The organism is Saprospiraceae bacterium (genome assembly GCA_016713025.1).
In the GTDB taxonomy this organism is placed as follows: Bacteria; Bacteroidota; Bacteroidia; order Chitinophagales; family Saprospiraceae; genus OLB9.
Genome location: JADJPZ010000004.1, coordinates 1,384,115 through 1,441,785 on the forward strand (window position 1 = coordinate 1,384,115; position 57,671 = coordinate 1,441,785).

40 protein-coding genes and 3 pseudogenes (2 of these 43 running past the window's edge) are annotated in these 57,671 nt (G+C 36.7%); 24 read left to right on the forward strand and 19 right to left on the reverse strand.

Translation table 11 applies throughout. From position 1 onward, the window contains the following. The 14 genes and pseudogenes from IPK35_12290 to IPK35_12355 form a co-directional block, all read left to right on the forward strand. Positions 1 to 30, forward strand: the end of a protein-coding gene (locus tag IPK35_12290; protein MBK8054017.1) for a DDE-type integrase/transposase/recombinase. It extends 606 nt beyond the left edge of the window; only the last 30 of its 636 coding nucleotides appear in the window; its start codon lies beyond the left edge, outside the window; its stop codon occupies positions 28 to 30. Then, on the forward strand, positions 18 to 287 hold the full coding sequence (locus IPK35_12295) for a transposase (protein MBK8054018.1): 270 nt from the start codon (positions 18 to 20) through the stop codon (positions 285 to 287). Before IPK35_12290 ends, IPK35_12295 begins: the two co-directional genes overlap by 13 nt. Before the next feature lie 167 nt (positions 288 to 454). Further along, the gene (locus IPK35_12300) at positions 455 to 814 is read left to right on the forward strand and encodes a hypothetical protein (GenBank protein ID MBK8054019.1); all 360 of its coding nucleotides are present in this window, start codon (positions 455 to 457) and stop codon (positions 812 to 814) included. A gap of 4 nt (positions 815 to 818) precedes the next feature. Beyond that, positions 819 to 1,139 carry a hypothetical protein gene (locus IPK35_12305; protein MBK8054020.1) on the forward strand — a complete coding sequence of 107 codons (321 nt, stop codon included), beginning with the start codon at positions 819 to 821 and terminating at the stop codon, positions 1,137 to 1,139. Positions 1,140 to 2,029: 890 nt separating this feature from the next. Next, a complete protein-coding gene (locus IPK35_12310) occupies positions 2,030 to 2,863 on the forward strand; it encodes a universal stress protein (protein MBK8054021.1) in 834 nt (277 codons plus the stop codon). Beyond that, entirely contained in the window at positions 2,864 to 3,868 is a 1,005-nt protein-coding gene (locus tag IPK35_12315; GenBank protein ID MBK8054022.1) for a sodium:calcium antiporter, read from the forward strand. It begins immediately after the preceding gene. Positions 3,869 to 4,068: 200 nt separating this feature from the next. Next, positions 4,069 to 6,633, forward strand: a complete 2,565-nt coding sequence (locus tag IPK35_12320; protein ID MBK8054023.1) for a cation-translocating P-type ATPase — start codon at positions 4,069 to 4,071, stop codon at positions 6,631 to 6,633. A 203-nt stretch (positions 6,634 to 6,836) separates the two neighbouring features. Next, positions 6,837 to 7,469: a nicotinamide mononucleotide transporter gene (locus tag IPK35_12325; GenBank protein ID MBK8054024.1), complete on the forward strand. Its 633-nt coding sequence runs from the start codon at positions 6,837 to 6,839 to the stop codon at positions 7,467 to 7,469. A gap of 87 nt (positions 7,470 to 7,556) precedes the next feature. Continuing rightward, positions 7,557 to 9,176 carry a signal peptidase I gene (gene lepB, locus IPK35_12330; protein MBK8054025.1) on the forward strand — a complete coding sequence of 540 codons (1,620 nt, stop codon included), beginning with the start codon at positions 7,557 to 7,559 and terminating at the stop codon, positions 9,174 to 9,176. Positions 9,177 to 9,182: 6 nt separating this feature from the next. After that, the gene (locus tag IPK35_12335) at positions 9,183 to 10,067 is read left to right on the forward strand and encodes a hypothetical protein (GenBank protein ID MBK8054026.1); all 885 of its coding nucleotides are present in this window, start codon (positions 9,183 to 9,185) and stop codon (positions 10,065 to 10,067) included. Between the two features lie 4 nt (positions 10,068 to 10,071). Beyond that, positions 10,072 to 10,692 carry a DUF1684 domain-containing protein gene (locus IPK35_12340; protein MBK8054027.1) on the forward strand — a complete coding sequence of 207 codons (621 nt, stop codon included), beginning with the start codon at positions 10,072 to 10,074 and terminating at the stop codon, positions 10,690 to 10,692. Between the two features lie 322 nt (positions 10,693 to 11,014). Further along, entirely contained in the window at positions 11,015 to 12,799 is a 1,785-nt protein-coding gene (locus IPK35_12345) for an FAD-dependent oxidoreductase (protein MBK8054028.1), read from the forward strand. Further along, a pseudogene (locus IPK35_12350) lies at positions 12,796 to 14,602 on the forward strand (2-oxoacid:acceptor oxidoreductase subunit alpha). Before IPK35_12345 ends, IPK35_12350 begins: the two are co-directional and overlap by 4 nt. 9 nt (positions 14,603 to 14,611) lie before the next feature. Further along, complete coding sequence (locus tag IPK35_12355; protein ID MBK8054029.1) at positions 14,612 to 15,664, forward strand: 2-oxoacid:ferredoxin oxidoreductase subunit beta; 1,053 nt, start codon at positions 14,612 to 14,614, stop codon at positions 15,662 to 15,664. Positions 15,665 to 15,794: 130 nt separating this feature from the next. On the opposite strand, the gene IPK35_12360 is transcribed toward IPK35_12355, so the two are convergent. The 3 genes from IPK35_12360 to IPK35_12370 are packed head-to-tail and all read right to left on the reverse strand — an operon-like array spanning position 15,795 to position 17,927. Further along, positions 15,795 to 16,778 (reverse strand): GTP-binding protein, encoded by a 984-nt coding sequence (locus tag IPK35_12360; protein MBK8054030.1) that lies wholly within the window; start codon positions 16,776 to 16,778, stop codon positions 15,795 to 15,797. A 15-nt stretch (positions 16,779 to 16,793) separates the two neighbouring features. Beyond that, positions 16,794 to 17,489, reverse strand: coding sequence for an NAD-dependent deacylase (locus IPK35_12365; protein ID MBK8054031.1), 696 nt, complete (start codon positions 17,487 to 17,489; stop codon positions 16,794 to 16,796). 21 nt (positions 17,490 to 17,510) lie between these two features. Continuing rightward, positions 17,511 to 17,927 carry a hypothetical protein gene (locus IPK35_12370; GenBank protein ID MBK8054032.1) on the reverse strand — a complete coding sequence of 139 codons (417 nt, stop codon included), beginning with the start codon at positions 17,925 to 17,927 and terminating at the stop codon, positions 17,511 to 17,513. A gap of 336 nt (positions 17,928 to 18,263) precedes the next feature. On the opposite strand from IPK35_12370, the pseudogene IPK35_12375 reads away from it, so the two are divergent. Continuing rightward, positions 18,264 to 20,671: pseudogene (locus IPK35_12375) on the forward strand (TonB-dependent receptor). Between the two features lie 378 nt (positions 20,672 to 21,049). Beyond that, positions 21,050 to 23,179 (forward strand): elongation factor G, encoded by a 2,130-nt coding sequence (locus tag IPK35_12380; protein MBK8054033.1) that lies wholly within the window; start codon positions 21,050 to 21,052, stop codon positions 23,177 to 23,179. Between the two features lie 277 nt (positions 23,180 to 23,456). Here IPK35_12380 and IPK35_12385 read toward each other — a convergent pair whose 3' ends face one another. The 5 genes from IPK35_12385 to IPK35_12405 all read right to left on the reverse strand — a co-directional run bounded on the left by IPK35_12385 (position 23,457) and on the right by IPK35_12405 (position 33,954). Next, positions 23,457 to 25,853: a choice-of-anchor B family protein gene (locus IPK35_12385; protein ID MBK8054034.1), complete on the reverse strand. Its 2,397-nt coding sequence runs from the start codon at positions 25,851 to 25,853 to the stop codon at positions 23,457 to 23,459. A gap of 513 nt (positions 25,854 to 26,366) precedes the next feature. Further along, the gene (locus IPK35_12390; GenBank protein ID MBK8054035.1) at positions 26,367 to 29,075 is read right to left on the reverse strand and encodes a phosphoenolpyruvate carboxylase; all 2,709 of its coding nucleotides are present in this window, start codon (positions 29,073 to 29,075) and stop codon (positions 26,367 to 26,369) included. Between the two features lie 288 nt (positions 29,076 to 29,363). After that, a complete protein-coding gene (locus IPK35_12395; protein ID MBK8054036.1) occupies positions 29,364 to 30,080 on the reverse strand; it encodes a hypothetical protein in 717 nt (238 codons plus the stop codon). Between the two features lie 18 nt (positions 30,081 to 30,098). Continuing rightward, on the reverse strand, positions 30,099 to 31,652 hold the full coding sequence (gene dnaB, locus IPK35_12400; protein ID MBK8054037.1) for a replicative DNA helicase: 1,554 nt from the start codon (positions 31,650 to 31,652) through the stop codon (positions 30,099 to 30,101). A 610-nt stretch (positions 31,653 to 32,262) separates the two neighbouring features. Continuing rightward, complete coding sequence (locus tag IPK35_12405) at positions 32,263 to 33,954, reverse strand: sulfatase-like hydrolase/transferase (protein ID MBK8054038.1); 1,692 nt, start codon at positions 33,952 to 33,954, stop codon at positions 32,263 to 32,265. 470 nt (positions 33,955 to 34,424) lie between these two features. Here IPK35_12405 and IPK35_12410 point away from each other — a divergent pair, with 470 nt between their 5' ends. Then, positions 34,425 to 35,771 (forward strand): dihydroorotase, encoded by a 1,347-nt coding sequence (locus tag IPK35_12410; GenBank protein ID MBK8054039.1) that lies wholly within the window; start codon positions 34,425 to 34,427, stop codon positions 35,769 to 35,771. A 236-nt stretch (positions 35,772 to 36,007) separates the two neighbouring features. Here IPK35_12410 and feoB read toward each other — a convergent pair whose 3' ends face one another. The 3 genes from feoB to IPK35_12425 form a co-directional block, all read right to left on the reverse strand. Then, positions 36,008 to 38,131: a ferrous iron transport protein B gene (gene feoB, locus IPK35_12415; GenBank protein MBK8054040.1), complete on the reverse strand. Its 2,124-nt coding sequence runs from the start codon at positions 38,129 to 38,131 to the stop codon at positions 36,008 to 36,010. After that, the gene (locus tag IPK35_12420) at positions 38,128 to 38,355 is read right to left on the reverse strand and encodes a ferrous iron transport protein A (protein ID MBK8054041.1); all 228 of its coding nucleotides are present in this window, start codon (positions 38,353 to 38,355) and stop codon (positions 38,128 to 38,130) included. Before IPK35_12420 ends, feoB begins: the two co-directional genes overlap by 4 nt. 127 nt (positions 38,356 to 38,482) lie before the next feature. Then, a complete protein-coding gene (locus IPK35_12425) occupies positions 38,483 to 40,765 on the reverse strand; it encodes a gliding motility-associated C-terminal domain-containing protein (protein ID MBK8054042.1) in 2,283 nt (760 codons plus the stop codon). Positions 40,766 to 41,103: 338 nt separating this feature from the next. On the opposite strand from IPK35_12425, the gene IPK35_12430 reads away from it, so the two are divergent. The 3 genes from IPK35_12430 (at position 41,104) to IPK35_12440 (ending at position 44,654) form a co-directional block, all read left to right on the forward strand. Continuing rightward, the gene (locus IPK35_12430) at positions 41,104 to 42,162 is read left to right on the forward strand and encodes a flippase-like domain-containing protein (GenBank protein ID MBK8054043.1); all 1,059 of its coding nucleotides are present in this window, start codon (positions 41,104 to 41,106) and stop codon (positions 42,160 to 42,162) included. A gap of 573 nt (positions 42,163 to 42,735) precedes the next feature. Further along, the gene (locus tag IPK35_12435) at positions 42,736 to 43,383 is read left to right on the forward strand and encodes a DUF47 family protein (GenBank protein ID MBK8054044.1); all 648 of its coding nucleotides are present in this window, start codon (positions 42,736 to 42,738) and stop codon (positions 43,381 to 43,383) included. A 47-nt stretch (positions 43,384 to 43,430) separates the two neighbouring features. Next, positions 43,431 to 44,654 carry an inorganic phosphate transporter gene (locus IPK35_12440; protein MBK8054045.1) on the forward strand — a complete coding sequence of 408 codons (1,224 nt, stop codon included), beginning with the start codon at positions 43,431 to 43,433 and terminating at the stop codon, positions 44,652 to 44,654. Between the two features lie 33 nt (positions 44,655 to 44,687). Here IPK35_12440 and IPK35_12445 read toward each other — a convergent pair whose 3' ends face one another. Next, complete coding sequence (locus tag IPK35_12445; GenBank protein ID MBK8054046.1) at positions 44,688 to 44,960, reverse strand: hypothetical protein; 273 nt, start codon at positions 44,958 to 44,960, stop codon at positions 44,688 to 44,690. Between the two features lie 101 nt (positions 44,961 to 45,061). Beyond that, entirely contained in the window at positions 45,062 to 45,349 is a 288-nt protein-coding gene (locus tag IPK35_12450) for a hypothetical protein (protein ID MBK8054047.1), read from the reverse strand. 283 nt (positions 45,350 to 45,632) lie between these two features. Here IPK35_12450 and IPK35_12455 point away from each other — a divergent pair, with 283 nt between their 5' ends. After that, complete coding sequence (locus tag IPK35_12455; GenBank protein MBK8054048.1) at positions 45,633 to 46,220, forward strand: zeta toxin family protein; 588 nt, start codon at positions 45,633 to 45,635, stop codon at positions 46,218 to 46,220. Continuing rightward, the gene (locus IPK35_12460) at positions 46,207 to 46,383 is read left to right on the forward strand and encodes a hypothetical protein (protein MBK8054049.1); all 177 of its coding nucleotides are present in this window, start codon (positions 46,207 to 46,209) and stop codon (positions 46,381 to 46,383) included. The genes IPK35_12455 and IPK35_12460 overlap by 14 nt, the downstream gene beginning before the upstream one ends. Positions 46,384 to 46,707: 324 nt before the next feature. Here IPK35_12460 and IPK35_12465 read toward each other — a convergent pair whose 3' ends face one another. Both IPK35_12465 and IPK35_12470 read right to left on the reverse strand, forming a co-directional pair. Continuing rightward, complete coding sequence (locus tag IPK35_12465) at positions 46,708 to 47,577, reverse strand: hypothetical protein (protein ID MBK8054050.1); 870 nt, start codon at positions 47,575 to 47,577, stop codon at positions 46,708 to 46,710. 209 nt (positions 47,578 to 47,786) lie between these two features. Further along, positions 47,787 to 49,067: an asparagine synthetase B gene (locus IPK35_12470; GenBank protein ID MBK8054051.1), complete on the reverse strand. Its 1,281-nt coding sequence runs from the start codon at positions 49,065 to 49,067 to the stop codon at positions 47,787 to 47,789. A gap of 225 nt (positions 49,068 to 49,292) precedes the next feature. On the opposite strand from IPK35_12470, the gene IPK35_12475 reads away from it, so the two are divergent. Further along, positions 49,293 to 51,395: a hypothetical protein gene (locus IPK35_12475; protein ID MBK8054052.1), complete on the forward strand. Its 2,103-nt coding sequence runs from the start codon at positions 49,293 to 49,295 to the stop codon at positions 51,393 to 51,395. Between the two features lie 263 nt (positions 51,396 to 51,658). Beyond that, complete coding sequence (locus IPK35_12480; GenBank protein ID MBK8054053.1) at positions 51,659 to 53,596, forward strand: M1 family metallopeptidase; 1,938 nt, start codon at positions 51,659 to 51,661, stop codon at positions 53,594 to 53,596. Between the two features lie 124 nt (positions 53,597 to 53,720). On the opposite strand, the gene IPK35_12485 is transcribed toward IPK35_12480, so the two are convergent. From IPK35_12485 to IPK35_12500, 4 genes and pseudogenes are all read right to left on the reverse strand, one after another. Further along, positions 53,721 to 55,214 (reverse strand): T9SS type A sorting domain-containing protein, encoded by a 1,494-nt coding sequence (locus tag IPK35_12485; protein ID MBK8054054.1) that lies wholly within the window; start codon positions 55,212 to 55,214, stop codon positions 53,721 to 53,723. Positions 55,215 to 55,249: 35 nt separating this feature from the next. Continuing rightward, positions 55,250 to 56,281, reverse strand: coding sequence for a hypothetical protein (locus IPK35_12490; GenBank protein MBK8054055.1), 1,032 nt, complete (start codon positions 56,279 to 56,281; stop codon positions 55,250 to 55,252). A 175-nt stretch (positions 56,282 to 56,456) separates the two neighbouring features. Continuing rightward, the gene (locus tag IPK35_12495) at positions 56,457 to 57,302 is read right to left on the reverse strand and encodes an arsenite methyltransferase (GenBank protein ID MBK8054056.1); all 846 of its coding nucleotides are present in this window, start codon (positions 57,300 to 57,302) and stop codon (positions 56,457 to 56,459) included. A gap of 145 nt (positions 57,303 to 57,447) precedes the next feature. Further along, positions 57,448 to 57,671, reverse strand: a pseudogene (locus IPK35_12500) (M1 family metallopeptidase); it runs 1,644 nt beyond the window's last position.

Sequence of the window (57,671 nt, forward strand, 5' to 3'; positions counted from 1 at the left end):
AAAGCTTTTGAAGATGAATTGAATTTTTAAGCATTTTAAAAAGTTCTGCCTTTGTAAGAAGCCCACAAAGCAACGGGGTTATTGAAAGATTCCACAGAACGCTCAAAGAACAATTAACCTTAATCAATACATTTAAAAATATAGACGAAATACATCAAAATATTCATACATTTGTTGCCAAATATAACCAGAAGTGGCTATTGCATAGATTGAAACTTCAATCTCCACTGAAATATAAAGAGGGGAATCCATCGGGTAATACTGAACCAGAGGGAGTCCGTCATTGAGTCGCGGACTCAAAAAAAGATAGTCAGGCCTGAGCTATCTACCTTCGGTACAAAACGTCACCGTCGGTCGTCCGTCATCACAAAGGTATGTAGTCTTTTTTGAATTACAAAACCTTGTTCTGTTAGTAGGCCTTAATGAGTGTTCAGTTAATTAGGGGCAAAACAGGTTGAATAACAATAATTTGTTTCCACAACTTGGTCTAAGCTATGCAAAGGAAAACAACAAATGGAGCTATGCCTTTTATCCGACACTTTATTATGGAATAGCAGATGAACAATTCGGTACTTCATTAAATTCAATCATAGAATATTCATCGCCAATTAATCAAAATTGGGATATTTTCGGATTGGCAATATTAGACTTAGGGTATGGCTTTGGAGAGAGCGTAGAAAGTCAGCAATATGTCAATATTGGCTTCCAACATAAAAAGAAATTTGTTTTTGGTGTCAATGTTGATTTTGAGCAAGAGGATGACTTCAGCAGTAATGAAATAGGTTATGGTATATTCATCGGCGTTAATTTTTAAAAAAATGGAAGATAAAATTCAAGCCTTCAGACAACCATTAGTAACTGCTACAGGGATTATTCTGGGTTTTATACTCAACTTTGCTTCAGCATTTGTAAAAACCGAAAGTGGATTGAGTGAAATACTGGCCTATATTATTGGGATTTGTATTTTGATAGGTGTTATTTGTTTAATATTTGTGTTGAGCAGAGTATTGCAAATGAAATACCCAAAGGAAAACGCAGAAGCTTATTATCAAAAAACACTGAACTACTTTCTATTTGGAGTCAGTATTGCGTTTGTAGGAGTTTTGATAGATATGTTTGCAAACTTTATGTCGGAATAAGAAAAATACTATTTAATAAAGCATAGTTGCCTATGCTGGCGCATAACCATACCTGCAAAATCCAAGTGGTACAACTGCGCCTATGACGTCTTTACAGTGTAAAAAAAAGTCGAGACCGACAAGCCAAAATCAAAAGTGTCCAACATGTTGAACTGGGAATAATATATTATTCCCAACTGTTTGACTTTTCATGTTTTGGGTGCATTTCATTTTTTCGCCCTTTGCTCGATTTCTTTTCAAGTTTCGTTTGTTCGTCGTAGCTTCCAGCTACGATGCCATATAGACAGGCATCTTGCCTGAATCGCGAAATAATAAAATGATGATTTTTAATGTGAAGCGAAAAAATGAAATACACCCCATGTTTAAGTTTAAGCGAGGAGTTTAATTTTTTGTCTTGTTTAAAGTATTTATAGGTTAAGGTTGGTATAGGTAAGTGCATTCAGCTTCATGTAGCATTTCGAAGACGGTGTCAAGCTATGTTTGATCTTCGCTTCATTTCGAGTGGAGTGAAAAGGAGTGAAGCCGAAAGGTTATTTCTGAAGTATCTAAGAAAGAAGATATTTTTTTACTATGTGTAAATTGCATCCTGTTGATATTACCAAATATAATACCACCAGGATGACAAATATCATATCGACCGATGACCTTTGTTCAACAATTCATCTCAAAAATTAAATAATTTGCAACTATAAATTTAAATTTGGTGGAACCTTAAAACGAAAAATAACATATTTAGCTAAACTCCGAAAATAGCGGATTGATGTCTTTCATCCTTTGAAATGAAAACAGTGTAAATTTATTTTTTATGTAATAATGATCGATCTTAGTGCTAAATCAACACCAAATTTGGATCAGAATGTACTCAGCATTTTTTTACTAAATATAATAAAATGAACAAACTACTTGTAACAACTGACTTATCCGCAAACTCAAAAGGGGCGATCCATTTTGCTTTACAGCTGGCATCACAGACTGGGGCAACATTAATTTTTTATAATGTGATAGAAATCACGAGTCCCACCATGTGGAATCAGGTAAAGTGGGCTGAATATTGTCAAACTGAAGTTGAACGCAATCAAAATTTATTGAGCAAATTCACTCGAAATATACTTAAAAATAAAAATATTATCCCACCTGTTTATGAGTGTATTTGTGAAGTAGAAACCGATGTTGAACAACAAATAATTCGTTTTGCCCATAAAGTAAAAGCTGATTTTATTTGTATGAGTGCGCGTGGTGGTGGTAAAATAGAAAAACTTTTTGGCACCAGAGTCTCAAAGATGATAGCAGAGTCACCTGTACCTCTATTTGTAATTCCAAAAATTTACAGAACTAAACCAATTGTGAACATTTTGTATGCATCTGATTATGATAATCTGGATTCGGAATTAAACATAGTTCAGGAGCTAAATTTAAATTTACAGGCAAAAATAGAAGTTTTACACTTTGATGATTTGTATTATGATCCTATTAAAAGGGGTAAACTAAAAAAAATAGCAGCCCAATTTCAATCTGATAAACTGATATTCCATTTTAAACAACTGGACTTTGAATATTTGTTTGCTCCGTCACTGCATTCATACATTGAAAAAAACAAACCGTCTGTAATGGTGCTTTTCACTAAGCAAAATCGAAATTGGTTTGATCGTTTGTTTATGCCAAGTAAAACCGTCTCCCTTTCTTACAATGCAAAAACGCCAATGTTGGTGTTAAGAAAAAAATAAATGCTAAATATATATTTATCCGTTACTGGTTTTATAGTATGTACTGTAGCAATTATATACAGCGGTACTAAGCTGGCAAGGTATGGCGAGTCTATAGCTGAACTAACCGGATGGGGTAAAGTTTGGGTTGGTTTAATTCTAATAGCATCTGTTACAACATTGCCTGAATTATTGACAGGTATAAGTTCTGTAGTAATTATAGGAGAACCCGATTTAGCGGCTAGTGCTGTATTTGGAAGTTGTATATTTAATTTGTTAATCCTCTCATTTGTTGACACAAGAATTAAAAAACCTCTAACCTCGTTGATAAAACCAAGCCACTTATTTGCCGGACTAGGGAGTATTGTTCTTTTAACAATCAGCGGGCTTTCTATTTTAATAAGCGATATAACTCCTACCATATTATGGATAAGTCCCTTTACAGTATTGATAATCATCATATATCTTTTTGTAGTGTATGGGATATACCTGAATGAACAAACGACCCTCGGTCCACCTGTATCCATGAACAGTAATAAAACAGAAAACAGAAAAGCACTACAATCAGTTTTAAAAAAATACATCCTAAACGCTGTTTTTGTAATCATTGCCGCTGCTTTTCTGCCCTATTTCGGTGAAAATATTGCATCACAAACCGGGCTTGGAAATACATTTTTCGGTACTCTTTTTTTAGCAGCTTCTACATCGTTGCCTGAAATGGTTGTTTCTTTTGCAGCCTTAAGAATGGCTTCTTATGATTTACTGGTTGGAAATTTGCTGGGCAGTAATATTTTCAATATGTTCATACTAGCATTAGATGATATCTTTTACACTGAAGGCTCTTTGTTTTCTTATATTAATAAAGCTCATCTCGAAACAGTCATTGTTGCCATAATCATGACCGCTGTGATAGGTCTCGGAATTTTATCAAAGCCAACCAAAAAAATTTGGAAATTGAGTTTTGATACTTTTATTATTCTGCTCCTTTATTTTGGTTTAATGACCGTATTGTACATAAGAAGATAATTTAAATATAATTTTGATGAAAGTAAATTTAATTGCAAAATCAAGAAATTTAATTGACACAACCTGTGCAGCTTAGCTGTATTTTCAATGAATTACACTTAATATTTTTTGTATTTTAATTTCCTTTTACTATAAAAATCGTAGTTCAATATAGCCTTAAACAATACAATAATTAGCCTGAACCTTCAACTTTGGAAATTATGAACCACCATTTATTACCTATTTCGGAAATCCAGCAACTTTTCAGCACAAAACCTGATGGCTTAAGTCTTTCAAATGCTGAAGAACGTCTGAGAGAACACGGTAAAAACGAACTTGCCGAAAAAAAGAAAAAATCAGCGTGGAGACTTTTTCTGAATCAGTTTAAAGATGTGATGATTCTGATATTGCTGATCGCGGCGGTGATTTCTATTGCTATAGGTGATATTAAAGATGCTGTAGTCATATTAATTATAGTGTTGCTCAATGCAATTATTGGTTTCATACAAGAATACAGGGCTGAAAAGGCCATGGCTGCGTTAAAAAAAATGTCGGCTTCCAATGCTACTGTGCGCAGAAGCGGCAATGTCATGCAGATAGCGGCATCAGAGATTGTTCCCGGCGATATTATTCTGCTGGAAGCGGGTAATTTGGTTCCGGCAGATATCCGGCTTACGGAGACTCATTCATTAAAAATTGAGGAAGCATCACTGACAGGTGAATCGCATGCTGTAGAAAAATGCTCATATGAACTCACCGAAGAGAATTTGCCCATTGGTGACCGAATCAACATGGCGTTCAAAAGCACAATTGCTACTTATGGGAGGGGAGAAGGCATCGTGATTGCCACCGGGATGAAAACCGAAATAGGACGTATTGCCCAATTGTTGCAGGAAGATGAAAGCCATACTCCTCTCCAAAAACGACTTGCCGATTTTGGTAAAAAATTATCACTGGGTGTAATTGCTATTTGTATGGTGTTGTACGGTGTAGGTTTGTTGCGTGGCGAAGACCCTATACATATGCTTCTCACGGCTATTTCGGTAGCGGTGGCTGCCATTCCGGAAGCATTGCCGGCAGTAATAACTATTGCCCTGGCCTTGGGTGCAAATCGTATGGTTCGTAAAAATGCCCTTATCAGAAAACTGCCGGCTGTAGAAACTTTAGGATCAGTCACCTTTATTTGCTCTGATAAAACAGGCACGATTACTCAAAACAAAATGACGGTAACAGATGTATGGCAATCTGCATCAACAACTGCCATTAAAGGTCTTCAAGCGGAAGAATTACTGCTTCTGGCTATGGAACTCAATCACGATGTCGCAATCAATGATACTAATGTATTAACAGGTGACCCGACAGAAATTGCTTTGGTAGAGTACGTTCGCAACCATAAACATTACAATAAGTCTTTATTCCAGAAGTTTAAACGAGCACATGAGTTGCCATTTGATTCGGAAAGAAAACGTATGACTACCATTTTTCCCCATGACGGGAAATGGATTGCCATCACCAAAGGGGCGGTGGAATCCTTGCTGGAATGTTGCTCCGAACAAAACGAAAAAGAGATTAACAAAACTGTGGAAGAATTTGCGCAGCAAGGAAAGCGGGTTTTGGCTTATGGCTTTCGGGAACTTAACGAATTGCCGCAAAACATTTGTATTGAATCTATCGAAACACGTCTCACTTTTTTAGGCTTGGCTGCAATGATAGACCCACCGCGTGAAGAAGCCAGGCAAGCTATTGCCGATTGTCACACTGCTGGTATTACACCCGTGATGATCACAGGGGATCATCCGATCACTGCAAAAGCTATCGCACTTCAGACAGGCATTATCCATAAGCAAACTGACAGGACCGTAACAGGTGCTGAGCTATCTGCGCTATCAGATGAGGAATTTGAAAAAGAAGTGGAATATATCAAAGTGTATGCCCGTGTCTCTCCGGAACAAAAACTCCAAATCGTAAAAACGCTGCAAAAGAAAAATCATTTCGTAGCTATGACCGGCGATGGGGTAAATGATGCTCCTGCATTGAAAAGGGCCAATATAGGCATAGCTATGGGAATCACCGGAACAGATGTGAGTAAAGAAGCAGCGCACATGATATTGCTTGATGACAATTTTGCGACCATCATAAAAGCTGTAAGGGAAGGACGTAGGATCTATGACAATATTCGTAAGTTTATAAAATACACACTAACCAGCAACGGTGGCGAAATCTGGACAATCTTTTTAGCACCACTGGCTGGATTGCCCATACCTTTGATACCCATCCATATATTGTGGATAAATTTGGTGACAGACGGATTGCCTGGTCTGGCTTTTGCATCCGAACCTGCAGAAGACGACATTTTGAAGAGGCCCCCGCGTGCCACAAATGAAAGTATTTTTGCAAAGGGAATTGGTATTCATATATTGTGGGTCGGTCTCCTGATGGGTGCCGTTTGCCTTGGTTTACAGGCATACGAAACACATTTAGGCAATGGCAAATGGCAAACTATGGTTTTTACCGTCCTTTGTTTGAGCCAAATGGGACACGCGATGGCTATCCGCAGCGATTGGAAATCACTGTTTCAGCAAGGGGTATTTAGTAATAAACAGTTGGTTGGAGCTGTTTTGCTCACTCTTGGATTACAATTGGCTGTAATTTATGTACCATATTTGCAGGACATCTTTCGGACTCAATCCCTGTCCATCACTGAACTAGCTATTTGTTTTAGGCTTTCAAGCATTGTTTTTTGGGCAGTAGAATTAGAAAAACTGATAAAAAGAATAAATAGATAAGGTCTTACCGAAAAGTAGCTTATTTAATGCAAAAGCTTAGATATGGATGATATATGGTGTTGATGTGTTACCTTTGTTATCGAAGATGGTTCATGATGAAATGATCAAATGGCTTTTAATTTTGAAGCTAAAGAGTAGATATAGTTACTCAGAGTGTGTTTCTATTCTTATTGTCCGAGCCATATTCTCTAAAATATATGATAATGCAACCTGACCAGATATGGCATCAATTTTTCAATGACATTCAACATACCAGATGGCAAGAGTGGATCAGTACACTGACCCAGGTAGCCAGCGTGTGGTATGCCAGAAAAAATAATATACTGGTGTATCCTACAGGCATCATTGGTGTGTTGCTTGCAGCATGGGTGTACTTTTTTATAGCTACACCACCCTTGTTTGCCGATGGGATGCTCAATATTTACTACTTTGCCATGAGTGTGTATGGCTGGTATAATTGGACCAGAAAGGATCAGTTTCATCATGATGTCTTTGCCATATCCTGGTGCACCAAAAATGAGCTTCGGATAGGAATAGCAGGATGCATCATAGGGTGGTCCATACTGTATGTGATATTAAGCACATTTACCAATTCTGATACGCCAATCCTGGATTCTTTAGTGTCAGCTTCAGCATTGACTGCAATGTGGTGGATGGCGAGCAGAAAAATCGAAAACTGGCTCGCTTGGATTTTTAGTAATATTGTAGCCATTCCACTCAATTTTTATAAGGGATTTATGCTCTTCACACTCATGTACATATTATTTCTCGGTATGGCTCTTGCAGGTCTTATGGAGTGGAGAAGGATTTATTGGTCTGCTAAAAATAAAAGTTGATGTCACAACTTACTGCAACTGTCTATTAAATAAATATGATTTTAGATTAAATGATTATCTTTGCAGCCAACTAAATTTTAATGTAAAGTGAGTGTTTTGATTTTCCTGATTATTTCTTATGTTTTATTGAGTATAAGTCTTTATCTCTTGTTTCCTAAAGCCGGTGTGGATTCAATCAAAGGTTTGATTCCGGGAGTCAATTTTATAGAATGGTGCAAAATAATCGGCCACAAACCTGGCTATGCTCTATGGCTATTATTTCCTATAGTCAATATTTTCATCTTTGCCGGTATGGCAGTGGATCTGGTACGGTCGTTTGGAAAACTGGATTTCAAAGATTCAGCATTGGCAGTTATTTATGCTCCATTGGCGTTTTTTAATATAGCAAGAAATCAAGATGATAAATATATTGGAAAAACACTCGAGCTGGAGGCTGAATATGCAAAAAACATATTGGATGCAAAAGCGCAGGGTGACGAATATAAATTGAAACACCTCGTTGAAAAAAACCCATATAAAAAATCAGGATTAAGGGAATGGACAGAATCCATCGTTTTTGCAGTATTTGCTGCTGCTTTTATAAGAATGTTCCTCATCGAGGCCTATGTGATTCCAACCCCATCTATGGAAGGATCGCTCAATGTTGGTGACTTTCTATTTGTTTCCAAAGCTCATTATGGTATCAGACCACCTATGACAGTGGCTATGATTCCACTTCTGCACAATCAGATTCCGATTATCAATACTGAATCTTATCTAAAAAAACCGAGCCTTCCTTACAGAAGACTTCCGGCTTTTGAAAAAATTGAGGCTGGGAAACACATTGTTTTTAACTGGCCAGTCGGTGATAGCGTCTATATCACGAGGCAGAGATCTTATTTTGTAAGCCAGATAAAAAGGCAACCCGAATATACCATGAGTGATCCGGAACTACAAAATAAAGTCAACAACAATGATTTTAAAGTGAGGCCAATAGACAAAAAAGACCACTATATCAAAAGGTGTGTGGCTGGCCCCGGAGACAGTCTCCGTATCATAGACAGACAGATTTATCTCAATGGTAAACCTGCCAACAACCCTAAACATCTTCAGTTCCTGTATGAAATAAAAATGCCTCCAAATGTTAGCATCAATACTAAAAAACTGGATCAGTGGGGTATTGATTTTGGTGATAATGCTATGGGTGGAAGGGATTTGTTTACCATGGGCTATGGTGTTTTATTTTTGGACAGCGACCAAGTGGCTAAAATCAAATCGATGGATCCCGGAGTACAGATCACACCTATCCCTCAGAGATCAGAACCGGAAAAACTATTTCCATTTGATACCATCATAGGCAAAAACTGGTCTGTCGACAATTATGGCCCGATCTGGATACCAAAAGCAGGAGCAACCACCCAATTGACTGTTTCTAATTTGCCATTTTACAGCCGAATCATAGAAGTATATGAAAATAATAAACTGGAAGTAAAAGGCAGTGATATCTACATCAATGGTCAGAAAGCAAGTTCATACACTTTTAAACAGGATTATTACTGGGCTATGGGTGACAACAGGCACAACTCCGAAGATTCACGAGCCTGGGGATATGTGCCTCATGATCACATTGTAGGCAAACCTCTTTTTATTTGGTTTTCGACCAAAGAAGGAAATATACGCAATGGTATCAACTGGGATAGAATATTCAGATCAGCCAGCAAAGAGTAAGGAGTGATGAAACACTTTCAATTAGTTCTTTTTTGGTCGCTGACCTTGCTATCTACTTCTGTAGCGCAATTGCCAAAAACGGACATATATCTTGCGGTTTTTTCAGATATGAGTAGCCAACCTCAGCTTATGAGTGTCACTTTTTTAAATGATTTTAACAAAAACGGCTACAACAACCAACCCAATTTTGTGTCCAAAGATGAGCTCTTTGTCACTGTGGGTAAAGACACAAACAAATACACTGACCTTTATCGGGTAAATATAAATTCGAAAGAATTTTTTAAGTTTTCAGATACAGATGGTATAAGTGAGTTTTCTGCAAATCAAACACCCCAAAAAGGTCGTGTTACATGTGTGAGGATAGAACCTGATGGCAAAGATCAGCGTTTATGGAGCTATCCTGAGGATAGAAGTGGTCCCGGTTTCAGAATCTTACCTTCACTTAAAAATATAGGCTATTATAGCTGGTTAAGTAAAAATGAAGTAGCCCTTTTTCTTGTGGGCAGCCCCCACAAATTGGTGATAGCTGACATTGCCACAGGAAAAAACACATTGGTTAGCGAAAACATTGGCAGGTGCCTTAAATATGACGGCAAGAGTCAACTGTTTTTTGTACATAAGATCACCCCCGATACCTGGCAACTGAAGTCCTATCATGCTCCATCCAAAAAAATCGCTACTATCTGTCAGATGCCAGCCGGACGTGAAGATTTCGAATTGTTGCCCAACGGTAATATTTTGACATCAGATGGTTCAAAAATTAAAATGTTACAACCAGGATTAAGCGACATGTGGAGAGAAATTGCAGATATGGCAGACCGCGGTATCCATCATATCAACAGAATCACAGCATCAGGCGATAAAGTCGTTTTTGTTAACAACAAACAATAAAACGATGAGAAGTTTTTTTTTACTCCTCGTTTGGATTTTTCTGATACGATGTACAGGTACAAAACAAATGGTATCTTATGAACATGAATTTTCAGAATACATCAAACAGTATAAAAATGGTTTTCTGGACAATCCACGTTCACCATTAGGAAAAGATGATCTGAAATATCTGGAGTTTTTCTCGGCAAACCATAACTGGAAACTGCAATGTACCTGCGAAACAGCAAAAAATCCAACACCTTTCGAAATGCCTACATACAGCGGTGTGACAAGAACGTATATACTCCATTCCATAGCAAGATGTCTTTTGAATGATAAAATTATGGTACTACATTTATACAAAAATATACACCAACCCATCAATCCACTGTATAAAAACAATCTGTTTTTACCATTTAAAGATCATACCAACGGAGAAGAAACATATGGTGGAGGCAGATACATCAATCTGTTGGCAACGGATATTCATGAAGGAAAGATCATGATTGATTTCAACAAAGCTTACAATCCGTGGTGTGCATATAGCGACGGATTCAATTGTCCTATTCCACCCAAAGAAAACCATATAGATTTGCCTGTGACGGCCGGAGAAAAGAACTTCAAAGGACAATATAAAAAAAGTTGATGATAAATCTATGTGGATTAAGTGAAATGGTATAATGCTTAAAAATATATTTTTGTTTGGTGCAAAATGTTATAATAGTAAAGTCGAACATCTTGGTATAAAATTTTAATTTTTAAATGCATATATCTTTAAAACAAAATTTCATTCTGTTATAAAGAAGTATAAATACTTAGTTGATAAAAATCATATAAATTGAGTATGGTATAAATATTTTTAAAGCATATATTTGCTGCATATTTAATCTAAAAGTTTTAAATAAATACTTCATGAAATCAAATGACCTGTTTTTACTTCATTTGAAAAGGAATGCGAAAAAGTAATTATGAAACCCACCAACACCCATGACCAGGAATACTTTCATAAAGTTGTCGACTGTCAGTATGCTTGTCCGGCACATACCCCAGTTCCAGAATATATACGATTAATAGCTGCCGGAAAATATACCGAAGCCTATATGGTAAATTGGGAATCGAATGTTTTCCCTGGCGTACTTGGAAGGACATGTGACCGGCCTTGTGAACCTGCTTGCAGAAGAGGTCGTGTAGAAGCAGAACCGGTAGCTATTTGCAGGCTCAAAAGAGTGGCAGCTGACTTTAAAGATGATATCACGCATCTGCTTCCTGATATTCCTACAATTAAAAACGGCAAAAAGATAGCATTGTTAGGTGGCGGACCTGCTTCTCTGTCAGTTGCAAGAGATTTGGCACCTTTAGGATATGAGATAGATCTTTATGATGATCAGAAAAAAGGTGGCGGCATGATGCGCAGTCAGATACCGGCATTCAGATTGCCCGAAGAAGTGCTTGATCAGGAGGTCAATTACATACTGGATATGGGTATTTCTACTCACTTCAATCAGTATGTCACGAGTTTAAAAGATATTATCAACAAAGGATACGATGCCATTTTTGTAGGCACAGGTGCTCCAAAAGGCAAAGACCTCATAGTACCCGGACGGGAAGAAGGAAAGGCAAATATACATATAGGCATTGAATGGCTGGCAAGTGTTGCATTTGAACACACCAGCAAAATAGGAAAAAATGTCATCGTTCTTGGAGGAGGAAATACCGCTATGGACTGCTGCAGAACGTCGCGAAGACTTGGTGGAGAAGAAGTCAAAGTAATTGTAAGAAGCCCTTTTGGTGAGATGAAAGCATCGCCATGGGAAAAAGAAGATGCTATGCATGAAGATATTCCCATTCTCGATAACCATGTACCTAAAGAATTTGTGGTCGAAAATGGAAGACTCAAAGGCATGACTTTTGAAAAAGTATATGCGCACTGGGATAATGGGAAAAGGTCACTTATTCCTACCGGAGAACCCGATGTCTTCTTTCAGGCAGATGATGTAATCATTGCTATCGGGCAGGAAAATCGCTTTGAATGGATTGAAAGAGACCTGGGTATTGAATTTGACAAATGGGATATGCCGGTTTTAGATGAGAATACATTTGCATCAACAAGACCCGGAGTATTTTTTGGCGGTGATGCAGCTTTAGGGCCTAAAAATGTAATCACTGCGGTAGCACAAGGCCATCAGGCAGCCATTTCGATAGATCTCTACTGTAATGGTCAAGATATTAAAGACAGACCGGCACCTGATGTCAAACTGTTTAGTACCAAAATGGGTATTCATGAATGGAGTTATGATAACGATGTTACCCCAGATTTGAGATATATAGTCCCACAGGCAGATAAAAGGGAGACGCTAAGAGACCGCAAAAAAGAAGTCGAGCTTGGTTTTGACCTTAAAACTGCCTTCCAGGAAGCTCAAAGATGTCTCAATTGTGATGTTCAAACAGTTTTTACGGAAAGTAAATGTATCGAATGTGATGCTTGTATGGATATTTGTCCGACAAGTTGTATCAATTTTACAACTAATGAAGATGACGAAGAGATACTTCGTATGAAGTTGTTGGTACCTGCCATAAATAAGACTCAGGATATAATGGTTTCTGATATATTGAAGACCGGCAGAGTCATGGTAAAAGACGAAGATATGTGTTTACACTGCGGTTTGTGTGCTGAAAGATGCCCTACCGCAGCCTGGGATATGAAACAATTTTTATATAATACTGCCAAGGCAGGTCATTTTTGTTATGCATGAGTAGAATTAATGATTTTGTAGTCAGATTTGCCAATGTTAATGGTACCGGATCAGCAAGTGCCAACTTTTTTATTCGCCAAGTCCATATTCAGAATGGGCATACCTGTATCCGCAAAAAATATATTTCCTTCCAATATCCAGGGACTGCCGACGTGGTATGAGGTCCGTGTCACTGAAAAAGGGTACCTAGGCAGAAAGGAAGGAATAGATCTTATGGTGAGTGTAAATCCCCAAAGTTTTAAGCGTGACATAGGTAGCGTAAAACAAGGAGGTTACTTTCTTTATGATTCAACCAGAAAACTTCATGATGAATTCATAAGGGAAGACATTCATTATATTGGTGTGCCTTTAATGGAACTTTGCAATAATGAGTTTTCCGACCCGAGACAAAAACAGTTATTTAAAAATATAGTATACGTTGGAGCCTTAGCAAAACTACTGGATATCGATATTAAAGAGATTGAATCGTTGTTTGGTGACCAATTCAAAGGTAAGGAAAAACTGATAGCTCCCAATATGCAGGCACTTAACCTGGGCATCAAATATATAGAAGAAAATTTCAAATATCCTCTGGATTTCCGTGTGGAACGTAGAGACCTGGTGGGTGATGCCATCATGATAGATGGAAACTCTGCAGCCGGACTTGGTGCTGTATATGGAGGAGCATCAGTGGTATCCTGGTATCCTATTACTCCATCCACATCATTAGTAAGTTCATTTGAGTCATATGCCAAAAAGCTAAGAATAGATTCTGTAACCGGAAAAAACAATTTTTCGATAGTTCAGGCTGAAGATGAACTCAGTGCTATCGGTATGGCCATCGGTGCCAACTGGAATGGGGCAAGGGCGTTTACTGCAACAAGCGGCCCGGGATTGTCTCTGATGTCGGAGTTTTTAGGACTCGCTTATTATTCAGAAATTCCGGTAGTATTAGTCGATGTACAAAGAGCTGGACCTTCAACAGGTATGCCCACACGTACACAGCAATCTGATTTTATCTCAGCTGCTTATGCTTCACATGGAGATACAAAACATGTATTATTGATACCATCAACGCCAACAGAATGTTTTGAAATGATGGCTGACGCTTTTGATTATGCAGAGCAATTGCAGACTCCTGTGATCATGATGACAGACCTTGATCTCGGAATGAATGATCATATGACCGCACCATTCAAGTGGGATGATAACAGAAAATATAATCGGGGCAAGGTACTCAATGCAGATGATCTCGACAGTTTGCAGGATTGGGGTAGATACAAAGATGTGGATGGAGACGGAATACCATACCGAACACTTCCCGCAACCCACCCTACCAAAGGATCTTATTTTACAAGAGGTAGTTCACATGACGAAAAAGCAGCCTATTCTGAAGACTCTCCGACATATGTGCGTATCATGGATAGATTGGTTAGAAAAATGGAAACTGCAAAATCTATCATTCCAAAACCACAGTTCTATCAGCAAAAACAGCAATCGGACTTTGGAGTTATCTTCTTTGGAACGAGTACACATGCTGCATTGGAAGCTCTGGATATACTCAAGGACCATGGAGTGGTATTGGATGCTATGCGTCTTAAGAGTTTTCCATTTCAACAGGAAGTAGCGGACTTTATCGAAAATCATGAAAAAGTCTTTGTCATAGAGCAAAATCGGGATGCTCAGATGAGAGCTCTTCTAATCAATGAGCTTGAGATCAATCCGAAAAAGCTTCAAAAAATCCTGAATTATGATGGAACACCCATCACCGCAGATTTGATTATGCAACATATTAATGCTGCTGTTTTTCAACCATCAAATTAATATCATTCTATGACTTATATAAAACCTAAATTTGCGCACCCACGATTGGTCAAAAATCCTTTGGGGTACACAAAAAAAGATTATGAAGGATCATTATCCACATTATGTGCAGGGTGTGGACATGACTCAATAAGTGCATCTATCGTAGACGCTTGCTTTGAGCTTAATATAGAACCCCATAAAGTGGCCAAGATGTCAGGAATTGGTTGTTCTTCCAAAACGCCGGCATATTTCCTCAGCAACTCCCATGGATTTAATTCTGTTCATGGCAGGATGCCTTCTGTGACTACCGGCGCTAATCTCGCCAACCGATCTATGGTGTATCTGGGTGTCTCCGGAGATGGAGACTCTGCATCTATTGGAATGGGGCAATTTGTACATGTTGTCAGACGCAATCTCAATATGACATACATTGTGATGAACAATGGTTGTTATGGATTGACCAAAGGCCAGGATTCAGCAACTGCAGATTATGGATCGATATCAAAGACCGGCCAAATGAATACATTTGAAGGTATCGATCTATGTGCTATGGCTATTGAGTTGGGAGCTACTTTTGTGGCACAAAGTTTCAGTGGAGACAAAACCCAGCTTACCCCGCTGATAAAGGCTGCTCTGGCACATTCAGGATTTTCGTTTATCAATGTGATTTCTCCATGTGTGACTTTCAATAATAATCAGGGATCGACTAAATCTTATGATTTTGTCAGGGAGCACAATGAAGCACTTTCAACACTTGATTTTGTACCTGTAAAGGAAGAAATAACCACTACGTACGACCATACAAAAGTAAAAATGGTTGAAATGCATGATGGTTCTATGATCAGATTGCACAAGATATCACCCGAATGGGATCCTGAAGACAAACTATCCATCATCACAGCTTTACATAAAGCAAGAACCAAACAAGAGATTTTGACAGGATTGCTTTATGTGGATAATAAGAGTGTAGAACTAAATGATTTATTGAATACAACAAATACGCCACTCAACCAGCTTATTGAGAAAGATTTAAATCCGGGAAGTGAAAACCTGGAAAAAATATGTGCCAGTCACAGGTAACTTAGAGCACGTTTCATCCAAATGTAATTAACCGAATCTGTACAGTTTGTTATACACACTGTCACAACTGTTGGGTTAACCCAATAGTTTCCAATAAATCGTAAAGTTCGTATAATTTGACAAAGCAGAATTAGATAGTTTGTATCGCAGGTTTCAAAAGACACTGCTTAAACATCCTTTCAATACTTTCTTTGGCTACGTCATTGCCAATGAACACTATTTTACTTTCTCTGGTTTCATTCTCACCCCACTCTGATCCCTCTTCAACTCTAAAGCTTTGATATACTGATTGAATCAAAATCCTGTTTTCCATATCAGGTATATCAACAAATCCCTTAATTCTGTATATCTGACTTTTATTCACCTGGATCAGTAACATCAAGGTGTGTCTCAACCTGTTAAAATCAAATGGCTGATCATATGTCAGAGTAAAAGTATTGATTCCCTTGTGTTTATGTGTGTATTGTTTATGCAGAACTTGAATTTTGTTTTGAATTGCTATTTTACTATTTGCCGAATATTGCAAAATTGTATCACTTGGAAACCTGCCAAATTCTCCATGATAAGTGATCACTCCAGGATTGATATCATTGATCAAAGATGTCAATGAAGAAAGTTCTTCCACATCAACAGTATCCGTCTTGTTTAGAAGGACTATATCCGAAAAAGCAATTTGTCTTCTGGCTTCTTCAGTGATTTCAATACTGGTAAGCATATTTTGAGCGTCGGCAAGACAAATGGTGGACATCACAGTGAAGTTTCTCTCCATAAAACCATCAATCCAGAAAGTCTCCACCACTCCAGCCGGGTCTGCTATACCTGTAGTCTCTATCACCAGAATATCAAATTCAGCTTTTCTCTCCACGAGACCACTTAGAACATTGTAGAGTTTTTCATTTAGATTGCAGCATAGGCATCCTGCAGTCAACTCTATGACATCATCTACTGAATCAATGATCATGGCACCGTCAATATTGACCTTGCCGATTTCATTTTCTATGACTACTACCCTTTTATCTGAAACATTTTTGATCAGGTTGTTTAGAAAAGTAGTTTTTCCTGAGCCCAAAAACCCAGTAATAATGTATACAGGTATCTTATTTTGTATTTCCATCAGTTAAAATCCATTTTACTCTTTACTTAAAAGTTCATTCACCACCGAAGGTACCCCAATACTTCCTGGTTCTTTTATAATCTGCAATCCCGGCAATCTGCTCAATTCATAAGAAATATGTGGTTTTGGGTCGATGTAATAAATCTCACTGCCACGTGGGGCATAAGAAATCAGGCTTGCTGCAGGATAAACTTGCATGGAAGTGCCAATGATTATGAAGATATCTCCGTTCTCACATTCCTCTATGGCTGACTCAAGCATAGGCACCATTTCTCCAAACCAAACAATATGTGGCCGGAGTTGATAACCTTTTTCGCACAAATCTCCGATATGCAGATCGTCAGACCATTCATAGACCAGAGATGGAACTCCTATGCTCCTGACTTTATTCAATTCGCCATGTAGATGAATGATCCTCCTACTCCCTGCACGCTCATGCAAATTGTCTACATTTTGGGTGATAACTACGACGTCATACTTATCTTCGAGTTCTACCAAGGCTTTATGGCCTGCATTTGGCATCACATCTTTGAGTTGTTTGCGTCTTTGATTATAAAAATCAAGTACCAAAGCCATATCTCTATCCCAACCTTCAGGGGATGCTACTGACATCACATCATGACCTTCCCAAAGACCATCTGCATCCCTAAAGGTTTTTATGCCGCTTTCAGCACTGATGCCAGCTCCGGTAAGTACGACAATTTTTTTCATCATATTAAGTATTAAAATATATTAAACTGAATATTTCCACCCCGATAGTTTAGCACCTACAAATGTCATCAGGACGTACATCAGAATGTCAGCAATTTTAAACCACAGCGGATGAGGTATCGCCATCAGATTTAAGACACCGGCAATAATCCAGGCAATAGCTACAATCCATAATAATGGACGATGATGTGTGGCAGAAAATTTAGCCACTATAAATCCTGATACTAAAGGTCCGAAAGCATGACTAATCAACGCTAAAAACCAATGTCCGGTTGTCAATTTGTGGGCATTGGCAACAAAGGATTCCATATTACTAACATCCATACCTTCAGGTGGTGGCAATATTACATTGGAAATTTGATGGCCGACCATCATTGCTATCATTCCGGCCGCTATAGCCAGAATTACGACAAGGATATTTTTAAATATTGGGCTCACTAAATAATACTTTTGTTAGTGCAAACTTACAAAAAGTTTCTGAAAATGGGAAATTTTGATTCCTGAATGAATTTGTTTTCCCCCTAAATTTTTACCAAACAGAAAATTGATTTTGAAAAATTACAATCATAAATACATAGTTTACAACACATTTTGATTTATATTCTTCGCAGAATATTTTCTGTTCAATATAATTACCATAATCTCTTGATTTACACCTAAGAAAAATTTTAAAAATACTCTTAAAATTCATGATTTGGGTGAAAATTTTAAACTGATATGTGAACCTTTTTGAAATTTCATTGTACTTAGGCAAAGTTTTTTAAAAAGAAATTTATGTTGAATAGAAGAATAATATCAGCTTTGATCTTGTTTTTTACGCTTGGAGCTTCTGCCCAAAATGGGATTATCAAGGGTACTGTAAAAGATAAACTTACCAATGAGCCCGTTATTGGCGCCAACATTTTAATCGTTGGAACTTCATCCGGTACTGCTACCGATATTGATGGAAATTTTGAATTGAAGGAGCTCAAACCTGGAATGTATGGTTTAGAAGTGAGTTATATCGGGTATGAAGATATAAAAGCTCTTGAAATTGAGGTTCAAGGCATCAGACCGACCATCTTAAATTTTGAACTTACTGAAAGTTCCAAACAATTGGATGAAGTTGTTGTCAAGGCAAGCGCTTTTAATAAAACTGCTGAAAGTCCGGTATCCTTAAGGACCATAGGAGTGTCAGAAATCAAAAGAAACCCAGGCGGAAACCGAGACATTTCCAGGGTAATTCAGTCTCTGCCCGGAGTCACTTCAACAGCATCTTTCAGAAATGATCTCATAATCAGAGGTGGTGCTCCTAATGAAAATCGTTTTTTTATTGATGATGTGGAAGTACCTGTCATTAATCATTTTGCTACACAAGGTTCTTCTGGTGGTCCTGCGGGTATCATCAATGTTGATTTTGTCCGGGAGGTGGATTTTTTTAGTGGAGCTTTTCCTGTCAATAGAGGAAATACGATGAGTTCTGTATTCAATTTTAAATATAAAGACGGTAGGGATGACCGACTCGGGTTTACCGCTACCGCAGGTGCTACAGATATTGGAGTCACATTAGATGGTCCGGTTGGGGATAAAAGTACGTTTTTAGTTTCTGCCAGAAGGTCATATCTTCAGTTTTTGTTTAAAGCCATTGGATTACCTTTTTGCCTACATACACAGACTTTAATGCTAAATACAAATACAAAATTGACAATAAAAATGAAATCACTTTTATAGGATTAGGGGCAGTTGATGATTTTGTACTTAATAGAGATGCTGATGATACTGAAGCCAAGCAATTTATTTTGGACCGTCTCCCGGTAAATACACAATGGAACTACACCAATGGATTAGTCTATAAAAGATATAGCGATAAAGGATTTACAACATTTGTTTTGAGTAGAAATATGTTGAATAATGAAGCGGTAAAATATCTGAACAATGATGAATCTACGAGCGCCAACCTGACCCTCAATTATTTATCTCAGGAGATCGAAAACAAAATGAGAATCGAAACAACCCAGAAAGCAGGCAATTGGGATTATATGCTTGGAGTAAGTTATGAATGGGTAAAATACAACAATAAGACATTCAATAGGATATTTACAAATGCAGGTCCTGCAGAAATTGATTATACAAGTGATATAAACATGCATAAATATGGTTTTTTTGGTAACTTAAATCGTAAATTGTTGAATGACAAATTAACATTATCTGTAGGTTTCAGAGTAGATGGTAATTCATATTCACAAGATATGAATAACCCTTTGGAGCAGTTTTCGCCAAGAGCATCGTTATCATATAAAATTTCTGACAGACTATCTTACAATTTCAATGCAGGTCGCTATTTTCAACTACCCCCGTACACTGTCCTTGGGTATCGAGAAAACGAAACTCTTGTCAATAAGAACAATAATATAACATATATATCTGCCAATCATTTAGTTTCGGGATTCGAATTTAATTTTTCTTCTACCGGAAGAGTCACCATAGAAGGATACTATAAACAGTACCAAAACTATCCCTTTTTGCTAAGAGAACAAATATCTTTGGCAAATCTGGGTGGAGATTTTGGTGTACTGGGTAATGAACCTGTTACACCTGACTCAAAAGGCAGGACTTATGGCCTTGAAGTGTTATTGCAACAAAGACTCTACAAAGGATTTTACGGCATTCTGGCTTATACCTTTGGAAAATCTGAATTTACCAATGTAAGCGAAAACTATGCGCCAAGTTCCTGGGACAGCAGACACATCATAAACCTGACAGCAGGCAAAAGATTTAAGAAAAACTGGGAAACCGGAATCCGCTACAGGTTTCAATCAGGACTACCTAATACCCCATTTGCTTTCAATTCAAATTTGGTACTCAATTGGAACCGCAATTTTTCAGGAATTCCTGATTACAGCAGAATCAATACATTAAGAAATACAGCATCTTCAGGCTTGGATATACGTATTGACAAAAAATGGTTTTTTAAAAAATGGGAGCTAAATCTATTTTTGGATATTCAAAATGTAACTGCTAGTGCAGTCGGTCGAGATGTACTTGTCTTAGATCGACCACTTGATGAAGATCTAAAACCTATTGGCGGTCCAGTAATTGTAAATCCAGCTGCACCATTGGAGCAACAAAGGTATAAGCTAAAGACCATATATGATGCTACAGGCACTGTATTGCCAACATTAGGTATAATCATTAGTTTATAAGATATGACTTAATATATTCTCCTTTCAACTCTCAATTCAATTCATACAAATTAATTGGTTGCCGGACAATTCATCATAATTTAGTATGTGATGATTTATATCATCGTGAAATATGACATAAAGAATCAAAACATCATGTTTGGCTTTATACTTTCACACTCAATTTTAAAGGGTTAAAATTTTATCAATTATTCTTACCAGTTAAAAAGTGAACAATCCTAAGAGCACTTGCTTTTTAAATATTGTTCATATTTTAATGTATGGTTTTAAATATAGTTTGTTTTAAATTATTTAGAATAATATTTTGACAAGAATATATAAGTATGTACCTTTTAGCCTGATTTATGTAGAATTTTTATAACATAAAATATTAATTAAATGAGTGTAGATACAAAAAATATCCGGAATGTCGTCCTGCTGGGCCATTCCGGATGCGGGAAAACCACCCTGACAGAAGCCATGCTTTTTGAGTCAGGAGCCATTAGTCGTATGGGTAATATATCAGGAGGAAATACCATGTCTGATTATACACCTATAGAGCAGGAAAGAGGAAACTCATTGTTTTCATCCTTGATGCATGTGAAATGGAGAGATTGTAAAATCAATATATTAGACACACCAGGTTTTGACGATTTTATTGGCGAAGTGGTATGTTCTATGAAGGTAGCAGATACAGCTTTGATGCTTTTAAATTCTGCACACGGTGTGGAAGTTGGCACTGAAATTCTCTGGGATTATGTCAATGATTTCAAAACGCCAACCATTTTTGTCATCACGCAAGTAGATCATGACAAGTCTGACTTTGAAACCACTCTGGAACAAGCTAAAGAACGATTTGGACCTAAAGTCATGCCTGTTCAATACCCGCTAAACCAAGGGTCAGGCTTTAATACCATCATAGATACAGTAAGAATGGTCATGTATGTATTTGGCCCTAATGGTGGTAAACCAGAAAAAAAACCTATTCCGGAAAGTGAAATGGCCAAGGCTATGGAAATGCATAATGCTTTGGTTGAAGCAGCTGCAGAAAACGATGAAGGCCTCATGGAAAAGTTTTTTGAACAAGGAACTCTTTCAGAAGAAGAAATGACCAAAGGACTTAGAATCGCTTTAGCACACCAACAGATTTTCCCTGTATTCTGTTGTTCTGCACTACAGGATAAAGGAAGCGGCAGAATCATGGGTTTCATCAATGATGTAGCTCCATCACCTGCTGATGTTCCGCCTTATCTTTTGGCTGATGGCAAAACTGCAAAATATGATTCTAAAGCTCCGTCATCAATATTCATTTACAAAACTATCTCAGAACCACAGGTGGGTTTGGTGAGTTATTTTAAAGTTTATGGAGGTACTGTGAGATCCGGTGATGAATTGATCAACATGAAAAACGCAACTCATGAAAGAATCAGTCAGGTATATGAGTCTGAGGGCAAAGTCAGAAATACCATTGATTATTTGCAGGCAGGTGATATTGGTGTTACCTTAAAACTTAAAAATTCCCATACCAATAATACCTTAAATGCAAAAGGATTGAACGTTTCAATTGATCCTATTCATTTTCCCGAGCCACGTATCAGGACAGCAGTTGTTCCTCCTTCAAAATCTGATATGGAAAAACTTATAAAAGCACTCCACCAGATTGAAGAAGAAGATCCAACACTTGTAGTTGAACAATCTGCCACCTTAAAACAAACCATCATACATGGGCAAGGTCAATTGCATCTGGATATCATCAGATACCGGATAGAGAAGAATTTTGGTGTGCATATGGATTTTGACAGACCAAAAATCCCTTATCGGGAGACCATCACCAAGAGTGCCAATGAAGTCTACCGGCATAAAAAGCAAAGTGGTGGTGCAGGGCAATTTGGAGAGGTACATATGCGTATAGAACCATACTATGAAGGCATGCCCAATCCTGATGGACTAAGTGTAAGACATACAGAAATTGAAGAACTTGATTGGGGCGGCAAACTGGCTTTCTACTGGTGTGTGGTAGGTGGAACTATAGACTCCAAATACTCCAGTGCCATCAAAAAAGGCATCATGCAGAAAATGGTGGAAGGACCATTGACAGGTTCCAACTGCCAGGATATCCGGGTATGTATATTTGACGGCAAAATGCATCCAGTTGACTCCAATGATATGGCTTTTATGCTCGCTTCAATAGGAGCATTCAGAGCAGCCTTCAAAAACGCTGGTCCACAAATCCTTGAGCCAATCGAAGATGTAAGTATCACTTGCTCTGATGTAGCAATGGGAGATATCATGGGTGACCTACAGGGCAGAAGGTCGATCATCATGGGTATGGACTCTGATGGTCATTACCAGAAAATCAATGCCAGAGTTCCTCTCGCAGAAATGTATCAGTATTCATCTACATTGAGATCATTATCTCAAGGCAAAGCCAAGTTTTCCAGAAAATTTGCAGACTATGTACCTGTACCACCTGACATCCAGCAAAAACTCATAGCTGAACATAAGGAAGAAGAAGAAGATAATCATTGATATTTCAATAGTTCTTTGATTTCAAAACAAAAAAAAACGCTGTACTTCATTGATTTACGGCGTTTTTTTTTTAAATACAAAATATTCACTTTATTGAAATATATTTAACTTCAATGTCGTTTAGATAAGGAATTTTTCTTAGTTTTTACCCTATCTAAATCTTTCACTTAAAAGAGAAAGACTTCATAAAGAGGTCTTAACTAAACGACAATGAATTTCAATTTGTAATAAGTATACATTAGCTACCGCAAATGGTCTCATCAGATCATTTCAACATCTATTGGCGAATTATTTTTAAAGTTTTGTGATTTTCTGCTTTCAAATAAAATACTCCCGGTTGCCAGTCAACGGTATGCACCAAAGTTTCCTCATCCTTTAATACGCCAGACAAAATCATCCTACCTAAAACATCAAAGATTGCAAATGGAGCCTGAAGCGAAGGAGATGATTTTTTTATAGTAAAAACATCTTGAGTCGGGTTGGGGCTTACACTCAATTGCGCCGTCAGAAGTTCAGGTGTACTTACAGAAGAAGTGGCTAATTCCGAAATGAAAAATTGATCAAATCCTACCTCTACTATGTGTCCATTGACACCGCTCTGATCTGAAGCTATGATCTTCAGTTGCATATTTGATGTTGGTTGGATTAATTTTTTAATATCCACATTTCTCACTTTTTTCCAGCCTAATGTTGGCTTAAATATTTTTTCAACCAGCGCTTCAGTCAGCCCATTTGATATCTTAATGATCAAAGTGTCATCGGGAGAAATAGTCCCGTTTCCAGCGTAAAACCAGACATCAAAGTTAAGGGTCGGTTGTTTGTAAGAAGTCAGATCAAAATTGGGTGAACGTAACTCCGTAGATCCATTGTCTACATCATTGCAATTGGCCCCTGGTATCCCGTTTCCGGTCACCCAAGCTATATTGCCCTGGTCATCACTATCCTGGTTAGGGTTGGCCCAGAAACCGTCTCCGGACAATGTTCCTCTCGGCACAGTCCTTACCCAGCCGCCTTGAACTCCAGCTGAATTTACAACAGTCCATCCAAGATTTGTTTGAAAATTGTCTTCAAATCCAGCTTCAGTTAGTTGGTTGAATGATGTAGCAGTATTATTTGATATATTTACTTGTGGCAAAAAAATATTCTTCAAACCCCATTTTGTAATATAAAAGTCATACACACCTGACGAAACGGTTGCTTTAAAATCCTGAGTGCTATTAGTCTGAATCAAAGTGCTTGTTGGGTCGCCTTCAAAAAGTACATTTGAAGAAAGATTCGCTCCTTGATTATCTTTTATATTGATTGTCAAAGTAATAGGCAATTTTTTTTCAAGGACAACATTCAGTATTGTTACTTCACCGTTTTTTAATTCCGCAGTGGTTTCTTTCACTAAATATTCCGGGTGGGAGATTTTTATTTTAAAATTCCCATTCAGAACTTGTCCGGTTTTAAACTCACCGGAAGGACCGGAAAGTTTTTTATTGGCTTGATTTGAAACTATCTGAACGACAGCATTACTAATCCCAAGACCATTGACATCAGTTATTTTGCCTTCAAGATAACATGCTCTTTGGTATTTTACTTTAACTATAAACAATCCATTGTTGATATCGCTTCCATAGATGATATCTGAATCTGTAAAAGGAAACGCACCCCAACAACCAAAAAAGTTATTATGGCATACACCCTGATCTTCCCATGTATCATAATAGGCTACTTCTACCAGATTGTCAGGACGGTGTGCATCTACGATTCGCAGGCCATCAGTATACCAACTTGTGATGAGGTAACCTTTGTGGTAATGTGTATTATGCGGGATTACTCCGTCATTTTCACGTTCTACAGGTCTGAATTTGTCCAGAAGTCTGATACCATTTAAGTCAGAAATATCATAAGCATCTACATAACCTCCTTGTTTTTCATCTGTAGTAAATACGTATCGGCCATTGTCTGATGGCCAGGCATTGTGTGTAAACGTTCTTGATGTAGCCTGATTGGCAAGTAAAACTGGTTTGGATTTGTCTTTTACATCATATATACTCAACTTGCCTATATTAATTTCTGACGAAAATAAAGTATCGCCTCTGGTAAATGCATCGTGTGAATATTGAAGATCTGCCGCGCCTGAGTATACAGGATTTTTAGGATTTGCTTTCAAATCAAAGATCAACACTCCCCTTTTACTTATATTACATCCTGCCAGATACATAAATCCATTTTCATCTATGTACAAATTATGACATCGCAGCAATTCTTTGTTCAAATCAGTGCCTACTGATAGCAGTGGTTTGAAGTGAGTGTGAGAAATATTTTCAGGAGCGTGCGTCATATCTATGATGACAACACCACCAGTACCTTCGTCTGCTGTCACATAAAGATGATTATTGAACGATTTAATGTCTCGCCAGATGGAAGCATCTCCGGGTGCCTCATATCTGAGTTTTGGCTTTTTGGGGTCTTCAAGTGAAAATACACTCACCTTTGTTCTATTGCCAATGACAGCATAATTTATTCCGTTTTTTTTCATACCCCATATATCTGAACTGTTCTCACCAAATGGGACATTTGCTAACAATTCAGTATTAAAAGCCGGTTGATGCAATATATTCTGAGCCTGATGAGCGGAATGTACCAGAAACAATATCAATCCGAATGTTAATTTAATCCAATTCATACAGAGTTTTTAAGGTTAAAAAAATGATTGCATGCGTTTGGGTGGGTTATTCTTAAAATTCATTGAAAGTGCCGCAAAAGTTGTGCAAGTTGTCACAATCCCAATGCAAAGTTATGGTATTTTATTGGTATTCCCCAAAGGGAATAGTTACATATGACATTTTTTATTTGGATGATGTCTTAAAACACATTATTAGGTTATCGGAAGACAAAATAATTAATAGTCATAGTTGGAGAGAAATAAATTGGTTATATTAAACAGAAAATTGAATGCTAAAATTTATGATCATAATTATTTATTTAAATTACAATACATTATGATTTAAATTTTTTGCAGAATATTTTATGTTCACTATAATTAGTGTCACAACTTTTGGGTTAACCCAACAGTTTCCAATCAATTAGAAAGTCCGTGTAATTTGACAAAGTTGTAGTATACACTCAAATACATATTTCTTTAACGATAATTATCGTTTGATTATCAAGTATTTATAAAAATACAGCCCAATTTTTTTTATCCAGTATTTTTCAAGCCACTTGAAATAGAGTTTATTAAAGCCAATAGTCTGCCTAAGGTTTTTTCGGAATCTAAAGAATTTTGATCTTTTATGATTCTCCATTCCTTAAGATATTTGATATGAAGTTGGTGTAAGATTTTTAATTTCTGATCACGCCATTTGAGATTATCGTATTGGCCTTCTCGTCTGTTTTGAGCCGAATCATCAAATAATTCTTCAATTAATGTCATACCATTATTGTAATCAGAAAGGATTATTTTCATAAACATATCCCTTTGCTCTTTATTACTTTCCAATTCTGCATACAAATTCATCATTTCCAAATTGGAAAGGATAAGGTTGGTTTCTGTCTGAATCATCAGAAATCTGAAAAAAGGCCAGTCATGGATGGCTTGTTTCAAAGCAATGAACTCGTTTGGTTTTTCCTGTTTCAACTTTTTAAGGGCTTCGCCTAATCCAAACCAACCGGTGATAGTAAGCCTCGATAGATTCCAGCTGAATACCCAGGGAATTGCCCTTAAATCATTTAAAGATCTTTTTCCGGTTCTTCTTGCAGGCCTTGAACCTATTTTACTTCTTTCCAATACATCTATACAGGTCACATTGCTGTAAAAATGGATAAACTCCGGAATCTCTATCAAACTTCTGTAATGTTCAAATGACTTTTCGGCCAGAAATCCCATAGTTTCATTTGGGAAATGACTCTTAACTGCTCCTATTTTATTGAACATAGTCTGACGGGCTACTCCGGATGCTATTGTGTTCAAATTGTATGTTGCTGTAAGAGGATTTCCAAATTGTTGTGCCACAGTTTCACCCTGAACAGTGATTTTTATATGACTGTTCAAAGTATTTACTGGCATACTTTCCAAAAAACGGTGATATTTTCCACCACCTCTGCTGATCGTACCGCCTGTACCATGAAAAAAGAAAACATCAGTTTTATGTTTTCTACCGATTTCAGAAAGCATAATCTCCGCCGTATGCAGATTCCATTTGCTGGCTATGGTTCCGCCATCTTTATTGCTGTCACTATATCCCAACATCACTTCCTGTCTGTGTGACAATCTTTTTGCTCTTTGAATCGTAATGGAATGACTCAGAAATTGATCTAAAATGTCAGGTCCGCTTTGCAAATCGTGAATAGTTTCCAACAATGGTACTACTTTGATATCTGTATTGAGGAGTTGAGTCTCTTTCATGTAAAGGTAAACAACGAGAAGGTCACTGAGATTTCTTGTCATACTTACTATAAAAGACCCTATACCATCGGACCCATACTGATTGATATGATGCCTGACAACTCTATAACAATCCAAGACATTGTCAGCTTCATCTCCATATGTTATGGTTATATCAGTAATAAATTCATTATTGGCCAAGGTGGTGTTCAAAAATTGCAGACGCTTATCTTCATTCCAATTTTCAAAGTCGTAGTCAGCATATCCGTTGGTTTTCAGGATCTGCGAGATGGCTTTGTCATGAAAACTACTATTTTGTCTCATATCCAATTTTGCTAAATGAAATCCGAAACACTTCACCGTTCTCTCTACCGGAAAAAGTAAATCCTGAGCTATTCCACTTAAACCATGCTCAATGAGTATATATCTCAGGAATTTAAGGTCCTCCTGCAAGGCATAACTTGACTTATAGCGTGTATTTGAATCAGTAACATTTTCGGATATAGTATTCTCCAATTTTGCTGCCAATAAGCCCACGTATTGTCTCCAGGGCTCATAGAGATTCCTTTTCAAGACTTTTGCTCCCATTTCTCCTAAAACAGAAACATGATTTGTGATTGCTTCCTGTAATGCTAATGGCACAGGATTACTTATGCCCGAAATAGTTAGTTTTGCTGCAAGGTTGATTAATTTCTGATGAATGATTTTTAATGCCTCCTGACGATGCAAGATAAGCGTTTCCTGTGTGATAGCAGGAGTGACAAAAGGATGACCGTCACGGTCGCCTCCTACCCAACTGCCAAAATGAATGTTAGGAAAAAAATCAGGATTACTAACTTTTAATGTATTAAATCCTATTCCTTTCCATGAACTCTTTAACTGTATGTCACTTTTCTCAACAACAGATGGAAAAACTTTACTCAGATAATGCAGGATATTTGTTCTTTCATCGGTAATATTGGGTTTCTCAAGATGAATTTCACCTGTTCTCCACCACCTCTCTATTAAGGAAATTATTTTTTCAGTATTGGCCATTTGTTCCATCTTGCTGAGTGAAGTATTTTCTCTTTGCACCAGCAACAGATACAAATCTCTGTGAATTTCTATGACTGTCACTCTTTTTGATTCGGTAGGATGCGCTGTTAGTACCGGCATGATGTCGACTGATGATATGGTTTGAATCATTTCGTCTTCAGCTATACCAAGGTCTTTCCAAATTTGAAAGGTTTCTGCCCATGAACCCCTAATGGAAGAAATGTCTTTTTCATTTTCCATTTTCCTTCTGTACTGAGTTGCTGCATTCTCTTCAACCATTGTCATCAATTGAAAATATATACTCAATGACTGAATGATTTTTTCACTTGTTAAGGTTGAACTTTCCAAATCCAATAAAAACTCGGCATCATTTTCTATCAATTGCAGCACTTCATATTCGTTGATTCGTTTTAACATCTCTTGATAACAGTGTAAAATAAATTTCCTGTCATCTGTAATTTTTTTAAAAGAATTATTTTTGTTTTCCATATCACTTGTCTATATTGTCTATATTACATAATTCGGTTTATTAATGCATTAATGATCAGATTGTCATAGGATTTCCCTATCTCAACCGTTTACCAACTTGTATAATCATTAGTGTTTTTTTATTCTTAAAATTTCTATCATTTTTCCATCCTTTTATGCCTTTGCAAAACGATCAAATCAAGAACTTTTGCAAAATTACACCCTAGATGTATATTAGTGAAACATTCCCTTCAAATTTAATAACTTTCCAATAATTGGACTATTGACATCAGCGACATGAACTATTGCTCAAAAGTATTTTAAAAATATAATTTCTTTTTCTGTCAATATCCTTGACCATCCGCGTTTTAGATCTTTTTTAGTCATCCCTTTTATGAAAGTCCTGTCACACTTGACTATATTAAGTGCCTTTTCGGAAAAAAATGCTCTCAAACGCTCTTCGCTTCCACCTGACATTTTTACTCCAAGAATATTCTTTTCCATGTCAGGGATATGTGATAAACCTTTGATAAAATATGCCTTTTCCTGATCAATGGTCAATACCCGGGTGATTTCTTCACTATCTACAGGTGCTGTAGTATGTATTTCAAAAACGGAATCGTATTTTATATCATAGGACGCACATTTTCTGATCAGATCTTCATCATCGGTTAGAATTGTCAAGCCAGAAGCCTCAGCTGATATCGGAAATAGCTGTTTTAAAGATGCAGTAGTTTTGTTTTTTATCAAGCTACTTATTGTAACTCTTTGAGTTTCACCAAGGATTTCTCCTACATTTTTTGGTTTATTTAGGAGCAGATAAGTATAATGTTTCTTTGGAGTGATGAGTTTACCTTGATACGATATGACATCATTATTTTTTACTTCATAAAATGGCTCATAACAAATTGATTCATTGACAGTTACGAGTCCTTTTTTAATAATTCCTACAGCTTCCTTCCTGGTACAAATACCGGATGAAGCGATATACTTATTCAGCCTTATTATTTCTGCCTTTTGTTCCACTATATCAAAGGAATTCTATCAAAATGGAATATCGAGTTCTTCATTTCCACTTCCCGCAGGAGGGACACCTTCACTTTCCATATTCATTTTGGAAGGTCTGGTGATGATGCCTCCACTGCCAAATGGATTTACATTAAAGACGTCATTCAGATCATTTGAAAATCCTGCTGATCCCGGGTCTTCAAATTTCACAAAGTGAGGCACGAATCTCAAATTTACAGTTCCCAATCCACCATTTCGATGTTTTGCGATAATGATTTCTGAAAGATCGGATGGTGTATCAAGGTCACCTTCACCTACGCCATAGTATCCTGGTCTATAGATAAATGATACAATATCAGCGTCTTGTTCTATTGCACCTGACTCTCTAAGGTCGGAAAGCTGAGGTCTCTTCTCTCCACCTCTGCTTTCTACAGCTCTTGATAACTGTGAAAGTGCAATTACAGGCACATGCAATTCTTTAGCAAGACCTTTTAAGGCTCTGGATATAGATGAAATCTCCTGTTCTCGGTTGCCGCGCTTATCATTTGGAGCGCCTGCCATCAATTGAAGGTAGTCAATCACTATCATGCTGATGTCATGATTCTGCTTCAACCTTCGGCATTTGGCCCGTAATTCAAAAATATTAAGACCAGGAGTATCGTCAATAAAAATTGGTAATGTGGAAAGTTTATCTACAGCAGCATGAAGTTTTCGCCACTCATATTCTTCCAGTTGCCCGTTTCGCAATTTTGAAGAATTGATTTCCGCTTCCATAGATATGAGACGCTGCACCAATTGTACATTGGCCATTTCAAGAGAGAAAAAAGCAACCCCTTTTCCTGACTCAGCAGCATTTTTTGTTAATGATAGTGTAAATGCCGTTTTACCCATACCAGGTCGGGCAGCCATAATGATAAGGTCAGATGACTGCCATCCATTGGTCATTTTATCAAGTTCGAGAAATCCGGTTGTAACACCCGTTGTTTCAGATCCTTTTTGACTTACTGCCTCTATTTCTTTTTGAGCTTTCAGTGCCAGGGTAGCCAGAGACTCGTATCCGGTATTGAGGTTCTGATCTGTAATTTCATATAGGCCTCTTTCGGCTTCATCGAGCAATTCCAGTACATCCTTTGTATCTTCAAAAGAGTCATGAATCACCTGAGTACTAACCCTTATGAGCTCACGCTGTATAAATTTCTGGGCAATAATCCTGGCATGAAATTCGATATTGGCTGCAGAACCTACCTTATTAGTAAGTTCCATCAGGTAGTTGATGCCGCCTACGGTGTCCAACTGACCGGATTGTTTTAGCGCTTCATGCACTGTTAATAAGTCAATAGGCTGAGACTTACCAAATAAATCTGACATTACACCAAAAATCAATTGATTTTTGTCAAGGTAGAAGCTTTCTTTACGCAGTATCTCAATGATAGACGGAAAACCATCTTTGTCTATCATGATCGCGCCCAGAACCGCCTCTTCCAAGGGAATAGCCTGTGGCTGGACTCTCCCGTATATCAATTCCGAGTCGGATTTTGATGGAGTAAGCCTGCCTGATATTGCCTTGAGCGTATTCTGAAATTCTGCCATTATGCCTTAAAATCGTATGATAAATATTTGTAATGACAAAGGTAATATAACTTTCAAATATAAGAATTATGCAATTTGTTAACAATGTGGAAAAAATGTGTATTACTGTGCATTAATGTGGATAACTAATAATTGAGAATTTTATGAATAGTCTGAAATTCATGCTGTTTTAGATCATTATCTCAAAAATGGCCGTCTTCCTGATATGGCTCTTTTTTATAATACATTGAAATAAGCTATAATTCAGAAACTAATCTCTTAATATTAGTAAAATATATAATATATAAGAAAAATAAGTCAATTTTAATAAAATTTATTTTTAAAAGCATTTTGAATTTCAACATCAAAAAATTCGGGTTTATTTTGTGGATATTTCTTTTATATTTAATTATTTGTAATATGATGGATTTGGATTTCTGATTTTATTTATGTAAACAACACTCATGGTAGTATTATTTTTTATTCAATTTAAAATATCCTCACTTTCACTCAAATTTAAAAAATTAAAACATCTTCTATTTTGGCAGAGTATTAAACCATTTTTTTATCATATCAGTAAATAAGGTTGCTCTGCTATTTTTTTGATTTGCACCCGATATTTCATTAGAATTCATGGAAAAGTACGCAGCCGAATTATCAGTGTTCCAATAGGCAAATCGATTTTCATCAATACAAAACAAATTTCGGCCAAAAATGTACTTTTCAGTATTAAACCCAATGTTTTTTGCCATAGTATATGGAATGTCATAATGATTGCAGGGGATGCAATGGAGTCTGGCAGTGTTTTCAGATTTTGTCCCGGATCATAAATGATGAGTGGTATTCTAAACCTTTTATGGTCATCCATGCCTGCATACCCGGAATGAGTACTTCCATGATCGGAAGTAAGGATAAAAACAGTATTGGCAAACCAAGGTTGGCTTTTTATGGCATTAAAGTACAGGCCCAAGGCATGATCACTGTATCTGACTGAAGCCTTATACTTCCCGGGAATATCTGATCTTACAGAAAATTCGTTTGGGATAGGGATATCAAACGGAGCATGAGAACTCATCATTAAAATGGTGGAAAAAAATGGTTGAGGTTCAACATTGGACAAATCTATCGCTTTTTGAATCATGATATGGTCAGGAACTCCCCAGTCTGTGATATCAAATAAACTATCAAAAGACCGATCTCTGATGATGGTGTCAAATCCTGATAAAGTCAGATAATTGTACAAATTTGAAAAGTTTAAGTCACCTCCATATACAAAAGATGTTTTATAGCCTGCCTTTTTAAAATCTTTTACTATGCTCGGGTATCTGATCACTTTATCAAGATGATTTGGCATATTCAGACCCGCTATAGAAGGAATTCCTGATAATATACTCATCAAACCCTGATCTGTCCTGAAGCCGCTGCTAAATGCATTATAATACCTGATACTATAATTACTTAAGGAATCAAAGTTTGGGGTGATATTTTCTTTTCCGCCTAGATATTTTACCATATCAGCAGACCACCCTTCTGCAATTATGAAGACAATATTTTTATTCAATAATGAGAGCGAATCGGCATTCTGATGGCAATCATGGCTTCTGTAGCTTTTCATGAAAGAATCAATATCGGCTTCTGTATTCACGAATTTCATTTGTGTCTGATGGGTCAGACTGTATAGCAAATACCAAACTTTATTGACAGCTGCAAAGTTATTTTTCATATCTTTGGCATAATAGGCATCTGATGGTTTGATAGGCAATTTTTGCCAGCCACCTCTTACTCCCAAAAATAATAATGGTCCTGCCAATACAATAAAAATGATGGACTGCACATAGTAAGACCTCACCGGCTGCCAATATTCAAACTGATGCCTCAGCCTTTTGAGACCCAAAAACAATATCAGCAAACTGACGACAATCACTTTCCATGAAATAAAATCCCTGGAAGATGCCCAGGCTTCAGCGGGGTTGCCCAAATAGCTGATAGCTCTTGCATCCAGTGAAGTACCCCATTCCGGAAAGATAAGTATCGAACTGAATTCTACTAAAGATATTAACAGCCAAATTACAATTGTGACCCATTTACAAATGATAAGCAACCAGTTTTTTCCTATGAAGAGATACAATGCCCAAGGGACTATTGATACCAGCATAGCACCACACGCCATAGATAGATCCAATCTGAACCCGTGAAAAAAAGGAAGTATCTTATCCTGAACATCATTGTGGTATAAAAAAACAAATCTCCACAGATTGAGCCCAACCAGATAAAAAAAGATAAGCTTTAAAGGAAAGTAAAGCGCGGAGTATCTTTGAGACATTGTTTAATAGCTGATGCTTATGTTATTACCTAAATATCTAAAATGAGATTCGTAGTGAGAGCTTCAAATACAAGAAAATCAGCACTTTTAGCGACAAATCATACTGTGTGCAGCTATGCTGTAGTCACCACTATGGTGCGAAGCGAAAAGTGATCCGCCGAGGCGGAGACTGATTTTGAAGTATTTGGAGGTCGTAATAGATTATCATTTTAGATATTTAGGTATTAATTAATAAAGTATTTTATCGGCTTCAAAAAAGATTTTTAAAAGTTGATTTTTTAGATTAATTCGTGATTATTTAAAGTCATTGACATCAAGTTAATACCTTTTTTGAATGTTTTTTTTTCCCAGCGTGGTATAATACTCTGGATTTGAAAGAGACCACAAGTTGAAAATTTATACATATCTAAAGAAGAATGTGATACTAATTCATAATTTTGCATCCCAAAGGTAACTTAATTTTATAATAGATGCAAAATCAGAAAAAAATAATCAAAGGCGCACTGGTCATAAATGAAGGTGAAGCTGCTTACAAAGATGTACTTATAGTTAATGAAAGAATTGAAAGTATTGCTCCTATCATAAACATCAAGGGCATTCATGATGAAATAGATGCCACAGGATTATGGTTGATTCCAGGTATCATTGATGATCAAGTACACTTCAGGGAGCCTGGTCTTACCCATAAAGCAAACGTAGCTTCTGAATCTAAAGCTGCTGTAGCTGGAGGCACAACTACATTTATGGAAATGCCAAATACTAAACCTGAATGTCTTACTCAAGAGTTACTTGCTGCAAAATATGAAATTGGCAGGACAACTTCTTATGCCAATTATTCCTTTTTTATGGGTGTCTCTAATGAGAACTATGATGAAGTGATGAAGACCGACCCGAAGAATGTATGTGGAGTTAAAATTTTTATGGGCTCAAGTACAGGCAATATGTTAGTAGACAACCCCAATATTCTGGATAAGTTATTTGCAAACGTACCTATGCTCATCGCAACTCACTGTGAAGATGAAAATACCATAAAAACACATTATGACAGCTACAAGAATAAATATGGTGAAGAAAATTTACAACCGTATATGCATCCTCTCATAAGAGATGCAGCAGGATGTTATTTGTCATCATCATTTGCTGTGGAACTGGCACAAAAACATGGAACTCGCCTTCATATTCTCCATATTTCCACTGCAAAAGAGTTGGACTTATTTCGAAACGACATTCCATTATCATCAAAAAAAATTACATCTGAAGTATGTGTCCATCACATGTATTTTTCCAATGGAGACTATGTACATAAAGGCAATCTGATAAAATGTAATCCTGCCATCAAAACAGAGGCAGACAGAGATGCTCTTATGGTTGCATTGCTTGATGATAGATTAGATATTGTAGCTACCGACCATGCACCTCACACATGGGATGAAAAGCAGCAATCGTATGCAAAAGCTCCCTCAGGACTTCCATTTGTTCAGCATAGCTTAAATATAATGCTGGATTTTTATCATCAGGGTAAGATAAGTAAAGAAAAAATTGTCGAAAAAATGTGCCATGCTCCAGCTGAATGTTTCAAAGTAGAGGACCGGGGATACCTAAGGGAAGGGATGTACGCGGATATGGTTCTGATTGACCCCAAGGCCATTTGGACCGTTAAAAAAGAAAATATACACTATAAATGTGGTTGGTCACCTCTTGAAGGAAAAACATTTAAAGGAAAAGTGATTGCTACATTTGTAAATGGAACTAAGGTTTACAATGGACATAACGGATTTAAACCATTAATGGGCAAACGTCTTACTTTCCTAAGGTAAGAATACCTTACAAAAGGCATAAGAGAATAGGTATTGAGTAGAAAGCAAAAGTGAAAATGGTAAAAATTATCAACATAAGGCTTTAAAAAAATGCAACCAAAGAAGATGGGGAATATTCTAAATTCGGAACTCAAAAATTAAATAGATAATATAGTGCAATTTGGGGATATACTCAAATAAGTAATCTCTGGAAGTTGATCTAAAACCGGAGTAATAATGTGGGCTAAGAAATCCTCTCAGAAAATCCGATATGCAATAAACGCTCCAATATATGCCAATAAGCCCATAAATAAAAATTGAATAATTGGCCATTTCCATGTATTGGTTTCTTTTTTTGTCACTGCCAGTGTACTCATACATTGCAAGGCAAAAACATAAAATACAATCAGTGCAATAGAAGTCTTCCTGTCATAGAGTTTTTGTCCTGTTTCAGGTCTGATTTCATCTGCCATTTTCTGCCTGATGGTTTTTTCATCGCTATCACTTCCCAGACTGTAGATAGTGGACATTGTTCCAACAAATACTTCTCTGGCAGCAAAAGAAGTAATCAAAGCCACCCCGATTTTCCAATCAAATCCTAAGGGAGAAATCAAAGTTTCCATAGATTTTCCGGCAATACCAATATAGGAAGCTTCTAATTTCATAGATGCCGATAGATTTTCTTCATCTTCCTGTGTCAATCCTAAAGAATCCGAAATGATGGAAGCCTCTCTTTCTGCATTTATAAAATTGTCACCGGGACCAAAACTCGCTAAAAAATATAAAACCAATGATATGACAATAATGATCTGTCCGGCTCCTGCTATAAATGACAGCACTTTTTCTTTGACATTGACCGCAATATTTCTCCATACGGGTGGTTTGTAATGTGGCAATTCTATCATCAAAAATGAAGAAGTTTCTGATTTAATCAAGTACTTAAAGGCCAGTCCCGAAACCAAAGCCGCAATGATACCCAGCAAATACAAGCCCATAAACACTAAGCCTTGTAAATTGAGAAAACCAAAAACTGCTTCAGGTGGCACAACAAATCCGATCAGTACAGCATAAACCGGCAATCTTGCCGAACAACTAATCAAAGGACTCACAAGGATAGTAATCAATCTTTCTTTCGTATTGCTGATAGTTCGCGCAGCCATGATAGCAGGTATAGCGCATGCTCCGCTCGAAATCAGGGACACCATACTCCTGCCATTCATTCCAAACTTCTGCAATAAGCCATCAAACATATATACTACCCTACTCATATAACCAGACTCCTCAAGTATAGAGATAAGTAAAAAGAGGATAGCTATCTGTGGTACAAAAACCAACACACCTGCTAATCCCGGCAACAAGCCATGTATCAACATACCTGAAAACCAGGATTCCGGCAATATTTTATCCAAAAACTCTGAAGCCATGGCAAATCCCTCTTCAATCTTATCCATAGGGTACGTCGCCCAACTGAAAATGGCTTGAAAAACAAAAATCATTATCAAAAAAAATATGAATGGCCCTATAAACCTATGAGTCACCCATCTATCGATGGTGTCAGTAAGTGATAACTGAGTATTTTTACTTTTTTGCACTACTTTTGAAGCAATCTGTGCATTTTCATTGTATCTCATCATCACTTCTTCGACTTGTGATCTGATATCTTCAAAATGATGCCTACTCACTACTTTTTCGATCCGCAATTTGTCACTCTCCGAGATATAGTCCAACCACTCATAATGATGGGCAATAAGTTTTGCATGATAATGACTCGGGCTTTGCAATGTCTGATAGATATCAGAAACAACATCCTTTACTTTGGCTGAAGGAACAAATGCTGTTTCGTTTACAGGTCGGGGCTCAAATTTTGAAATGTAATCACTCAAACTCTTTTTTAATACGTCAAGATTTATATTGTTTCTGAGAGATATGGGAATGATCGGGCATTGCAGATAATCTTTTAAAGGTATTGTATTAATTGCTTCAGGTCCGGCATCGAGCAAATCTACCATATTTAAAACAAAAATCATTGGAATGCCCAAATCCTTAATCTGACTTGCAAACAGCAAATGTTTTTCAAGTTGAGTAACATCTGCCACAAATACGATAAAATCAGGAAAATCCTTGTTCTCTTTGTTAGTCAGAATATTTATGACAATCTTTTCTTCTGTTGAATTAGGAAAAGTGCTGTACGTACCGGGCAGGTCGATGATTTCAGCTACCTTATTATCACTAAAATAATATTCACCAGATTTTTTATCTACAGTTACACCGGGAAAATTAGAAACTTGCTGATTTAGACCAGTGAGATAATTAAATAATGATGATTTTCCAGAGTTAGGATTGCCGGCAAGGCCTATTTTAAGTATATTTGTATTATTCATATTTGCGGCTCCACGATTATTTGGTCTGCTTCCTTTTTTCTCAGTCCAATATGATAATTTTCCATTTTGACATAATAAGCATCACCAAAAGGTGATCGTCTGATCATGGTAATTTTTTTGTCTGGCATGATACCGTGCGTTAGTATTTTGCAAGCCATGACGCCATCCTTAATTTGTAATATCTTTCCTGTTTGTCCAGGGCGTAATAATGATAATGCAACCATTTATAAAATTAGACTAAATATAAATTGCAAATTTAAGGAAAACTTATTTTAAACCTATTCTGAAGTAGCAATTAATTCCAAAAATTAGATTTGATGTATAATTTTTTTGCCTACTTCAAGACATCTTTTATCTGACAAGGGTACAATGCCCTTTCAGCAACTGTCTATCCCCTTTGACATCTATATATTCCAACAAATAGGCATAAACACCGGGAGATGCTATTTCACCATTATTATTTCTTTGACCATTCCACCCTACTTCAGATTCATCGGTATAGAATATCCTGTCGCCCCATCTGTTCCAGATTGTAAAATTATAATTTCTGACACCAATAAATGACCCTACAGGTATAAAGACATCATTCAGTCCGTCATTATTGGGCGTAAAAGCATTGGGCATAAATAATTTTACAATGGGATAGATAGGAATCACTGCTGTAGCAGTATCTGAACACCCGGAAGGATGTAACACTATCTGCTGAACATTAAATACTCCGGTATCACGAAATGTAAAAGTCGGATTTCTGATCAAAGATGTTCCAAGGCTATCAAATTTCCATAAATATGCCACACCACCAGTCGATTTATCCATAAAATCGACTTTATTATTCAAAAGACTCGGTTCCTCAGGAGAAAAAGTAAATCCGGCCACTGGACTTGGTACTACTTTGATGAGGCTTGGCCATGTTTTAAATGTTTCACAGCCGATAGGCGAAGTCACTTTCAATTTGATAGTATATGTGCCAATATCCGTAAATAAATGGGTAGGGCTGAATTCAGTACTTGTTTTGCCATCTCCAAATTCCCACAAAAGCTTATATGTTTCATCTATGGGTTTGCTTAGGTTGTCAAAAAAAATATTTGCCGGCTGGCATCCCGTAAATGTATTTGGTTCAATAACAATCAAAGATGGTACAGGAAAATAATTAATAACTTTTATGGTCGTATCCCTGCATTTATTGACATCTTCAGCTATCAATCTGACCGACTTTAATCCAGGGTTTTCAAATTCAAACTTGGGATTTTCCAGATTTGAAACACCTTCATCTGCAAATCGCCATGAAAATTTTTCGATAGCTCCGGCACCGCTAACTGATTCATTTTTAAATATGACAGGACCTGAGACACATGTATCGAACGAAAATTTATATTCGGTATTGATGGAAGGATATACATTTACTGTAATCGTTGCTGTATCAGAACACTCTGCCAAAGCAGGAAGATCTTTGTTCAAAATCATGGTAGCTTTGTACACTCCCAGTCCGGGAAAAGTGACAGAAACGTTACGGGTATTATAAATTTGTTTCTGGCCTCTGATATCAAATTCCCAATAGTAATTTTGGATAAACCGTGTATCTGTACTCAAATTTAAAAAATCAATGGTAAATGCTCCACAGCTATTGACATTATATTGGCCGGCGTTTTCTAGTTGTGCCTGGAGATCTGCTTTTACTGCTACTTCACATGTAGTGACGTTGAACTGAAAATCTCTTTTCAAAGTACCTAACAATACACCATTCCGATATTCTTTGACACATACACCTACTACGTATTGACCTAATAAATTGGGAACACCACCGATAATACCTGTCACCGGATCGAGATTCACCACAGGATTGCCTCCCATAGGTGTATTAAAAGAAAACAATGGAGATTGAAAAACTACTTCCTGATAAGGTGGAAGACAATTTTGCGGGTTTGGGGTCACACCCGTACACGCAGTTGGCGATCCGGGAGTAGTGGCACCATCTGTACCTCCTGCAGTTACGGGCGAACAAAACTCGTATACAAGACTGTCACCATCAATATCTCTTGCCGAATGATTGAAATTTATTTCTCTGTTTACACAAATGACTACAGGCGGAAAATTATTAAATACAGGACTATTATTGCATACTCTTTGTGCTGCAGCTGTTATTTCTGTAGTAAATGCGGCACCTGTCCCTCCCGGATTTACAATATTCAAAATGGTATTATTCCTGCAGCATCTTTGATAGGAAATCAGATAATTCTCATTGATGATAGGTAATCTGACTGTAAAAGTATAAACTCCTCTTTGAACACCTACATTGACAGGAACCAATATACAGGGATTATTTGTAGCAATATCTATATCTGTCACATTTTCTACTCTTATACCTGCTACTACTCTTTCAAATCGCCAACTGCCCGCACTTCCTCTGTAAATTCCAAAACTTGTTGGATTATCAAACTGAGCTCCTCCGCTTCTTGAGTCCCGGTACATTGTAAATATGATTTCATACTCTATTTCATTCCTGATACTATCTCTACCTATACATTTATAAATGACATCTCCCCCAATGATATGCAATGCATAAGTTTGACCTACCCAAAAGGTGGTCATAAAAAGTGAAATTAAAAATATAACTCTTAAAATCCTTTGCATCATATTATTCTAGTGGGACTATTTTTTAAAAGTATGTATCTATCAACAAGATTTTGTCATTTTTTGTTGATTTAAAAATGTGATAATTGACTTTAAACTTGATTTTCCAACTAAGAGTGTATATATAAAATCTTAATTATCTGAAAATCAATATAACAAAATTCTAAATGTCAGGGCGAAGTTATAGTCAAAAGAAAATAGATTGCGAAAATTTTGATTTTAATTCATTGAAAATGTGTTAATTAAAATTCTAAATTTTTGCAATCAAATTTACTTTAAGGATAATTTTATAAAGCTGCTATCAACAATTACTTTTACACCCTTAATTTATAAAAAGACAAATGTCAAAATCCAAGCTCAATATAAAACTGATCATCAACAGACTTATTTTGTTTATTTGCTTTGGTGTTTTGATGCATATTATTTTTGTATTAACAACTACAGAGAGGGCACTTTTATTGTATCTGAATAAGCTCAGTATTTTTCACATACTTCTGATTATACTTCTCATGACCATACCTTGGCTGGGTTATTCTTTGAGGATAAAAATGTGGTCGGGCTTCTTAGGTGAAAAAATCAAGTACCAGGACGCATTAAAAATAGTTGTTACCGCTGACCTTGCATCTGCATTGAGTCCAACTGCAGTTGGTGGGGCGCCAGTAAAGGCAGCTTTGCTACTCAATAGAGGTTTCAACCCTGGAAATGTCGGATTTATGTTGACATGGGGCATTATTGAGGATATTATTTTCTATTCTTCAGGCATTATATTAGCTATGTTTTTTTCAAAGGAATTAGTTTTTGATATTTATTATGCTACAATAAATTTAATTATACATAATCAAATCATCTTCCTTATCTTACTTATTATTATTACCGGACTTATTTTGTTATCAAAATTTAAAATTTTACCCGATACATTAAAACCGCTTCACTACCTTCCATATTCTTTCAAGCAAAAACTTTATGCATGGAATGAAAAATTCCGATACAGTATTAAAGAGATGCAAATCAATTTTCAAAAGGCTCTGGCTTTTGGCAAATTGCGCATGATCGCCGGAATGCTCATATTGATAATACAGTGGTTTGCAAAATTTTCGGTTTTGGCAGTACTCCTTCATGCATTTGACATAGATTTTGAAACAATACAAATATACATCAGACAGTGGGTGGTATATGTTACCATGCTTTTTATCCCAACCCCCGGAGCTTCCGGAGGAGCTGAGGCATCTTTTATATTGATTTTCGGAAAGAGTATACCTTCTGAAATCTCTTTTTTGATAGTTTCTTTATGGAGATTTTTTACTTATTATTATATGTTGATAGCAAGTGTAACTTTATATACCATCATTTCATTTTTTCAAAAGATGGAAGGTGAAATTGAGATAGAAGTTAAAGATTAATTCCATATCATTTTGGGCTGTGTCTATAAATAATTGCACTTATTTTAATGAATTTTTAAAGATATAAATGCTAATTTGAAGTAAATTCGGGTTAAGGGTTTTCAAAGTACTTCTTAATTAATAGGGGCGAAGCCCTGTAATCTTTGTAATCAGCGTCCCAAAACATATAATCAGGGGCGTTAGCCCTGTAATTTTAAAACAATTTCAGCATCATTAAAGATGTCAGAGCTACGCCCTTTATTATCAATTATTTAAGTTATTTTACGAAGATATCAGAGCTAACGCTCCTTCTTTTAATAAAATTATATAGTATATTATCCCTCTACCCTGATTTTACTCCTATCGACTTGAGCTTAAACCACATTTGCTTCAATTCTCTTATCCCGAATCCACGTTAATTTAAATAAAATCAAATTTGGAGATTTGCTTCTTTCTCTCTGCCTGCATGTCCTTTGCATGCAGGCAGAGAGAAGAGCATTTACTCATGTGTACAATTTGTCACACTTTTACCTTCTTATACCTTTGATAAAACAACATTATTGTATATTTGCCCGATTTTTACAATTTAAATTTATGATTCTCAACAACATCATCAGGGCTTTCCTCCCAAAGGATAAGGTTTTTTACGATATATTTGAAAATATTGCAGGCAATCTCAAGGACATGGGTTCTACTCTGAGAAAAGCAATGAATGAGCCCGACACGGCCAAAAGGGTAGCCTATCTTAAGAGCCTTGAAGACGGAGAACATAGAAATGATGAATATACCCATCAGATTTTTATTGAGTTGAGTAAAAATTTTATTACACCTTTTGATAGAGAAGACATTCATTATCTTGCTACATCACTGGATGATATTGCAGATTATATGTATGCTTCATCCAAAAAAATTCTCAACTACAACATCAGCGAAATGGATGAATTTATGAAAGAACTCGCAGATATCAATCACAAATCCATAAAAGCCCTTTCTGACGCTCTGCTGAAGCTGAGAAGTATGAAAAATGTCAGCCAGATCAAGCAGGATTGTGTCATTATCAATAGTCTGGAAAATGCTGCAGACGATGCTTTGGATCGGGCAATCATTAATTTATTTGCAATAGAAAGAAATCCCGTAGACATTATCAAGCTTAAGGATGTGTATGAGGATATGGAAACGATCTCTGATAAATGTGAAGATGCATCCAATGTGATAGAATCCATTATCATAAAATATGCCTGACCATCAATTGGCCAATATAAGATTTATCCAGCACAAAGCCTGACCCTATGATTCTGTTGATTATTATTATTATCTTAGCTTTAATTTTTGACTACATCAATGGTTTTCATGATGCTGCCAACTCCATCGCAACAGTGGTCTCGACCAAAGTACTTACACCATTTCAGGCAGTGGCATGGGCTGCTTTTTTCAATTTTGTCGCATTTTTTATATTCAAGGATCATGGTGTGGCCAATACCATCGCAAAAACTGTAAACGAAGGCACCAACGCTGAAGGTATACCATACATCACGCTCACAGTCATCCTTGCCGGACTGATTGCTGCTATATTCTGGAACTTGCTGACTTGGTGGTATGGCATTCCATCATCTTCATCACACACATTGATAGGTGGTTTTGCTGGAGCAGCTATTGCTCATACCGGATTTGAGTCCATCAACTCAGGTAAAATCATTCAGATTGCAAGCTTTATAGTTCTGGCACCGGCTTTGGGGATGGTCATCGCACTGATTATTTCACTTTGGTTTCTGAATGCTTTTAAAAAAAGCTTTTTACCAAAATTATTTTCTATAGGAGTGATGGTACTCACCATCTACTTCCTTACATTAAACATAAAAAGCGATCCTTCGAAAATCATTTCAGATTATAACGCACATTTTTTAAATGTCCTATTTGACGGAGGTAATTTTAAGCTGTTTCTTCTTGCCTTTATAGTGATAGTCATGGCAATATTCACATTATTTCTGAATTCATTAAATTTTATTGAGTCTGAAAGATGGTTTAAGAGAATGCAATTAGTGTCATCAGCTGCATTCAGTATAGGTCATGGTGGCAATGACGCACAGAAAGTGATGGGCATCATCATGGCTGCTATGGTCGCACACGATCCTACGAATTATTCACTTGACCACATGGAAAACTGGATACCTTTGGCTTGTTATGCGGCTATCGCCTTAGGAACATTGAGTGGAGGATGGAAAATCATCAAAACTATGGGCACAAAAATCACCAAAGTGACGCCATTTGAAGGTGTTGCTGCCGAAACTGCCGGAGCAATTACTCTTTTTTTGACAGAATTCTTAAAAATTCCTGTGTCAACTACTCATACTATTACAGGCTCTATCATTGGAGTGGGTGCCACTAAACGTCTGTCAGCTGTGCGATGGGGAGTGACTATCAATCTTTTATGGGCCTGGATCCTAACAATTCCTGTCAGTGCCACCATAGCTATGTTGGTTTATTATATATGCAGCATGGCAGGTTTGGATTGAAATTAGACTATAGAGTTTTTTTTAGTACCTTTTTTAATTCAAATTTTCAGCAGAGTTTTTCAACCCTTTGATTAAGTGACTTACATCCTTGGTCAAGTTATGTGCAGGATATTTTTTAAGGAATAATTGGTATACATCCGCTGCTTCTGCTTTCTTATCAAAATGATTTTCAAAGTAAAAACCTTTTAAAAATAAAGCCATCGGAGTTTCTTTGCTTTCAGGATAATATTGATACACCCAATCAAAATTCGCCACCATACCCGAAACATTGCCGGTTTTACCACAAACTTCTGCTATCGAAATCAAATACCCCGAGCAAGCAGCATCATTAGGAAAAGCCAGTGCAAATGCTTCAATAAGCAGGGTAAAGCTCTCTTGCTCTTTGATATCCTCTGTTTGGATAGACTTTAGCTTTTTAAATCGGCCTTTGATATACTCATGAACATCCTTTTGTTCAGATAAAATATCTTTCCGGCATCTTTTGATCTTGGATCTGAACTAAACCTATTCTTGAACCCCTTATATATCAATGAGGCAACTTCATTGGACCCCATTTCTCTTAGTCTGTCAGCCAAATACCACAGATAGTCCGCAGCATGCGGAAGAGTAGGGTTTACTTTGAGTAATTCCTTCACAAACACATCTTTAAAAGACTCTTTTCTGTCATGCCCACTTAACTCAATACCTTCCTCCAACCATTTTTCTCAGTCTGGAGACAATGAGATACTTACTTATCCTAAAGTCTGGAAACTTTGGACAACTATTGAAGCTTTCGTAGGCCGTAGCGTTCCAGATACGATTCTGTATCCTAAGGTTTTCTACCTGTATTTGGCAGCTATTCATTCTCAATCAAGATAGTTTTTTCTATTTGACTTTGGTATCGTTATAAAATCGTGATTTGATGTACTATATTATGATTGTAGTTTTATGAATCCAAAATATATTATTCCTAAAATTTAAAAACCATATCTTTGCATGATGAATACAAAGAGTTTATATATCATAGCAGGGTGCAATGGCGCAGGTAAAACTACCGCATCATTTACGATATTGCCAGAGATATTACACTGTGATCAATTTGTCAATGCAGACGAGATTGCTAAGGGGTTGTCACCTTTCAAACCTGAAAGTGTATCTTTTGAAGCTGGAAGAATCATGCTATCCAGAATAGAACAGTTGTTTGCTGAAGACCAATCATTTGCCATAGAGACTACGTTAGCTACCAAAATATACAGAAATAAAATCAGAGAAGCCCGTGGCAAAGGATATGAAGTGGTTCTTTTGTTTTTTTGGCTACAAAGTGTAGAAATGGCCATCGATAGGGTACGGACTAGAGTGTCCGAAGGAGGTCATAATATACCAGAAGATGTCATTATTAGGAGATTTTTTAGTGGAATACGTAACCTTTTTGATATATATATCGACATAGTGGATCAGTTAGTTATTTTTGATAATTCAAACTTAAATGCTACTATTATTTCTGAAAAGCTTTTTTCTTCTAAACTACTAATACATAATTCTATCATATTTAATCAACTTCTAAATTTTAAAAATGGAAGCCCATAAAAGACCTGAAAATATTCAAAAAATCATAGACGGGATGGAGCTTGTTCGCACTCGACTGATAGCATATAAAATTAAAATGAATAGTGAACTCGTAGTTATGAAAGACGGAAAAGTAGTAAGGATAAAACCTGAAGATTTGATCGTAACTAAAAATCAGCATTAAAAATAGTGTATTGACCTATTTTGTCATTTGTAAAATTCTTTTTGTGTATTTGAAGGAAAATGTTTCGTGAATCTGTGGTCTGTTTGCTTTTCAAAATCGCCTATTGGTCTAAAGGTAGTAGGATAAAGATCCTAACTGTAAAAACTTTGGAGAACTTCGTTAGCTTGTCAGTTGTAACATCCTTCGGAACGACTCAATATTCAAATGCTTCCGGTCTGTGTAAGCCAGCTATTCATTCTAAATCAAGATTAGCTCGAAAGCTACTACGAACGGGAAAAGCAATACATGCCTATTTCTCTTTATCAAAGACTTATTGAAGTATATTCAATTTTCAGAAGAGTTTTTCAAATCTTTGATCAAATGACTTACATCCTTTGTCAAGTTATGTGCAGGATATTTTTTAAGGAATAATTGGTATACATCCGCGGCTTCTGCTTTTTTATCAAAATGATTTTCAAAGTAAAAACCTTTTAAAAATAAAGCCATCGGAGCTTCTTTGCTTTCAGGATAATATTGATACACCCAATCAAAATTCGCCACCATACCCGAAACATTGCCGGTTTTACCACAAACTTCTGCCATCGAAATCAAATAACCCGGGCAAGCAGTATCAAAAGGAAAAGCCAATGCAAATGCTTCAATAAGCTTCGTAAAGTTTTCCTGCTCTTTAATAATATCTTCTGTTTGGATGGACTTTAGCTTTTTAAATCGACCTTTGATATATGTATGAATATCCTTTTGTTCAGATAAAATATATTTCCCGGCATCTTTTGACCTTGGATCTGAACTAAACCTATTCTTGAACCCCTTATATATCAATGAGGCAACTTCATTGGACCCCATTTCTCTTAGTCTGTCAGCCAAATACCAAAGATAGTCTGCAGCATCTGGATGAGCAGGGTTTAATTTGAGTATTTCCTTCACAAACACATCTTTGAAAGATTCCTTTCCGTCAAGCCCACTTAACTCAATACCTTCCTGCAACCATTTTTCTTTTGTATCTTTGGATACTGACGATCTGAAGTTATTTCCTATTTGCTGTATCCTGGCATTAAAGATACTGTCTTCGACCTTAGAATTAGATGAAATTTGGGTGGTTTTTTGATCAATTGACAACGCTTTAGGTGCAGCATCTTTGCAAGACAGAGAAATGGCAAATAATGCTAAAATAGCCAGCCGAAATTTTGATTGCATAATTTGGTTTTGCTCTTTGTAATGAATGAATCATCTCATATTCATGTGTGTATAACAAACTGCACAAGTTCAAATTTTCTTCCTCGCTACCCTCAATCCCTGAAGGGACGACCCACCCAATTCAATCATTTTTTTACCGTTAATTTAAAAAAACACTGTAAAAGTGCAATTTGTTTTACACACTATTCTCACCCAAACACATAGAGGAATCAAGTCTTTCTTTTCTTTTTTTCAGCTGCAGGAAATAGAATATTGTTCAAAATCAACCTGTAACCGGGACTATTGGGATGCAGGCTTAAGTCAGTTTCCGGATCACCGACATAATGCCTGTAATCTTCAGGATCGTGTCCACCATAAAAAGTCCAAGTTCCAAATCCATGAGACCCGTGGATGTAACGCACTTCGCTGGCTGATTTGGTATCACCGAGAATGAGCACATCCGACTTGATGAGTGATTTTTTGAAAGCTGTGGCCTGTCCCATGAAACCCTTCACAGTAGTAGTATGATTCTGCACCAACATAGCAGGTATCGGATCCCACTTGGCAGAAAAATCAAAGAGATTAAAATAATCTACCTCGGGGGTAATATTTCTGTTTTTATTATCTATATCTGAGTGTTCATACAGAAGTGGATTCAAAATTATTTCAAAGTCTTTAAAAGCAAAAGTTTTACTGAAATCAAGTTTCTGTTGGGCATTTGGGTCAAAGTTATCACCATCATAGATGTCTGCACAGATGTCCGTCCCTTCTGCAGCCAAAGCAATATCATAAGTATCTGTAGCAGAACACATGGCAAACATAAAACCACCACCTTCCACATATTCTTTTATCCTTTTGACAACTGCGAGTTTAAGCATCGAGACTTTACTGAACCCTAAACTTGCAGCCAGTTCTTCGGTTTTTTGCTGATTGAGTTTGTACCAGGGAGTACCACCCTGATTGGCGTAAAACTTACCATATTGACCGGTAAAATCTTCATGATGCAAATGTAGCCAATCATATTCAGCCAATTTCCCCTCTAAAACTTCTCTATCATAAATTTTGTCAAAAGGTATCTCTGCATATGTCAGTACAAGTGTTACCGCATCATCCCAAGGCTGGATTCTCATCCCACGAGGATTAAAATCCGGCGTATATACCGCAATTTTGGGTGCCTTTTCAAGTTTTATTGCTTCCTGATTTAATTCAGGATTGCTGATCCCCTCTCTGATAGAAATCCACTGAGCATCAGAAATCACTTCATAAGAAACACCACGCACCTTGCATTCGGCCTCAAATCCTTTGGAATAAGGAAATGCAAAACTTCCGCCTCTGTAATTAAGTAGCCAGTATGCTTCTATCCCTTTGTTGATGACCCAATAAGTCATACCATAAGCTTTGAGATGGTTGGTTTGTTTGTTGTGCTCCATAGGAAGCAAGATATATGTTGCCTGAACAACCGATGCGAAAGCAATGATCAAAATTAAAAGGGATATTTTTTTGAATCTCATAATGAAGTTGTTTGATTTATAGTTCTATGAGTAATGATTGTTCTCTAAAAAAAAAATTATAATGTCGAGCTTTTAATATCTTTTAAAACATCATTTTGAATATTTAAAACGTCAGACAAAACAATTTCATTGTAAAAATATTTAAATATATCTTAATCATACTTCTAAATGCTGTTTAGATTAAGGATTTTTTTAATATTTGCACTTTACAACTTAACATAACACGTGATCAATACAATAAGTTTTTCTTATCCCTGGTGGTTTATATTTTTTTGTTTTTTATTGGGTATCGGATATGCAGTTTTAATGTATTATAGGGATAAACGTTTTGTTGATAGCGGCAATTGGCTCATACGTTTGCTTGCATTTTTACGTGGTTTTTCCATATTTGTTATTTCTCTATTACTACTATCGCCATTTATAAAGACCATAAAAGAAGATATCAAGCCACCACTCATAGTGATCGCTTCTGACAATTCTGAATCACTGAAAGGAAAACAAAATCCGGGAGAATTATTAAGCTGGCAAAAAGACATCAATGACTTAGCAGGCGAATTGACAGGAAAATATGAAGTCAGGCAAATATCTTTTGGTAGCCAGGTATATCCTGAAAAAAACGACACATTGAATGACAAGAGTACCAATATCAGTAGTGCAATCAAATATATCAAAGATAATTTCGGAGATCAAAATCTGGGTGCTGTCATAGTAAGTACTGACGGTATATATAATGAAGGTAGCAATCCCTTGTATTCTGAAGGTATGTTTAAGGCACCACTGTATACGATCGCTTTGGGTGATACGACACAAAAGAAAGATATACTCATTCAAAATGTACTTCATAACAAAATAGCATACCTTGGTGACAAGTTTCCTGTTCAGGTAGATATTTCATCTTTCAACTGTGAAGGATCGTCCACTAAACTCACCCTTGAAGTTATAAAAGGTAATCAGGTGACAAAAGTGGGTGAGGAGAATATTTCAATTGCTTCCAAATCTTTTTACACATCCAAAACTTTTTTGGTGGATGCATCCCAGACTGGTGTGGTGAGATATAGATTGCGTGTAAGCGGAATAGCGGGGGAGTTCAACACTGTTAATAATTCGAAAGAGTTTTTTGTCGAAATACTTGATGCTCGTCAGAAAGTGCTCCTTATCGGAAATGCTCCCCATCCTGATCTGGCAGCATTAAAGAATATCATTACGAGCAATAAAAACTACGAAGCAGAAATTGCTTTTGCCGGTGAGCAATCAGGCGATATAAGCAAATACAATCTCATCATTCTTCACAATCTGCCATCTGAGAACAAAGATATTTCCGGGTTGATGTCTCAGATAAACAGAAGCAATATTCCCGTGATTTTTATTGTTGGTATGCAGACGTCGCTATCGAGGTTTAACCAATCACAAAATGTGGTATCCATCAATGGAAATGCAAAAAACAATGAAGACATTCAGGCCGAATTTAACGGTTCATTTTCATTATTTACCACATCAGATTATTTGAAATCTAAATTAAAGATTTTCCCGCCATTAATTGCTCCTTTTGGTGAATACAAATCTCAGGGTACAGCCAATGTGTATTTGTATCAAACTATTAAGAAAGTCAAAACTAACTATCCGATGATCGCATTCAATGACCAAAATGGGATCAAAACTGCCGTATGGATAGGTGAAGGGCTATGGAAATGGAGGCTGTTTGACTATCTTCAAAACAAGAACTACGACTTAGTCACTGAATTGGTCAATAAAATCGTGCTTTTAACTACTGTTAAAACGGATAAACGTAAATTCAGAGCCAACACCTCAAAAAATATCTACAAGGACAATGAGCAGATCATATTTGACGCACAGCTATACAATGACAGTTATGAAATGGTCAATGATCCTGATGTGCGATTGGTAATAAAGGATGAATCCGGCAAAGAATACAAATATAATTTTAACAAAACCCAGAATTATTATATGCTCAATGCCGACTTATTCCCAAATGGCTCCTATTCATACACGGCAAGTGTTGTATATAATGGTAAAGATTTTTCAGCGTCGGGAAGATTCAATGTAGAGTCTTTGCAATTGGAGCAATATGACTTAACAGCAAGACATGGACTTTTGAGAAGCATGGCTGAAAAATACGGAGGAACAATGGTATATCCTGACAAAATACAATCATTGAAGGATGTGTTGCTGAATAATGAAAACATCAAACCTGTACTTTACGAAAGCAAAACAACAAAATCCATTATAAGTCTGAAGTGGCTTTTCTTCTTCATCTTATTTTTATTGGCACTGGAATGGTTTTTAAGAAGGTATTTTGGCAATTATTGATGTCCCCACCTGTCTTTATCACGTAATCCAATAGGACTTCTGCTTCATAACAATTAATGAATTTATACCGCTTTTTCATCCAATATGTAAAATTCATTTTGCAGTCCTTTAAAGGGAATGAACCTGCCTGCCTACTTTGTCACGCAAGGTTGCGGACAGTATAAACAATTATAGTGCAAAAATGCGATACAACCATTTAATCGTGTTTCAAAATGTGCAATTTTAAAGGAATTGTTGTAACTTTGTAAAGCAAAATTTCAAAAGTGAAAAATCTGTATGTATATTCAGCCATGTTAAGTATGGTTTTATTGCAAAACCTTGCAGGGCAAAATTCTGAAATAAAGGAAAATTTTATATCAAGAGGATGGAAAGATTATAATGCAGGTGTCAGGGCTACATCTACTATGACTTCTGATTATGATGTGAAATACTACAGATTGAATCTTAGTGCAAATCCAGCCGTAAGGTATATAAGAGGTTCGGTCACAACCTCCTTTACGCCTAAAATCAATAATTTTAATACCATCCATTTTAACCTTAGAAATAATATGTCTGTGGATTCTGTCAAGTACCACGGCTCGCATGTTTTATCACATAATTTTATATCTCCCACTTTACTACAGATCAATCTTCCTGCTTCCATTCAAACATCTGTGCTGGATTCTTTGACCATATATTATCAGGGAGCTCCGATCAATGATGGATTCGGTTCATTTGGTATGAGTACAACAAGTTGTGGAGGCTTGCACAATAAAGTGATGTGGACACTATCTGAACCATATGGGGCCAAAAACTGGTGGCCTTGCAAAGAGACGCTTGAAGACAAAGCGGACTCTATTGACATGATTGTAACTTGTCCTGTGCCATATAGAGTTGCTGGCAACGGACTGTTGGTAGATAGCATCAATATGATAGATTCGACCAAATATCATTGGAAGCACAGATATCCGATTCCAGCCTATTTAGTGGCTTTTGCCATCGCCAATTATAAGTCATATTCGGATAGAGTGTATCCTCCGGGCGACACACCCATAGAAGTATTAAACTACGTGTATCCTTGTGACTCTGCTACTGTCGCACAGCAAACTCCAAATATGACTCCTATGTTTCTGTATTTTATAGAAAAATTTGGAGCCTATCCTTATAAAAACGAAAAATATGGTCATGCTCAATGTGGTTTTGGTGGAGGGATGGAACACTCCACTATGAGTTTTATGGGTGGATTTTCAAGGTTGTTGTTGGCACATGAACTTGCTCATCAATGGTTTGGAGATAAAATCACATGCGGCTCCTGGCAAGATATTTGGCTCAATGAAGGATTTGCAACTTATCTCGAAGGTTTGACATGCGAAAAAGGCTGGGGAGACCAATCATGGATAAACTGGAAAACATCCAAAATCAATAATGTAACCAGTAACAACTCGGGATCAACGTATGTCACAGATACAGTCAATGTTGGAAATATATTTAATGGCAGATTGGTATACAACAAGGGTGCTTTGATTCTCCACATGCTACGATGGAAATTGGGTGATAGTTTATTTTTTAAAAGCATTCGTAATTATATCAATGATCCAGCTCTTTCATATGGTTTTGCAAGGACCAACAACCTGATTGCCATATTAAATGCAACTACCGGTATCGATATGACGGAATTTTTTAATGATTGGCTGTATAGTCAGGGCTGGCCCAATTATAATATTACATGGTCAAAAGATGCTGTATGTCAAAAAACATATGTGACCATTGTTCAGACACATTCTGCCAATATGGGAACATTTTTTGAAATGCCAGTGCCCATATCTTTTACTGGCATCATAAATGGCAATACGGTAACAGATACGGTAGTCTTTGATCAAAATAGTCCTATGCAATTAAAATTTGATTATAGTTTGGGTTTCAATCCTACTTCAGCTGCTTTCGATCCGGAAAAATGGTTATGTGCCAAAGCCACCATTACCGAAGTTCCATTTAATAATCAACGTCATATCATTTGGAAAGGAACAGTCAACGACGATTGGCATAATGCTGCAAACTGGGATTGTGGTGTTCCGACTGCTAATGACGATGTCACCATACCTGATAATGGTCATCCTTGTACTGTCAAATCCAATACTATCGCTGATTGCAGAAAGTTGATCATAAAAGATGCTGCGGTTTTCAAAACGGAATCAGGGGCTGTCTTAAATATCCATCAATAAAATAACCAAACTAAAAAGGTCATATTATGCCCTATGAGTCAATAGTTTACAACTTTGTGCATTGAATCATTTTTCCTGATCTCCAAGCACAAAATTGACAAAGGTCTCATGTTTTTGCTTGTTTCTATTCCTGTATTTTCACACATTTATCTCCGGCTATTTCTTTGCCATTCTGATATAGCTTATAAACATATGCACCTGAAGGTAACTCCGAAAAGTCAATAGTATGAAGACCGGTGTCGAGGTGATGCTGAACAAACACATTTCTACCACTCAAATCAAAAAGCCTGAATTCCACTTTCGGCCCGAAAGTCTGTAAGTCCAATTGCAAATACTGAGTAAAAGGATTGGGATATACCCTTATTGCAGCATTGAGCTCAAATCCATCTGTTGACGAAACGATTCCTCCGTTTTTGTCAAAACGGGTTAAGAATGGGATGTAGTCAATGGATTGCTTGTTTATAAGCCTGTTTCCATATATGATAAATCCATCATCATGAGTTGTTTTAATACCGGATACCCAATAATTAATATAATCTTTATGACTATACTCCATCTGCCATACTTTTTTCAATTTTTTATCAAACTTAGCTATTGTGATGATACTTTTTGTAAAATCATAATTCCCACTGTAAATCATCGAATCTTTGGTGATGTCCATCGATTGATAACTAAATGCCCGTCTGCCACTTCCAAAAGCCACTGTTTTCAACGAATCAGAATTCTTTCCAGACAGAATAAATAATACCGTCTGTCCTGACCTATAAGGGATAGTTCTTTCATATCCATTATAAGTATTACAAATGAGATAATTACCATCCGTCCATGGAAAACATGACTTAGTAACATCAAATAAAAAAAGATCACTATTATTATAATAATCTGACAGATGATTTAATGGTGAATTTGTCTTAAGGCCTTCATAGCTATTAAATACTAGGTTTGAGTCCAAATTATACCCTACGATTCCCGGGCAATAATAGCCATTATTATGAATGTTAGGTAATATACATTGACAACTACCTTGGCTATCCCTGATAAAGTAGGAATATAATATCTCGCCTGTATAACTCACTCTTATAAACGTGGTTTCAAATTGATCATTTAGAAAACCATTCCAGTGATTGGTCAACACAGTTAAAAATTCCTTTCCATTATTATAGGCTTTACCAAAACGGTAACGATATAGTGTGCCTGTCTTTTTTATATTGACACCTGTGAAATTCAATTGATCATCCACCTGGACAGTGATAAATTGATCATACCAATAATCCTCAAAGGGCCTTTTTGGGGTGGCAATTCCAAATAAAATAAACTTGTTGATCTCCTTGGACCAGGCTATATCAATGAATGCAATATCGAGAGTATCGTTTTTGAATTCTTTTTTTAAAAGTTCTTTACCGAACTTATCCGTTATGAAAAAATAATTACGGTATAGTGGTGAAAGATTTCTATTTTTTATTACAGCAATTATAGATGGATGATGTGGAAATTCTGCTGCAACGGTCAAATCCCCTTCTTCGTCCACATGTCTTTCCCATGAGGGGACGGCTTTTTGGCCGTCCCCTTGATAAATTTCAAAAAAGAACAGACATAAAATAATGGTTACAAGTTTCATTGGAAATGTTTTCATAGCAATCCTACATTGTAAATTTATTCATAACAACAAGGAGGAAAATTTGGTACCCAATTGGACCATTTTGTATGAAACCCCCATACGTCGAGCATATTTTGAAAGTTGCAAGTTTCAGTAATTTCATGGCCCATTATGAATGTACAATATTTTCCCAGTTGGTTTCCTTCCGAAACTAGAAAATCAAAACCAACGTCAACATAGCCGTTTAGTTCTTCCCAATCAGCACAACCTGATACATTATATCGCGGCCCATACCACATACCTTCTATTGGACAATAACCACAATTATTTGGAGTAGCAGATCCACAAATTTTTGTTGTCTGATTAATAAATGTTCCAGGAGAAGGTAAAACCAAAGACCATGTATAATTATCATATGCTTTATGAGCAATCTGATCAGCTGTCCAAGCCGGTTGTAAAGTATTACAGTCAATTGAAGGATTAAATGTTTGAAAAGGCTCAGGCTCTCCGGCATGTCTTTCTAAAGAGGTACCTTCAGGAAATATAAATTGGCGCATATTTGGACCTACATTCCTGCTTTGCACCTGCAACTCTTTGTATTTCAGACCAATTTTTGTCATAACAGAGAGCTGTATCTGATTGCAATCTGTCTTCACTACATCAATGCTCACAAGGACAAGTCGTTTCAGATTTGCAGATTTGGCTTTATACACTTCTTGTGAAGCCTTCAAAATATCATGAAATAGTTTTTTTGCATCTTTTTCAGTAATTTTACAGCCGGAAAGTCTCAAAGTCAAAGTATCAAATTTTGTGTAAAACTCACTGAAATGTGAAAGATTGTGACTGTACGTAACATTGATGGCATCTTCAGTCAATGATTCAAATTCTTGTGGAGTCCATTCTTGTTTTTTACTACTGCGGGTTTCCACTCCATCAGATTTTATCAGATCAATAAAATCATTAATTTCAGTAAGTCTTTTTTCAACACCTTCATTTTTTGTAGCGAAAGCATCTGTAACAGTTAAATTTTCTTTTTGACAAGAAGCAAAAGAGAAAACAATAATGGCTAATAAATAAAACTTAAACAATGGTGCAATGGTGCAATGGTGCAATGGTGCAATGGTGCAATTTAATACAATTTTTCATAATAATGAAATTTTAAGAGTTAAATAATACACAAAATTAAGTATATTATTTACTCAATAGCAATGACTTACATCATATCGAACTATGATTTTAATCACTTAGGCCGCTGTCATATCATCAACAACATCCACCACCTGGAGTACAACATGCTACTTTTTCGCCTTTTTCAGCATACACAGTAATACTCCTGATGGATGTATTCATCGTCATATAAAGCTTTACCTCTTCAGGAGAAAGATACTCGGATAATATATCTTCAGGTATATTGATAGGTTTATCTTTTTGGACGGTAATATTTTGAAATCCGGACTCTTTTATCATACTTAGGTAATCATCCTTATGTATGGCTCCTGCAACGCATCCTGCGTACATCTCGGCTGCAGATTTTAGTTTATCAGGAAGATTTCCGGTCAGTACTATGTCAGATATGCTAAAATGTCCACCTGCCTTTAGGACTCTGTATATTTCAGCAAACACCGCTTTTTTATTAGGAACCAGATTGAGCACACAGTTACTCACTACTACATCAGCTTTATTGCTGCCTACAGGCATATCTTCAATGTCACCTTGACGAAACTCCACATTGGTATAGCCCAATTTCTCAGTATTTTCACGTGCTTTGTCAATCATCGCTGTGGTAAAATCTATACCGATCACTTTGCCTGAAGGTCCTGTTTCGGCTCTTGCTACAAAACAATCATTTCCCGCTCCACTACCTAAATCGATCACGGTGTCACCCTCTTTTATTTTAGCAAAAACGGTAGGAAGACCACAACCCAGACCCAAATCAGCATCTATGGCATAACCTTCTAATTCGACATAGTCTTCACTCATGATATTGTATACTTCAGTACTGCAACCTCCAGCTCCGCAACAGGAAGCAGCATTGATTTCTTTATCCTGCAAGGCGATTTCACTATATTTCTGCCTTACCATTTCTTTGATTTCATTATCTGTGTGCATTTTACAATATTTGTTATTTTAAAAAAATGTGTTTAGAAAAGTTAGTTACAAATTGATCTTGGTTTATAAATTTTGTATTGATGATAATATACAAAAAGCTCATTTGTTGTGAAAAGATATCTAAATTACCCACTTCAAAATAAATCTATTTCGGAGCTGCTTTTTGTGGCCAGACATTGTCATTTCGGTCAGCATCTGCCATTCTGCCTGACACATCTATCTCAATACTCTCTACATCACTGGGTTTTTGTTTTATCTCAAAAGAGTATTCCGGGTGAGTCCATGCCCAATCTGGTAGCAAAACCGCATCTCGAAATACCTTGTCATCCTTTTTCTCTCCTCTCATCAATTCCTGAGGAATGTAATACT

What these genes read in the sequence shown, in the direction of transcription:
- IPK35_12305 (MBK8054020.1), top strand. Translation starts at nt 819, where the DNA reads ATGGAAGATAAAATTCAAGCCTTCAGACAACCATTAGTAACTGCTACA.
- IPK35_12310 (MBK8054021.1), top strand. Translation starts at nt 2,030, where the DNA reads ATGAACAAACTACTTGTAACAACTGACTTATCCGCAAACTCAAAAGGG.
- IPK35_12315 (MBK8054022.1), top strand. Translation starts at nt 2,864, where the DNA reads ATGCTAAATATATATTTATCCGTTACTGGTTTTATAGTATGTACTGTA.
- IPK35_12320 (MBK8054023.1), top strand. Translation starts at nt 4,069, where the DNA reads ATGAACCACCATTTATTACCTATTTCGGAAATCCAGCAACTTTTCAGC.
- IPK35_12325 (MBK8054024.1), top strand. Translation starts at nt 6,837, where the DNA reads ATGCAACCTGACCAGATATGGCATCAATTTTTCAATGACATTCAACAT.
- IPK35_12335 (MBK8054026.1), top strand. Translation starts at nt 9,183, where the DNA reads ATGAAACACTTTCAATTAGTTCTTTTTTGGTCGCTGACCTTGCTATCT.
- IPK35_12340 (MBK8054027.1), top strand. Translation starts at nt 10,072, where the DNA reads ATGAGAAGTTTTTTTTTACTCCTCGTTTGGATTTTTCTGATACGATGT.
- IPK35_12345 (MBK8054028.1), top strand. Translation starts at nt 11,015, where the DNA reads ATGAAACCCACCAACACCCATGACCAGGAATACTTTCATAAAGTTGTC.
- IPK35_12355 (MBK8054029.1), top strand. Translation starts at nt 14,612, where the DNA reads ATGACTTATATAAAACCTAAATTTGCGCACCCACGATTGGTCAAAAAT.
- IPK35_12360 (MBK8054030.1), bottom strand. Translation starts at nt 16,778, where the DNA reads ATGGAAATACAAAATAAGATACCTGTATACATTATTACTGGGTTTTTG.
- IPK35_12365 (MBK8054031.1), bottom strand. Translation starts at nt 17,489, where the DNA reads ATGAAAAAAATTGTCGTACTTACCGGAGCTGGCATCAGTGCTGAAAGC.
- IPK35_12380 (MBK8054033.1), top strand. Translation starts at nt 21,050, where the DNA reads ATGAGTGTAGATACAAAAAATATCCGGAATGTCGTCCTGCTGGGCCAT.
- IPK35_12385 (MBK8054034.1), bottom strand. Translation starts at nt 25,853, where the DNA reads ATGAATTGGATTAAATTAACATTCGGATTGATATTGTTTCTGGTACAT.
- IPK35_12390 (MBK8054035.1), bottom strand. Translation starts at nt 29,075, where the DNA reads ATGGAAAACAAAAATAATTCTTTTAAAAAAATTACAGATGACAGGAAA.
- dnaB (MBK8054037.1), bottom strand. Translation starts at nt 31,652, where the DNA reads ATGGCAGAATTTCAGAATACGCTCAAGGCAATATCAGGCAGGCTTACT.
- IPK35_12405 (MBK8054038.1), bottom strand. Translation starts at nt 33,954, where the DNA reads ATGTCTCAAAGATACTCCGCGCTTTACTTTCCTTTAAAGCTTATCTTT.
- IPK35_12410 (MBK8054039.1), top strand. Translation starts at nt 34,425, where the DNA reads ATGCAAAATCAGAAAAAAATAATCAAAGGCGCACTGGTCATAAATGAA.
- feoB (MBK8054040.1), bottom strand. Translation starts at nt 38,131, where the DNA reads ATGAATAATACAAATATACTTAAAATAGGCCTTGCCGGCAATCCTAAC.
- IPK35_12420 (MBK8054041.1), bottom strand. Translation starts at nt 38,355, where the DNA reads ATGGTTGCATTATCATTATTACGCCCTGGACAAACAGGAAAGATATTA.
- IPK35_12425 (MBK8054042.1), bottom strand. Translation starts at nt 40,765, where the DNA reads ATGATGCAAAGGATTTTAAGAGTTATATTTTTAATTTCACTTTTTATG.
- IPK35_12430 (MBK8054043.1), top strand. Translation starts at nt 41,104, where the DNA reads ATGTCAAAATCCAAGCTCAATATAAAACTGATCATCAACAGACTTATT.
- IPK35_12435 (MBK8054044.1), top strand. Translation starts at nt 42,736, where the DNA reads ATGATTCTCAACAACATCATCAGGGCTTTCCTCCCAAAGGATAAGGTT.
- IPK35_12440 (MBK8054045.1), top strand. Translation starts at nt 43,431, where the DNA reads ATGATTCTGTTGATTATTATTATTATCTTAGCTTTAATTTTTGACTAC.
- IPK35_12455 (MBK8054048.1), top strand. Translation starts at nt 45,633, where the DNA reads ATGAATACAAAGAGTTTATATATCATAGCAGGGTGCAATGGCGCAGGT.
- IPK35_12460 (MBK8054049.1), top strand. Translation starts at nt 46,207, where the DNA reads ATGGAAGCCCATAAAAGACCTGAAAATATTCAAAAAATCATAGACGGG.
- IPK35_12465 (MBK8054050.1), bottom strand. Translation starts at nt 47,577, where the DNA reads ATGCAATCAAAATTTCGGCTGGCTATTTTAGCATTATTTGCCATTTCT.
- IPK35_12470 (MBK8054051.1), bottom strand. Translation starts at nt 49,067, where the DNA reads ATGAGATTCAAAAAAATATCCCTTTTAATTTTGATCATTGCTTTCGCA.
- IPK35_12485 (MBK8054054.1), bottom strand. Translation starts at nt 55,214, where the DNA reads ATGAAACTTGTAACCATTATTTTATGTCTGTTCTTTTTTGAAATTTAT.
- IPK35_12495 (MBK8054056.1), bottom strand. Translation starts at nt 57,302, where the DNA reads ATGCACACAGATAATGAAATCAAAGAAATGGTAAGGCAGAAATATAGT.